At 55.2% G+C, this 57,671-nt stretch carries 48 protein-coding genes and 1 riboswitch (1 of these 49 only partly in view); of the genes, 34 read left to right on the plus strand and 14 right to left on the minus strand.

The window, feature by feature from the left end:
• Positions 1 to 217 precede the first annotated feature (217 nt).
• The 6 genes from AB4Y96_RS04045 to AB4Y96_RS04070 all read left to right on the plus strand — a co-directional run bounded on the left by AB4Y96_RS04045 (position 218) and on the right by AB4Y96_RS04070 (position 8,112).
• The gene (locus AB4Y96_RS04045; RefSeq protein ID WP_441915822.1) at positions 218 to 949 is read left to right on the plus strand and encodes a FadR/GntR family transcriptional regulator; all 732 of its coding nucleotides are present in this window, start codon (positions 218 to 220) and stop codon (positions 947 to 949) included.
• Positions 950 to 1,051: 102 nt separating this feature from the next.
• Complete coding sequence (locus AB4Y96_RS04050) at positions 1,052 to 2,557, plus strand: ABC transporter substrate-binding protein (protein WP_441915824.1); 1,506 nt, start codon at positions 1,052 to 1,054, stop codon at positions 2,555 to 2,557.
• Between the two features lie 71 nt (positions 2,558 to 2,628).
• Complete coding sequence (locus AB4Y96_RS04055; RefSeq protein WP_091885612.1) at positions 2,629 to 3,576, plus strand: ABC transporter permease; 948 nt, start codon at positions 2,629 to 2,631, stop codon at positions 3,574 to 3,576.
• A 2-nt stretch (positions 3,577 to 3,578) separates the two neighbouring features.
• Entirely contained in the window at positions 3,579 to 4,448 is an 870-nt protein-coding gene (locus tag AB4Y96_RS04060) for an ABC transporter permease (RefSeq protein WP_441916029.1), read from the plus strand.
• 18 nt (positions 4,449 to 4,466) lie between these two features.
• Positions 4,467 to 6,248 carry a gamma-glutamyltransferase family protein gene (locus AB4Y96_RS04065; protein ID WP_441915827.1) on the plus strand — a complete coding sequence of 594 codons (1,782 nt, stop codon included), beginning with the start codon at positions 4,467 to 4,469 and terminating at the stop codon, positions 6,246 to 6,248.
• A gap of 19 nt (positions 6,249 to 6,267) precedes the next feature.
• Positions 6,268 to 8,112 (plus strand): ABC transporter ATP-binding protein, encoded by a 1,845-nt coding sequence (locus AB4Y96_RS04070; RefSeq protein WP_441915829.1) that lies wholly within the window; start codon positions 6,268 to 6,270, stop codon positions 8,110 to 8,112.
• A 58-nt stretch (positions 8,113 to 8,170) separates the two neighbouring features.
• Here AB4Y96_RS04070 and AB4Y96_RS04075 read toward each other — a convergent pair whose 3' ends face one another.
• Positions 8,171 to 8,524 (minus strand): cupin domain-containing protein, encoded by a 354-nt coding sequence (locus AB4Y96_RS04075; RefSeq protein WP_441915831.1) that lies wholly within the window; start codon positions 8,522 to 8,524, stop codon positions 8,171 to 8,173.
• Positions 8,525 to 8,968: 444 nt separating this feature from the next.
• On the opposite strand from AB4Y96_RS04075, the gene AB4Y96_RS04080 reads away from it, so the two are divergent.
• The gene (locus AB4Y96_RS04080) at positions 8,969 to 9,868 is read left to right on the plus strand and encodes a recombinase family protein (RefSeq protein ID WP_441915833.1); all 900 of its coding nucleotides are present in this window, start codon (positions 8,969 to 8,971) and stop codon (positions 9,866 to 9,868) included.
• A gap of 123 nt (positions 9,869 to 9,991) precedes the next feature.
• Here AB4Y96_RS04080 and AB4Y96_RS04085 read toward each other — a convergent pair whose 3' ends face one another.
• Together AB4Y96_RS04085 and AB4Y96_RS04090 are read right to left on the minus strand one after the other, a co-directional pair.
• Entirely contained in the window at positions 9,992 to 10,696 is a 705-nt protein-coding gene (locus AB4Y96_RS04085) for a L,D-transpeptidase (protein WP_441916031.1), read from the minus strand.
• A 431-nt stretch (positions 10,697 to 11,127) separates the two neighbouring features.
• On the minus strand, positions 11,128 to 12,495 hold the full coding sequence (locus tag AB4Y96_RS04090; protein ID WP_441915835.1) for a dicarboxylate/amino acid:cation symporter: 1,368 nt from the start codon (positions 12,493 to 12,495) through the stop codon (positions 11,128 to 11,130).
• 319 nt (positions 12,496 to 12,814) lie between these two features.
• Here AB4Y96_RS04090 and AB4Y96_RS04095 point away from each other — a divergent pair, with 319 nt between their 5' ends.
• Complete coding sequence (locus AB4Y96_RS04095; protein ID WP_441915837.1) at positions 12,815 to 13,774, plus strand: helix-turn-helix domain-containing protein; 960 nt, start codon at positions 12,815 to 12,817, stop codon at positions 13,772 to 13,774.
• A gap of 139 nt (positions 13,775 to 13,913) precedes the next feature.
• On the plus strand, positions 13,914 to 15,104 hold the full coding sequence (locus AB4Y96_RS04100) for a Hint domain-containing protein (protein WP_441915839.1): 1,191 nt from the start codon (positions 13,914 to 13,916) through the stop codon (positions 15,102 to 15,104).
• A 45-nt stretch (positions 15,105 to 15,149) separates the two neighbouring features.
• On the opposite strand, the gene AB4Y96_RS04105 is transcribed toward AB4Y96_RS04100, so the two are convergent.
• The 6 genes from AB4Y96_RS04105 to AB4Y96_RS04130 all read right to left on the minus strand — a co-directional run bounded on the left by AB4Y96_RS04105 (position 15,150) and on the right by AB4Y96_RS04130 (position 21,006).
• Positions 15,150 to 15,923: a phosphodiesterase gene (locus tag AB4Y96_RS04105; protein WP_441915841.1), complete on the minus strand. Its 774-nt coding sequence runs from the start codon at positions 15,921 to 15,923 to the stop codon at positions 15,150 to 15,152.
• Between the two features lie 10 nt (positions 15,924 to 15,933).
• Positions 15,934 to 16,980, minus strand: coding sequence for a LacI family DNA-binding transcriptional regulator (locus AB4Y96_RS04110; protein ID WP_441915843.1), 1,047 nt, complete (start codon positions 16,978 to 16,980; stop codon positions 15,934 to 15,936).
• 10 nt (positions 16,981 to 16,990) lie between these two features.
• Positions 16,991 to 17,800: an ABC transporter permease gene (locus AB4Y96_RS04115; RefSeq protein ID WP_091885384.1), complete on the minus strand. Its 810-nt coding sequence runs from the start codon at positions 17,798 to 17,800 to the stop codon at positions 16,991 to 16,993.
• Positions 17,800 to 18,621, minus strand: coding sequence for an ABC transporter permease (locus AB4Y96_RS04120; RefSeq protein ID WP_091885387.1), 822 nt, complete (start codon positions 18,619 to 18,621; stop codon positions 17,800 to 17,802). The genes AB4Y96_RS04115 and AB4Y96_RS04120 overlap by 1 nt, the downstream gene beginning before the upstream one ends.
• A 66-nt stretch (positions 18,622 to 18,687) precedes the next feature.
• The gene (locus AB4Y96_RS04125) at positions 18,688 to 19,824 is read right to left on the minus strand and encodes an ABC transporter substrate-binding protein (RefSeq protein ID WP_091885389.1); all 1,137 of its coding nucleotides are present in this window, start codon (positions 19,822 to 19,824) and stop codon (positions 18,688 to 18,690) included.
• 72 nt (positions 19,825 to 19,896) lie between these two features.
• Entirely contained in the window at positions 19,897 to 21,006 is a 1,110-nt protein-coding gene (locus AB4Y96_RS04130; RefSeq protein WP_441915847.1) for an ABC transporter ATP-binding protein, read from the minus strand.
• A 315-nt stretch (positions 21,007 to 21,321) separates the two neighbouring features.
• Between AB4Y96_RS04130 and AB4Y96_RS04135 the strand changes: the two genes are divergently transcribed.
• Together AB4Y96_RS04135 and AB4Y96_RS04140 are read left to right on the plus strand one after the other, a co-directional pair.
• A complete protein-coding gene (locus AB4Y96_RS04135) occupies positions 21,322 to 22,296 on the plus strand; it encodes an ABC transporter substrate-binding protein (RefSeq protein ID WP_441915849.1) in 975 nt (324 codons plus the stop codon).
• Positions 22,297 to 22,374: 78 nt separating this feature from the next.
• Positions 22,375 to 24,054 carry an ABC transporter permease gene (locus AB4Y96_RS04140; RefSeq protein WP_441915850.1) on the plus strand — a complete coding sequence of 560 codons (1,680 nt, stop codon included), beginning with the start codon at positions 22,375 to 22,377 and terminating at the stop codon, positions 24,052 to 24,054.
• 1 nt (position 24,055) lies between these two features.
• Here AB4Y96_RS04140 and AB4Y96_RS04145 read toward each other — a convergent pair whose 3' ends face one another.
• Positions 24,056 to 25,093 carry an ABC transporter ATP-binding protein gene (locus AB4Y96_RS04145; protein WP_441915852.1) on the minus strand — a complete coding sequence of 346 codons (1,038 nt, stop codon included), beginning with the start codon at positions 25,091 to 25,093 and terminating at the stop codon, positions 24,056 to 24,058.
• A 215-nt stretch (positions 25,094 to 25,308) separates the two neighbouring features.
• Here AB4Y96_RS04145 and AB4Y96_RS04150 point away from each other — a divergent pair, with 215 nt between their 5' ends.
• From AB4Y96_RS04150 to metH, 16 genes are all read left to right on the plus strand, one after another.
• Positions 25,309 to 26,325, plus strand: coding sequence for a LacI family DNA-binding transcriptional regulator (locus AB4Y96_RS04150; RefSeq protein ID WP_441916033.1), 1,017 nt, complete (start codon positions 25,309 to 25,311; stop codon positions 26,323 to 26,325).
• A 52-nt stretch (positions 26,326 to 26,377) separates the two neighbouring features.
• A complete protein-coding gene (locus AB4Y96_RS04155) occupies positions 26,378 to 27,433 on the plus strand; it encodes a sugar phosphate isomerase/epimerase family protein (RefSeq protein WP_091885405.1) in 1,056 nt (351 codons plus the stop codon).
• An 18-nt stretch (positions 27,434 to 27,451) separates the two neighbouring features.
• Positions 27,452 to 28,624 (plus strand): Gfo/Idh/MocA family protein, encoded by a 1,173-nt coding sequence (locus AB4Y96_RS04160; RefSeq protein ID WP_441915854.1) that lies wholly within the window; start codon positions 27,452 to 27,454, stop codon positions 28,622 to 28,624.
• 193 nt (positions 28,625 to 28,817) lie between these two features.
• On the plus strand, positions 28,818 to 30,368 hold the full coding sequence (locus AB4Y96_RS04165) for a sugar ABC transporter ATP-binding protein (protein WP_441915856.1): 1,551 nt from the start codon (positions 28,818 to 28,820) through the stop codon (positions 30,366 to 30,368).
• A complete protein-coding gene (locus AB4Y96_RS04170; RefSeq protein WP_441915858.1) occupies positions 30,365 to 31,375 on the plus strand; it encodes an ABC transporter permease in 1,011 nt (336 codons plus the stop codon). Before AB4Y96_RS04165 ends, AB4Y96_RS04170 begins: the two co-directional genes overlap by 4 nt.
• 77 nt (positions 31,376 to 31,452) lie before the next feature.
• Positions 31,453 to 32,397, plus strand: a complete 945-nt coding sequence (locus tag AB4Y96_RS04175; protein WP_091885416.1) for an ABC transporter substrate-binding protein — start codon at positions 31,453 to 31,455, stop codon at positions 32,395 to 32,397.
• Positions 32,398 to 32,820: 423 nt separating this feature from the next.
• Positions 32,821 to 32,961, plus strand: a complete 141-nt coding sequence (gene hemP / locus AB4Y96_RS04180; protein WP_227989249.1) for a hemin uptake protein HemP — start codon at positions 32,821 to 32,823, stop codon at positions 32,959 to 32,961.
• A 24-nt stretch (positions 32,962 to 32,985) separates the two neighbouring features.
• Complete coding sequence (locus AB4Y96_RS04185; protein WP_441915860.1) at positions 32,986 to 34,044, plus strand: hemin-degrading factor; 1,059 nt, start codon at positions 32,986 to 32,988, stop codon at positions 34,042 to 34,044.
• A 4-nt stretch (positions 34,045 to 34,048) separates the two neighbouring features.
• Positions 34,049 to 34,954, plus strand: a complete 906-nt coding sequence (locus tag AB4Y96_RS04190) for a heme/hemin ABC transporter substrate-binding protein (protein ID WP_441915862.1) — start codon at positions 34,049 to 34,051, stop codon at positions 34,952 to 34,954.
• Positions 34,951 to 36,072, plus strand: coding sequence for a FecCD family ABC transporter permease (locus AB4Y96_RS04195; RefSeq protein ID WP_441915864.1), 1,122 nt, complete (start codon positions 34,951 to 34,953; stop codon positions 36,070 to 36,072). Before AB4Y96_RS04190 ends, AB4Y96_RS04195 begins: the two co-directional genes overlap by 4 nt.
• 2 nt (positions 36,073 to 36,074) lie before the next feature.
• Complete coding sequence (locus AB4Y96_RS04200; protein WP_441915866.1) at positions 36,075 to 36,866, plus strand: heme ABC transporter ATP-binding protein; 792 nt, start codon at positions 36,075 to 36,077, stop codon at positions 36,864 to 36,866.
• A gap of 50 nt (positions 36,867 to 36,916) precedes the next feature.
• Positions 36,917 to 37,143: riboswitch (cobalamin riboswitch) on the plus strand.
• Between the two features lie 104 nt (positions 37,144 to 37,247).
• Positions 37,248 to 40,127 carry a ribonucleoside-diphosphate reductase subunit alpha gene (locus AB4Y96_RS04205; protein ID WP_441915867.1) on the plus strand — a complete coding sequence of 960 codons (2,880 nt, stop codon included), beginning with the start codon at positions 37,248 to 37,250 and terminating at the stop codon, positions 40,125 to 40,127.
• Positions 40,128 to 40,179: 52 nt separating this feature from the next.
• Positions 40,180 to 41,319 (plus strand): ribonucleotide-diphosphate reductase subunit beta, encoded by a 1,140-nt coding sequence (locus tag AB4Y96_RS04210; RefSeq protein ID WP_113094948.1) that lies wholly within the window; start codon positions 40,180 to 40,182, stop codon positions 41,317 to 41,319.
• Positions 41,310 to 41,534 carry a hypothetical protein gene (locus AB4Y96_RS04215; RefSeq protein ID WP_441915869.1) on the plus strand — a complete coding sequence of 75 codons (225 nt, stop codon included), beginning with the start codon at positions 41,310 to 41,312 and terminating at the stop codon, positions 41,532 to 41,534. The genes AB4Y96_RS04210 and AB4Y96_RS04215 overlap by 10 nt, the downstream gene beginning before the upstream one ends.
• Positions 41,531 to 42,295 (plus strand): precorrin-6A synthase (deacetylating), encoded by a 765-nt coding sequence (gene cobF / locus AB4Y96_RS04220; protein WP_441915871.1) that lies wholly within the window; start codon positions 41,531 to 41,533, stop codon positions 42,293 to 42,295. The genes AB4Y96_RS04215 and cobF overlap by 4 nt, the downstream gene beginning before the upstream one ends.
• 145 nt (positions 42,296 to 42,440) lie before the next feature.
• Positions 42,441 to 46,217 (plus strand): methionine synthase, encoded by a 3,777-nt coding sequence (gene metH / locus AB4Y96_RS04225; RefSeq protein ID WP_441915873.1) that lies wholly within the window; start codon positions 42,441 to 42,443, stop codon positions 46,215 to 46,217.
• Here metH and AB4Y96_RS04230 read toward each other — a convergent pair.
• Positions 46,202 to 47,029 carry an AraC family transcriptional regulator gene (locus AB4Y96_RS04230; RefSeq protein WP_441915875.1) on the minus strand — a complete coding sequence of 276 codons (828 nt, stop codon included), beginning with the start codon at positions 47,027 to 47,029 and terminating at the stop codon, positions 46,202 to 46,204. The genes metH and AB4Y96_RS04230 overlap by 16 nt on opposite strands.
• 131 nt (positions 47,030 to 47,160) lie before the next feature.
• Between AB4Y96_RS04230 and AB4Y96_RS04235 the strand changes: the two genes are divergently transcribed.
• The 5 genes from AB4Y96_RS04235 to AB4Y96_RS04255 all read left to right on the plus strand — a co-directional run bounded on the left by AB4Y96_RS04235 (position 47,161) and on the right by AB4Y96_RS04255 (position 53,746).
• Positions 47,161 to 48,387, plus strand: coding sequence for an MFS transporter (locus tag AB4Y96_RS04235; protein ID WP_113094952.1), 1,227 nt, complete (start codon positions 47,161 to 47,163; stop codon positions 48,385 to 48,387).
• Positions 48,388 to 48,612: 225 nt separating this feature from the next.
• On the plus strand, positions 48,613 to 49,494 hold the full coding sequence (locus AB4Y96_RS04240) for a helix-turn-helix domain-containing protein (RefSeq protein WP_441915878.1): 882 nt from the start codon (positions 48,613 to 48,615) through the stop codon (positions 49,492 to 49,494).
• Between the two features lie 156 nt (positions 49,495 to 49,650).
• Positions 49,651 to 51,840, plus strand: coding sequence for a TonB-dependent siderophore receptor (locus AB4Y96_RS04245; protein WP_441915880.1), 2,190 nt, complete (start codon positions 49,651 to 49,653; stop codon positions 51,838 to 51,840).
• Positions 51,841 to 52,061: 221 nt separating this feature from the next.
• On the plus strand, positions 52,062 to 52,988 hold the full coding sequence (locus AB4Y96_RS04250) for an ABC transporter ATP-binding protein (protein ID WP_091885623.1): 927 nt from the start codon (positions 52,062 to 52,064) through the stop codon (positions 52,986 to 52,988).
• Positions 52,985 to 53,746 (plus strand): ABC transporter permease, encoded by a 762-nt coding sequence (locus AB4Y96_RS04255; protein ID WP_441915881.1) that lies wholly within the window; start codon positions 52,985 to 52,987, stop codon positions 53,744 to 53,746. The genes AB4Y96_RS04250 and AB4Y96_RS04255 overlap by 4 nt, the downstream gene beginning before the upstream one ends.
• A 2-nt stretch (positions 53,747 to 53,748) precedes the next feature.
• Here AB4Y96_RS04255 and AB4Y96_RS04260 read toward each other — a convergent pair whose 3' ends face one another.
• The 3 genes from AB4Y96_RS04260 to AB4Y96_RS04270 all read right to left on the minus strand — a co-directional run bounded on the left by AB4Y96_RS04260 (position 53,749) and on the right by AB4Y96_RS04270 (position 55,779).
• Positions 53,749 to 53,925: a hypothetical protein gene (locus AB4Y96_RS04260; protein WP_441915883.1), complete on the minus strand. Its 177-nt coding sequence runs from the start codon at positions 53,923 to 53,925 to the stop codon at positions 53,749 to 53,751.
• A 93-nt stretch (positions 53,926 to 54,018) separates the two neighbouring features.
• Positions 54,019 to 54,441, minus strand: a complete 423-nt coding sequence (locus AB4Y96_RS04265) for a hypothetical protein (RefSeq protein ID WP_091885460.1) — start codon at positions 54,439 to 54,441, stop codon at positions 54,019 to 54,021.
• A gap of 135 nt (positions 54,442 to 54,576) precedes the next feature.
• The gene (locus AB4Y96_RS04270) at positions 54,577 to 55,779 is read right to left on the minus strand and encodes an MFS transporter (RefSeq protein WP_441915885.1); all 1,203 of its coding nucleotides are present in this window, start codon (positions 55,777 to 55,779) and stop codon (positions 54,577 to 54,579) included.
• Positions 55,780 to 55,878: 99 nt separating this feature from the next.
• Between AB4Y96_RS04270 and AB4Y96_RS04275 the strand changes: the two genes are divergently transcribed.
• Positions 55,879 to 56,805: a LysR family transcriptional regulator gene (locus AB4Y96_RS04275; protein ID WP_441915886.1), complete on the plus strand. Its 927-nt coding sequence runs from the start codon at positions 55,879 to 55,881 to the stop codon at positions 56,803 to 56,805.
• Positions 56,806 to 57,052: 247 nt separating this feature from the next.
• A protein-coding gene (locus AB4Y96_RS04280) for a DUF3053 family protein (RefSeq protein ID WP_441915888.1) crosses the window boundary here: on the plus strand, positions 57,053 to 57,671 show its 5' portion. Its footprint extends 89 nt past the window's final position; the window shows 619 of its 708 coding nt (coding positions 1-619); its start codon is at positions 57,053 to 57,055; its stop codon lies beyond the right edge, outside the window.

Here is a 57,671-nt window from a genome sequence, read left to right on the forward strand (position 1 = left end):
CAGTTACTCATGTCAGGCCCATGTAAAAAACATGGCCTGAAAGTGGCAGTCTGCTAACAAATGTTTCTCCGAAAACACTTCTGAATCGAAAGAACCGCCAATAAATCTTGTGCACAGATTTTGAGCAATAACATAATTGCTCAAAATACCATCTTGACGTTGTTTCAAAAATGCCGTCGACTGAACCAATCCAACAATTGGTCCGAACCAATCACACATGGCAAGCAATCAGTCCCAGGAGAATTCCAACTACGCGCTTGATCGACTGCGCCATCTTCTGATGTCGGAAGCATTCGAAAAAGATGGCAAACTACCGACAGAGCGGGCGCTTTCTGAGTCCCTTGGCGTCAGCCGTCGTTCGGTCCGCCGCGCGCTTGAGGTATTGGAAGCCGAAGGCCAGATATGGCGCCGTCAGGGTCATGGGACGTTTGCCGGGCGCAAACCCGATGGCTGGGGAGAACATGTCGGCACAATTATCGCCGGTACCGATTTCATGGAAATCATGGAAGTTCGGCTGAGGATAGAACCTCAATTGGCACAGCTGGCCGCAATGCGCGCCAAGGCTTCTGAAATCGCTCGTATGCGGGAGCTGGCGCTGAAATCAAGCGAAAGTCAGGACCCAGACTCGCATGAGCTATGGGACGGCGCATTACACCGGCAAATCGCCCAGAGCGCTGGCAATCAGTTTTTCCTGACTATCTTTGATGTGATCAACCGGGTGCGTTCTGATGAAGCATGGCAAGTCATCCGTGAACGTGCGCGCAGCGGAAACAACTCCGGATCAAAGTCTTACGCCCAGCATTCAATCATCATTGACGCCATTGAAGCCCGTGACCCGCTGAAAGCCGGTGAAGCGATGCGTCAGCATTTGTTGATGCTGCAGGAGTGGCTGATCCGGTTGACTTCAATGGATGGAGCCGAAACGGACCAAACCGGCAAAGCGCCCTAACGCATACCATTACGACGTGACGATAAGGACCGGAGCATAACCGGCCATCAATACGGAACAAACAAGCGGATTTCACCGCTCTGACAAAAGAGGAGAACTTCGATGAAAAAGGCAAGGCTTCTTGCAACCCTGGTCGCAGGCATTCTTATCGCTGCCCCCGCTAGCGCCGCTGACTTGCGTATCGGCCTTCAGGACGATGCCGATGTGCTCGACCCCGCGCAGTCGCGCACCTTCGTTGGCCGCATTGTCTATACGGCATTGTGCGACAAGCTGGTGGATGTAAGCCCCACGCTTGAGATCGTGCCGCAACTGGCAACGGATTGGAAATGGTCGGATGATGGTTCTGAATTGACCATGAACCTGCGAAAGGATGTGGTCTTTCATGATGAGACGCCGTTCAATGCAGCGGCTGTCGTTGCCAATATCCAGCGATCGCAGACCTTGCCGGAGTCTCGCCGCAAGAGCGAACTCTCTTCGGTAAAGAGCGTCGAGGCAACAGGTGATTATCAGGTCAAATTCACGCTGAAAAGTCCGGACGCCTCCCTGCTCGCGCAGCTGACGGATCGCAGCGGCATGATGGTTTCGCCGACAGCGGCCAAGGAACTCGGCGCTAATTTCGGCAATAAGCCGGTTTGCTCAGGTCCGTTCAAATTTGTCGAGCGGGTCCAGCAGGATCGTATCGTGCTGGAGAAATTCGCGCATTACTGGAATGCGGCCAATATATTCATCGACAAGGTAACTTTCTTGCCAATCCCCGACTCGACCGTTCGGCTTGCCAACCTGCAGTCGGGTGACCTTGATATGCTGGAACGGCTTGCCGCCACGGATGCCGCAGCCGTGAAAGCGAGTTCAAATCTGACCTATGCCGATGCCATTGGCGTTGGATATCTAGCCCTCTATACCAACATCGCCAATGGCCCGCGTGCCGACAATCCCTTCGGCAAGGACAAGCGGTTGCGGCAAGCGTTCTCTCTGGCCATTGATCGCGAAGCGGTCAATCAGGTTGTCTATGAAGGCACATCCGTTGCCGGCAATCAGCCCTTTCCGCCAAACAGCCCTTGGTATGACAAGGACATTCCCGTCCCCGCTCGCGACGTGGACAAAGCCAAGGCATTGATGAAGGAGGCTGGCTTTGAGACACTCGATATCGATCTGCAGATTGCAAACAACCCCGTACAAATGCAGATGATGCAGATCATCCAGTCGATGGTTGCCGAAGCCGGATTCAACGTCAAATTGAGGACGACGGAATTCGCGACGCTTTTGTCCGAGCAGACAGCGGGCAATTATCAGCTTGGCCGCTCCGACTGGTCGGGTCGCGTCGACCCTGATGGCAATCTACATCAGTTTGTCACATGCAAGGGCGGTATCAACGATACCAAATACTGCAACCCCGAAGTGGACACGCTTCTCAACGATGCGCGCGCCTCAACTGATAATGCGGTGCGCAAGCAGAAGTACGATGCAGCGGCACAAATTCTCAATGATGACCTGCCCATCATCTATCTTGGCCATCAGGCATGGATTTGGGCACTCAAGAAGAATGTGACGGGCTTTGTGCCCTCCCCCGACGGCATGATCCGCCTGCAGGGTGTCAAGAAGAGCTAACGAAACAGCGATGGGCAAAGCTGCGGGTTTTGCAGCTTTGCCGCAACGCGACACGTCAGGATTTTCAGGCCATGTATACTTACATCGGGAAGCGGCTATTGCTGGCCATACCGACACTGATCATCATTTCGATCTTTGCGTTCTCCCTGCAAAAGCTGTTGCCGGGGGATCCGATCCTTGCCATGGCAGGAGAGGAGCGCGATCCGCAGGTACTGGAATTCCTGCGCGACAAATATCGTCTGAATGACCCTGTCATCTTCCAGTATTTCTATTGGATCGGTTCTGTCCTCCAGGGTGATTTCGGCATATCACTGCGCACCAATCAGCCGGTTCTGTCACTCATTGCCGAAAAACTTCCTGTGACCGTTCAACTGGCCATCATGGCCATGAGTTTTGCCTTCGCCATCGGCGTTCCCATCGGAATATTGGCTGCGGTCAAGAAGAACACCGTAGTCGATTACATCGCCAACATCGTTGCTTTATCCGGTCTCTCCGTCCCCAATTTCTGGATGGGTATTATGCTCATTCTGCTCGTCTCGGTGAAACTTGGCTGGCTTCCGGCATCGGGTTACGAACCATTCTTCAGGGACCCGGTGCGATCCCTGCAAACCATGATCATGCCAGCCTTCGTTCTCGGACTGGCACTGGCAGCGACACTCATGCGCCATACGCGATCGTCCATGCTGACCGTGCTGGGTGCCGATTACATCCGCACAGCCCGCGCCAAAGGCGTTTCGGAGCGCTCGGTCATTCTCAGCCACACGTTCCGTAATGCGCTTCTTCCGATCATCACAATGACTGCTCTGCTCTTTGGCGAACTTCTGGCGGGCGCCGTGCTGACAGAACAGATTTTCACCATTCCCGGCTTCGGCAAACTCATCGTCGACGCTGTTTTCAACCGTGACTACGCGGTTGTGCAAGGCGTCGTGCTGTGCACGGGGGCAGGCTTTATCCTGATGAACCTCGTTGCAGATGTGCTCTCCCTCCTCCTCAACCCAAGAATGAGGGCAGCGCTATGACCATGCCGCAAACAATGCCGATGGCACCACAGCAAAGCCGCTCAAACAACCGGGCATGGAAAAAACTGAAGGCCAACAAAAGCGCCCTTGCCGGTCTCATCATCATCAGCATCTTCCTGATCCTTGCGCTCGCCGCACCTCTGTTGCCCATGGCCGATCCCGTCGCTACGAGTTGGTCTGCAATTCGCAAGGCTCCCTCCGCTGCGCATTGGCTAGGCACCGATGATATCGGCCGGGATATTCTCTCTCGCATGATCTGGGGCGCACGCGCCTCGCTGATGGCCGGTGTGTTTTCCGTGGGAATAGCTGTTGCTGTCGGCGTTCCGCTCGGGCTCATTGCCGGCTACTTCGGCGGTTGGATCGACATTGTCATTTCGCGCATTACCGAGGCATTTCTGGCCATGCCGTTCCTCATCACGGCCATTGCCTTGGCTGCCTTTCTTGGACCGAGCCTTGGCAATGCGATGATTGCCATTGGCTTTTCCGCCATGCCGCTTTTTGTACGTTTGACGCGCGGGCAGGTCCTGACAGTAAAAACCGAGGATTATGTGGAAGGCGCACGCTCTGTCGGGCTCAGCCACTACAGGATCATCACCCGTTACATTCTGCCGAACGTGTTCTCCCCGCTGCTCGTCCAGGCCAGCCTTACTATCGCCACTGCAATTATCGCCGAGGCCAGTCTCTCCTTCCTTGGGCTCGGTCAGCAGCCTCCCGCTCCCAGCTGGGGCTCGATGCTCAATGTGGCAAAGAACTTCCTGTCCCAGGCTCCATGGATGGCCATGTGGCCGGGCGCTGCAATTTTTCTTGTCGTTATCGGCTTCAACCTACTTGGCGATGGATTGCGCGACGCCCTCGACCCGCGCGAAGCATAATTCTGAAAGGACAATTCAATGACCCGTTTTACCACCCGGCCCGAAATTCTAGGAACTTTTGGGGTTGTCGCGTCGACACACTGGATCGCCACAGCAGTCGGTATGAGCATTCTTGAAAAGGGCGGCAATGCCTTTGACGCGGCCGTCGCAACAGGCATGGTCTTGCAGGTGGTGGAACCGCATCTGAATGGCGCAGGCGGCGATATGCCTGCGATCTTCTACTCAAAGAAGAAGGACAAGGTAGAGGTCATTTGTGCGCAGGGACCTGCGCCGGCGGGCGCGACGATCGAACATTACAAGCGCGAGGGGTTGGATCTGATCCCCGGCGATGGCCTTCTGGCAACGGTGATACCCGGCGCATTTGATGGCTGGATGCTCATGCTTCGAGACTATGGCACGATGTCGGTCCGCGATGTACTGGAACCCGCAATCTATTACGCCGAGAATGGCCATCCCGTTTTGCCGCGCGTATCGGATACCATCAGCGGGTTGGGCGAATTCTTCCGCAAAGAGTGGCCCACATCCTTTGCAACATGGTTGCCCGGCGGGAGTGCTCCTGCACCGCATTCGAATTTCAAAAATCCTGTGCTTGCCGCAACATGGCAACGCATTGTGGCTGAGGCCGAAAGCAGGAATGGCCGCGAAAATCAGATCGAGGCGGCGCGCGATGCATTCTATCGCGGTTTTGTTGCCGAGAAGATTGCTGACTATCTGCAAAGCGCCGAGGTCATGGATGCCAGCGGCAACCGCCACAAAGGCGTACTGACCGCTGACGATTTGGCAAACTGGCACGCGACAGTGGAAGCACCGCAAACCTATGATTATCATGGCTGGACAGTCGCCAAAACGGGGCCATGGGGTCAAGGGCCCGTGCTGCTGCAATCGCTTGCCCTCTTGAAGGGCTTTGATATCGCCGCGATGGACCCGAACAGCGCAGAATTCGTTCACACTGTGGTCGAAGCCCTGAAACTCGCCTATGCGGATCGCGAGGTCTATTACGGTGATCCAAATCATTGCGATGTGCCGATAGAGCATCTTCTGTCTGACACCTATGCCCACGAACGCCGCAAATTGATAACAGCGCAGGCTTCCCACGAGCTTCGACCGGGGAAAATCTCCGGCTTTGAGACGCAGTATGATCTCACCATGCAGATGTTGAAGGGCATGGGAGACGGCGCGGTCTATGAGCCAACCATGTCGCACCTTTCGGAGAAACGTGGTGACACAGTTCATATCGATGTGATCGACCGTGACGGCAATATGGTGTCGGTCACTCCATCAGGCGGCTGGCTCCAGTCATCACCAATCATTCCCGAGCTTGGCTTCTGTCTCAATTCGCGCGCGCAGATGTTCTGGTTGCAGGAGGGATTGCCGACATCGCTCGCTCCGGGCAAGCGCCCGCGCACGACACTGACGCCGACTATCGCGCTTTTTGAAGGGCGACCAACAATGGCCTTCGGCACGCCCGGCGGCGACCAGCAGGACCAATGGCAATTGCCGTTTTTCCTGCGCCACGTTCATCACGGCCTGAACCTGCAGGAAGCAATCGACCAGCCATTGTTCCATACAACGCACTTTCCAAGTTCTTTCTATCCAAGGACAGGAGAGCCGGGAAACATCACCATCGAAACCAGCATCGGCATAGAGGTGTTAAACGCACTGCGCCAGAAAGGACATGTAATCACCGCCGCCGACCCATGGTCCGTTGGTCGTCTGACGGCAGCAAAACGCGACGCTGACGGGTTGCTACGGGCAGCGGCAACACCGCGCCTGATGCAAGCCTATGCGATAGGGCGATAGCCAGATGAAGGTGAACGCTGTGACAGCTCCCGAAACGGACCACGCATCAATAGCCACCGCTGCCAATCCGGTGCTGGCTGTCGAAGGGCTGACCACGTCCTTTCTCGTTGACGGCACGTGGAAAAGCGTGGTGCGCGATGTCTCTTTCAAAGTCATGCCGGGAGAAACCGTCGCTATTGTTGGCGAATCCGGTTCGGGCAAGAGCGTCACGTCACTTTCTGTCATGCGCCTTCTGGCAAAAGCATCCAGTCGCATTGAAGGTAGCATTGTCCTCAACGGCAAAGACCTTCTTGCGCTGTCTGACAGGCAGATGCGGGATGTTCGCGGCAATGATATTGCAATGATCTTTCAGGAGCCGATGACCAGCCTCAATCCGATTTTCACCATCGGACGGCAGATATCCGAGGCATTGACCTGTCACAGCACCATTTCACAAACGGAAGCGCGCGCCGAGACAATACGTCTCTTGGAAAAAGTGCGCATACCGAATGCTGCTGCCCGCTTCGATGAATATCCGCACCAATTCTCCGGCGGTATGCGCCAGCGCGTTATGATAGCAATGGCGCTTGCAAGTCGGCCGAAGCTTTTGATTGCCGACGAACCGACAACTGCATTGGATGTCACCATTCAGGGACAGATTCTTGATCTGATCAAGGTCMTGCAGGAAGAGGAAGGCATGGCCGTCCTTTTCATTACCCACGACATGGGCGTGGTCGCCGAGGTCTCGGATCGCACTATTGTGATGTATCGCGGTGAGGCCGTCGAAAGTGGCCCTACTGCCGATATTTTCCATCACGGCAAGCATCCCTATACGAGAGCGCTGCTTGCAGCCGTGCCCCGCCTCGGCTCCATGAAGGATCGGCACTGGCCCTTGCGCTTTCCGATTGTCGATATCAAAACCGGGCAATCGACCGTTCCGGTCGAGGTAGCCGATACGGTCGATAGACGCAAAACGCCGATCCTCGAAGTCAAGAATCTGACCACGCGATTCGATATTCGTTCGGGTCTGTTCTCGCGGAAAACTGGCGCCATCCATGCGGTGGAGAACGTATCGTTTGACCTGTTCCAGGGTGAAACCCTATCGCTGGTCGGCGAGTCCGGCTGCGGGAAATCCACCACAGGCCGATCTATCACCCGTCTCGTGCAGCCCAATAGCGGTGAGGTTCTTCTGGACGGATATAATGTCCTTGCCCTTGATCCGATTGCCCTGCGCAATATGCGCAAAAGTATCCAGATGATTTTTCAGGACCCTTTTGCCAGCCTCAACCCGCGTATGAGTGTCGGCGCAACGATTGCAGAGCCGTTCATCGCTCACCGTCTCGGGACACAGAAGCAGGCTCGCGAAAAGGCTATAGACTTACTTGAACGGGTTGGTCTGACGGCCGATATGTTCACCCGCTATCCGCATGAGTTTTCCGGCGGCCAGCGCCAGCGCATTGCCATTGCCCGCGCCCTCTCCCTTGATCCCAAGGTCATCGTCGCAGATGAGTCCGTTTCAGCGCTCGACGTGTCGATCAAGGCGCAGGTGGTCAACCTACTCCTCGACCTCCAGCAGAATTTCAATCTGTCATTTCTGTTCATCTCGCATGATATGGCCGTTGTCGAACGGGTGAGCCATCGTGTGGCCGTCATGTATCTTGGCGAAATCGTCGAGATCGGTCCGCGCGCCGCGGTTTTCGATAATCCGCAACATGCCTATACGAAAACCCTGATGAATGCCGTTCCTGTGCCCGACCCGGCGCGCCGGGCAATCAGGCGCAATGCCACAATCAATGAATTGAAAAGCCCGGTGCGACCCGTGGGGTATGAATCGCCGCAGCGCGAATATCTGGAGGTGACGAAAGGACACTTTGTTCAGAGATAATCGTGGCCGGCGCGCGGTGTCGAACCCCAACCCGCTAAACACCTGCCCCAATCTTCGCCTACTCCAAATCTTCCTGACTGAAGGCTTCTGTAACGTGAAGGTCTGTCGTTTCCAGACGACCTGGGCCGAGGTTTACGAACTTGTGAGGAACATAAGCAGGACCGAACAAAATCTGACCGGCTTTCGCTTCTATCCCCTGCTCGCCAATTGTAAACAATGCACGCCCCTCCCGAACGATGAAAACTTCATCATATGGATGCCGATGGAGTTTCGGACCGTGGCCGATTTTATCGGTGGTGTAGAACATCACCGACACACCAGTGCCAAAGCGCATCCCTTCAAATTCGCCCTGCCATACATCTGGCTCCTCAGCCCATTGGTCACGATCAAGCACCATAGCCTTCTTTTGCATCAATTAACCTCTCATCACCGCCCGCTAATTATTGTCGGCCATGTTTTAATATAATCTATGTTCAACGCAGTAATTCATTGGCAATCATTGCCGCCACCCATTTCGGAGCGTGGACCTTTAGCAGCTGAATGCTTGAAAAGGATATCCCTAAGATACTTTATTGTTTTTATTGAGTAATTTTATCAATTCGGCAATGAAGATTGGTTTAGATACTACAGCATGGACTTTATCCATGATTTGGGAGGCTTAAATGCAGAGAAATCATAGCATATTTATGCTGTTGTGTGGATAAAATGCCTGCGCTTAAACCGATCTTCGTATTGTTTCGTTGACCCTAACCCAAATCGCTCCCCCTCCCCTCTTCCCATAGCGGCTCGGTAAAGGCGGATAAGCCAATACGTTATCGCCATTGTAAGTCCGCTGGCGATTGCTAGACTCCCCGCCATGATCAAATCATCCACAACCAGCTTGCTTGGCTATGCCCGCGTATCGACAGACGATCAGGCCAACGATGCCCAGATGATCGAATTGAAGGCTGCGGGTTGCACCACGATCTTTGAGGAGCACGGCTCCGGTGCATCGCGGGCTCGCCCGGTTCTTGCCCGCCTCCTGCGCGAGATCGGACCGGGTGATGTTCTAATCGTTGTTCGGCTCGACCGGCTGGCTCGTTCAGTGAGCCACCTGCTCGCGGTCATCGAACAGCTCGAAGAAAAGGGCGCTCACTTTCGTTCACTGCACGATCCGATCGACACCTCGACACCGCAAGGCATGTTCTCCCTGCAGGTGCTTGGCGCGGTGGCTCAGCTGGAACGCGCGCTGATTTCGGAACGCACCAAAGCTGGCATTAACGCCGCCCGCGCACGCGGCAAACTTCCCGGCAATCCCGGCTTGCGTGAGAAACGCCCCGAGGCGCTCGCCATCCTTTCGAAGGCGCGAAAGCGTGGGCATCTGGCTGATCTCGTCGCAGCCATGCCATCCTGGCTTCCAATCGTGCAACGCATGCGCCCTGAACATCCATGGGAGGACGTTGCGCGTAGCATACAGCACCAGACGGGACAGAAGTGGAATGTTGATCGCCTGCGCCGATCCGTGAGGCTTCTGGTGACTGAAGGGCTTGCCGATACCAGATTGATAACCCCCTCCCCTCGCCGCACACCAGAAGACCGATTGCTGATGCTTGTAACCGGTATCGCAAATGCCAACCCGGATTTGACGCTTCGGGAAATTGCCAGCCAGCTTGAAGCCATGCATGAGCGCACGTCACGCGGCGCTTCGCGGTGGGCCGCGTCATCCGTCAAGAACCTTCTGGACAGAGCCAGAAAACTTGGGCTTGTTTCTTCTTGAAATGCTGTGGCGTCATCGCTCGTCTAGGCAGAAAACAAATTGACGACAAAGATAAACCGGAGACGGTCCACCGCTCCGGTTTGATGTTAATCTCGGCAAGAACGATAGACGCTGTGCCCTGCCCTAGCCAACCACGACGGTCGCCTTGCCTGACACGCGACTGTACAGGTCAATAATGTCCTGATTGATCAACCGCACGCAGCCAGACGACATCGACTGACCGATCGACCACCATTCGGGTGAACCATGAATACGATAGCCCGTATCAGCGCCGTCCTTGTAGATATAGAGCGCGCGTGCTCCCAGCGGGTTCTGCGGTCCCGGCTCCATACCATTCTGATACTGCACGAGTTCAGGCTTGCGCTGGATCATTTCGCGTGGTGGCGTCCAGCGCGGCCATTCCTTCTTATATTGGATGTTGGCGCGGCCACTCCATAGGAAGCCGGCCTTGCCGATGCCGACGCCATAACGAATAGCATCACCACCCGGTTGCACCAGATAGAGGAAGCGTTCCTGCAGCCGCACAACGATTGTTCCCGGCTGCTCGCCTGTCGGATCAACGACGATCTGACGACGGAATTGCGCCGGTACTTTTTGATATGGAATAGCCGGAAGCGAATAGGGCCCCTCCTGCACTGCCGCATACATTACGTCAGGGACCGTCACGGATTTATCAATACTGATTTGCGGACGAATACTACCTGTTGACGTAGTGTCGACACCCATATCCGGAAGTTCGAATGTCTGTGAACAGCCCGACAGACCAAGGACGGCAAGTGAACCTGCGCCTAGCAAAAGATGACGGCGGGAAATGGCTGGGGTCTGCAGACTGTTGATGACTGCCTGATTACGCTTGGACAACTCGGTACTCGCTTACAACTGTGGCAATTGGATAAAACTCTATGGAAATGTGGTTTATAAAGAGTGAATCGGAACCGGACCATTTTAACCATAATGCTTGTGATGGAATCATGCGCGCAGTTGACAGCTGTCAACTCGCATTGGAAACGCAATTTACTCGACATGTCAGCACCGCTCGAATTGTAGGATGAACTGCTCGTGAGACAGGAATCCAAGTTCCGCGCTGATCGTCATGCGGTCATCAGAATTGTTCGACCAGCGACCCCGATAGATTGACCTACACCACCCGCCTTAAAAGGCCAGCTCTGGCTCTTCCCGACATCCGAGTTGACAGCTGTCAACTTTATAAAAAATGAGATGCGGCTTCTCCACCGCGCCTCAATATCCTCATCACCCCGTCAAGCAGCCGAAGCGACCGCAGACGGATCAATGATATCTATCGTTGTCGTGCTGTCAAAGCGGCTTTGATCAAGAATGCCCTGACGCTTGGCAACAATCGTCGGGATCAAAGCCTGCCCTGCAACATTCACCGCCGTGCGACCCATGTCGAGGATTGGATCAACAGCAAGCAAAAGACCAACACCCTGCAAAGGCAGACCCAATGTCGAGAGTGTCAGTGTCAGCATAACGATAGCGCCAGTGAGACCAGCAGTTGCGGCTGAACCAATTACCGAGACAAAAGCAATCAGAACATATTCCTGCATACCCAGTGGCACGTTATAGAACTGCGCAACAAAAATTGCCGCGATAGCCGGATAGATTGCAGCGCAGCCATCCATCTTTGTCGTAGCACCCAGTGGAACCGCAAAAGCAGCGTATTCACGCGGAACACCCAAATTGCCCTCAGTGACTGCTTCCGTCACGGGCAGTGTTCCGATGGATGAACGCGATACAAAACCAAGCTGTATTGCGGGCCAGGCACCGGCGAAAAATCTTGCCGGGTTAAGACCGTTCGCCAAAAGCACGATCGGATAGACAATGAAGAGGACCAGACCCAGCCCGATGTAAACCGCTGCAGAAAACCATCCAAGTTGGGCCAGCGTTTCCCAACCATATTGTGCAACCGCGTTTCCCAAAAGTCCGACAGTGCCAATCGGCGTCAAGCGAATAACCCACCACAGGATCTTTCGCACGACCGCCAGCAGCGCCTTGTTGAATTCCAGAAACGGGTCGGCTACGGCGCCAACGCGCAGCGCGGCAACGCCCACGACAATCGAAATGATGACAATTTGCAGCACGTTGAAGGACAGGTAAGTGCTCGCGCTCCCATCGGAGACTTTTGTCGATGCCTGCAGGCCCAGCATATTGGACGGCACAAGCCCCTTCAAAAAGTCCAGCCATGAACCCGTCGAGGAAGGAACCGCAGCCGCAGTAGCAAGAACAGCGGAATTGATTCCCGGCTGAATAATGAGCCCAAGGCCGATGCCGATAACCACTGCGACAAGCGCCGTTATGGCGAACCATAGCAAAGTCTGCCAGACGAGCGCGGCCGCATTGTTCAGGGCACGCAGATTGCTGATGCTCGCAACAATGGCGGTAAAGATTAAAGGCGGCACGAGAGCCCGCAGCAATTGCACGAATATGGAGCCAACCGTTTGCAGCGTGACGGCGAGCCAGTTCGCATTGCCGGCAACATCTTTCCCTATATCACGCGCGATAAGGCCCAGAATAAGCCCGGCAATCATGGCAAGCGTTACCTGAAACCCGAACGAACGATAGAATGGTTTTGGGTTGGCGGATGAAGAACCAGGCGATGTTTTGGTCATTTCGATAATCTCGCTGAGGGAAACACTTTGAAAACAGCCGCGCCCGCGACTCGTCAGAAGACAGCCAGCCTACCACCAACAATAGATCGCCAAGAACAACCAATTCCCGAATTCTATTGCTATTCAACTATTTCTTTTCAGAATTCTGTCATCGCAAGCACAGGAATGCCTCCGTACTAAAGTCGTATTTACGCGTCGGGAATGTTCAAGTAGCAATACAACCTAAGCTTACATACCAATATTTTTCTATCATACCTTGCAATTTTGCCCTGTACGCCAATTTCAATCACGTCTCAATTTTCAGCCTGGAATTGAAGCAATGTTCGATAAATTTACGGATAGCTATCCGCTCCGCAAATCTGTTCTACACGGTCCGACACAGCCTGCGACCATAGAACCGCTGCCGCAATTTCGCAGCGCTGAATTCTTCCATCTCCCCCTCGATAGGGTGCATAATCTCAAAGAAACTCAAGTCATCTCTGGTTCGACCTACAATCCAATCGACGTTAAATCGAATGGCTTGACGGACCAGCTTTTCTACATCTTTGTCATGAGTGGTCTTGTCGAAAGCCACAATATCCAGACCCATATATCAACCGTGCTACGAGCGGGGGCGGCTGGCACCATCACCAACCATGCGTCTACAATACTCAAACTGGGACGAGGGTGTCGTTGGCTGGCGTTCCGGGTGCCGCTTTCTCTCGTGCGAAGCCAGTTTGGGATATGGTCGAGAAAGTTTTGCTTTCAGACCCCCAAATTTTCTACTGTTCCTGACTTTCACGATCATCCGGTGTCCGGTCTTTATCAAACACTGGAACTTCTGCTTGTCAAAAGAGGGGAGGGGGAGAAACCCCTGTTGGATGCGAGCTATGAGCAACTGCTCATGGCACAGCTCTATGCAATGGCTCCGCATAATCTTAATGGCGGAAATGCCAGCTTTCAGCCCCCTTGTCCGCGGCAACTCCGTTATGCCGAGGATTTCATGCGCAACAATCTCTATGTCTCAATAGCAATTAACGACATAGCCCGCGCAGCAGGTTGCAGCACGAGAACCTTGCAACGCATATTCAGACACTTTCGCGATGCGACCCCCATCCAAATTCTATGCCGTTATCGAATTGCAGCAGCGCACGACCTCATGGTCAGCGGCAAGGCGAGAACGGTGACTGATGTGGCGGCCAATCTACAATTTTCAAATCCGGCGCGCTTTGCCGTCATGTACCGCGAAGCCTACGGTCAAAAGCCATCAACTGTCATCAGGTCCTATAACGCGCAATGAAATACAACGAGCGTGCCGCGCAAGCGCTCAAGACCAACCGGCGAATTAAATTTCCCGTCGGATATTTCGGCAACGCCCTTCAACTGCGCAGCATCCACCATTTTTTAATCACGAAAGCATTTTCAGAAGGAACACGACCATGGCGAAGGAACCAAAGATACAGCCGATTAAGCTGGATTTGGGCGGAAGAGGCACTCTTACGATTGATGGCGAGCACGTCACTTCAAATGGGCTGATTAATGTTGGCGCGCTTCATAGCGCGACGGTTGATTTGATCAACGGAGCGCAACTTACGGTAAATTCGACGGCTCTTGGCATCAAGGCGCTTACAAACATCACCTATGGGGTAGGTGAACACTGCCAACTCGTACTAAAGGAGCCAAGTATAAATGTCGAAATTTCACACGCAACAACTATCGATTTCAGCAAATCTGAAGGCACTGGATTTCTGGAATACAAGCCCAGTGACGTACTGACGTTAAAAGCGGCCAGCCCTATTAAGCTCATCAATCTTCATGAAGGTGACACAATCAAGGTTGATGGCGCAACTTCAGCCAAGCTTGATGGCAAAGATCTCGTTTTTCGCACCCCAGGGCTGCTCGGTCTTGGAGGAACGGTCAAGTTTGCTATCGATCCGGATGCAACTTTTGCATTTGTCCGGGATGGCAAGGACGGTGAAATCACCATTAAAACGCCCTGCTTTCTCTCGGGTACACTCATAGCAACACCTTTGGGGGAGGTTCCGGTAGAAAAGCTTGGAAAAGGTGATCTTGTCTATACGATGAATGGCAATGCCGTTCCAGTCATCTGGGCTGGACGGCGTACCATCGATCCCAAAGCCATCGACAGATTGCGCGAGCATGTGCCCATTCGCATTCGCCCCGGAGCACTGGATCACGGTACACCGAACCGCGATCTCTATGTATCGCCTGACCATTGCCTGTTTTTGAACGGAACACTGATCCCCGCGAAATTCCTCGTCAATGGCAGGTCCATAACCCAGACCGCAATACTCGAGCCCTTCACCTATCATCACATCGAACTTGAACGACATGACGTGCTGATCGCAGAGGGCGCCTATGTTGAAAGCTATCTCGACCTTGGCAACAAAGTGATGTTTCTGGAACCGGGAACGCTGATGTTTACCGGACCTGCTAACCCCAGAAAGGCGGTCCACTGCTATCCTCCGGTTTATTCCGGTTCAATCCTCGATAGTATCCAGAAAACATTGGAGCAGCGTGCAGGCGAACTCGGCTACTTCAAGGATAGAAAGGAAATATCCCAAGCATCAATAACCAATGTATTTCCATTTTATAAGCAAATACAATGAGATAGAGAGGTCGATATAGATCGGGGCTCCTGCTGCCACCCATCTCTAGCGATAGGCGGCAGTGCGATCGAGGAAATCATGAAAATGAGAGATCACAGTGTCCCGGTCGATGAAAACAACGGCATAAGCAGGTGGTTCGAGCGTCGTCATGATCCTGTCAGGCGAAAAATCCAGCGCCGTCTGGTGGTTCGTTCCGCGTATTACGCTCACCGGGATGCCACGCCAACTGCCAGCCACCGGCCTGTGAGCATGACCGACAAAGATATGCCTGATATTGCCATGCGCACGAAGCAACGCGTAAAGCGCTTTAGCTTCAATAAGTCCCAGACTATCCAGTAAAGGCATGAAAATAGGGAAGGGGGGATGGTGCAGGAAGAGAAACACCGGTCGTTCAGCCGCTTCCTGCAAACGCTGCTTCAACCATGCCTGCCGCGCTTCGTCCAAACGCCCTTCGACAAAGCCTTCTGACAGCGTATCAAGGAATATCAGACGACCTTCTGCGGTATCGACAACACTTTGGACGAAACCATCTTCCGGTGTGATCGAATTAAAGACCCGGAGAAAAGCACTGCGATTGTCGTGATTGCCAAGAAGCAGCTTGTATGGCGGAATGAGCTTTTCCAATTCGCCTGCCAATGCCCGATACGTGTCATCACCACCCGTATCGCTGAGATCCCCCGTGAAGATCACCAATTCAGCGTCCGCATGGTTCTCATTGATGTTGGCAATGCAGGCCTGAAGATTTTTCAGGGGATCACGCTCGCACAGCATATCGCCGGGCGTAACAAGATGGAGATCGGTAACCTGTATGATTTTCATGGGAAGAAGCTCAGGGTTTGGTTGATGCAGAAATGCGGGCGCTGCCACGCAGAACAATGTGTGTGCTCAGACGATCATGTACGGGCGGACGATCCGGTTCAGACTGCCGCTGATCCAGAAGTGCCACGGCATGTTCGGCCATGAGAGCCGGGTCCTGACGGAAGGTTGTAAGATTATAGGTATCCCATGCCGCCTCTGGTATGTCGTCGAAACCGATGACGGAGAGATCATCAGGTATGTTCAGACTGGTATGCCGTCGCACATGGTCAATGAGACCAAAGGCCACCAGATCGTTGACACAGAACACAGCCTGCGGATGCTCATTGCCAGCAAAGAGTTGCCGGGCCGCTTCCTGCCCTCCAGCATAATCCGAATTGCCACCATGTCCCATGATCACTTTTGCACCATGGGCTGTTGCTTCCCGGCAAAAACCGTTCTCACGTTCAACGGTGGTGGGTGTGCGGGAAACTGTTCCGGCAAAACCCAACGTCCTGAACCCATTGGCAAGAAAAACCCGGGCGGCCTCACGGCCAGCACCTTCATTGTCGATATTGACGTCATCGGCGCCGGTCTCGGACCGCCCAAGCACAATGAGCGGTTGACCGTTACGCCGGGCAAGTTCAACGAAAGATGAGGGCGGCGAGCCCGACAGAATAATCGTCGCCTCGGCACGGTAGCCGAACAGCGTTTTCTGTGCTGCCACCAGTTCTTCTTCCGTACGGCCGGTATTGATAACAATCGGTACACTGCCGCGATGGATCAGCGCCTTGGTCAAAGCCGCGACGAGATGTGAGCGATAGCCGAGTTCGGGGTTGGTAACAACGAGCCCGACCAGACGGCTTGTTCGCGCCAGCAGACCCCGCGCCAGATCATTGACCTGATAGCCAAGCTCTTCAGCGGCAGCCATAATCTTTTCACGCTTCTTGGCCGAAACGCTGGCGCCTGGTGTAAACGCCCGCGACACCGCCGAACGGGAAACACCAGCTTTTTTCGCCACCTCGACAGCACTGACATAATGCTGCGTTTTTTTGGATGGTTCGTCGCCGTTCGAATCCATGCTCATTCCTTTAGTGACCAACTTTGGACAATACATCGGCCCGCAAGAATCGTTCCACCACCAGCATAAAGCCGATAGACGGGATGAGTAGCAGCAGGGCGGTGATCGAAGCAATCTGATAGTTGCCGCCCGACCCCGCCGTATAAAGCAGCAAAGGCAAAGTATTCACATCAGGGGCACCGACGAAATAGCTCCCCGTGAACTCGTCGAGAGATTCCAGAAACACAAAAATCGCGCTGGCGAGCAGTCCGGGCGCGGCGAGGGGCAGCGTCACGTCGCGAAAAGCCCGCATGGGACCTGCACCGATGGAACGTGCCGCTTCCTCCAGATCAACCTGCACGGCGGAGAACGCCGCTGTCGCAATCCAGACCGCATAGACGAGACCATGGGTAACATGAACAAGCACAACACCCATGATCGTACCGTTCAGGCCGATCTGGTAGAAGAACCGGGCGATATTCACGTAAACGGGCAGATTGGGAAAAGCCTGTGGAATGAGGAAGGCAAGCAGGATCAGGCTGCGGAACGGCAGTTTCAGCCGGGATAGGGCGTAACCGGCGGGTACGGCCAGCGCCAGCGCTACCACCACCGTCAGGCTGGCCACCACAATGCTGGTCAGCAGCGATTCCATGGCATTGCCGCGCGGTGAGAACACCCGCTGCCAGAAGCTGAAACCATATTCGAGCGGCAGCATATGCGGAAAATACCATTTCTCCGCCACGGTCCACAGCAGCAGATTGGTCAGGGGGCCGAAAATCACAAAGGCAAGCAGACCAAGGACAAGAGCGCGTGGCAGCCACCAGAAATCAATGCGGGCCATTATGAGCGCTCCTTCACCGACTGGCGCAGATAGATGAGCGCAACACCGGCGGTTAGCAGCAGCGATATCATACCAAGCGCATTGGCAACGCCGTAATCACCATGGGCATTGATCCGGAAGGCAATATCCGCCGTCAACATGGTGGGTGATTGGGCATTGATCATCAGCGGCACCGAAAGCACCGACATCATGGTGACGAATGAGAGGATAAGGCCGACGAGCAGGGTGCCAGCGATTTGCGGCACGACGATCTCGATCAGGATGCGCAGGCGTGATGCGCCGAGATTGCGCGCCGCTTCAATGGTGCTGCGGTCAAGCGAGGCCATGGCTCCCGCAACCAGCAGCGTAACGAAGGGTGTTTGCTTCCACACGAAGGCGATGACAATGCCGCGCCAGTCGAGAAAGCCGACGGTTTGCAACGGCGTCAGCACGCCAAGACTGACAAGGATGTTATTCATCAGGCCATTCTTGGCAAGGAAAGTGCGGAGGACCTGACCAACAACGATGAACGGAATAAACATGGGCCAGCGGTAGAGCCAGCGTAGTATCGCAACAGCGCGGGGGTTTTCGCCCAGCGTGAGATAGCCGCCAATAGCGATAGAGAACAGCCCGATGAGCAAGGTGGATAGGCCGACAATCAGCAGCGTAAAAATCATGTCGCTGGAATAAAGTTCGAAGGATTTGGTGAAATTCCCGAAGCCATAGCTATCCCCGACCACGAAAGCACCAACGATCGATGCGCCAAGCGGCACAATGAAAAACAGCACGATCATAATCAGTGCCGGGATCACAAGAAGGATAGCGAGAAGGCGTTTCTGCATCGGGATATTCCAGAGAAGGGGAGGGGACCACTGACGAAAGCCAGTGGTCCAGAAGAGCACACGCTATTAATTGGCTACATTTTTCTCATATGCTTCGAGAATTGCCGAATTGTACTTGGCAATCGGGAAAGGCTTTGCCTTGGTGGCCAGATCATCAGGCGAAATGTCGACGAACAGCTTGTCCCAGCTGGCTTTGTCGAGTTCCGGTTGCACATACTTTGCATCAATGCCCGGATACCAGTTGAAGCGCTTGACGATGCCTTCGGCCTGAACTTTCGGGCTGGTGGCAAGAGCGACAAACTTCTCGGCCAGTTCCGTATTCGGGCTCTTGGCCGGAATGACATAGTGCATGGGCTGGCCCGGCATACCGGGCGCAGGCAAAAACAGCTTCATTTCAGGCGGCAACTTGCCATCGGCCTTCCACGAATAGAACATATCAACCCAGACCGGGCCCATGGCGATTTCACCGCGGCTCAGCATATCCAACGTCCCCGCATTGCCTGGAGTCAGCGTGGCATTGGTGGTGAAATCCTTCAGGCCCGCGAAAGCCTTGTCCCATTTCTTGGTTTCGGCTTCTTCGAACGGACCGTTCATCAACTTCTTGGCATCGCCATCACCGAAGGCATAAATCCAGCCCATGACGAAGCTGACACCGGAAGCGCCGCCTTTGATGCCGTTATAACCGAACTGCTTCGGGTTCTTTTTCGCCCAGGCAACCAGCTCTTCATAGCTCTTTGGTGGATTGGGGATCAGCGCAGGATTGTAGGCGATCGCTGTCTGGCTGGAGAACATCGGCATGACGTAACCGTCAACATTGGCGCCGAGTGCCATTTTGGCCTTGTCACTTGTTACCATTGCGCCTGAAGGAATTTTTGCGCGGTAGGATTCGAGATAGCCTTCCTTGACCATAGGACCGGCAAATTTTTCATGGACGACGGCCACATCCGCGTCCCACTTTTCCGTGTTGGCCTTGGACTGCGCATCGAAACGCTCGACAATCTTCTGCGAACCGGCGTCGCCGGGGCCTGTGCCAACCACGCGCACCTTGGTGCCCGGATTTTCCTTTTCGAAGATGGGTGCGAGGTAATCATTGACGTAGTCGACCATGTTCTGGTCGCCCGCCGTCAATACTGTTAGATCACCGGCAGCGGCAGGTGTCGCTGCAAGCCCGAGAATAAGAGAAGCCTGTAATATTGTTTTCATCGTGAACTCCCGTTGAGCATGGATGTTTTGTTTTGGCAGTCTATGGGGCAGCGGCCTTCAGGCCGTCTGTCCTCAATGGGTAAACGCAGCGGCAGAAGCCTGCGGTGCGTTAAAAATGAAAAGGGATTGCGCGGGGATATGCACCTTCACGGTTTCTCCCTCGGCGAAGGCTCTATCCGCATCGACGAGTATCTCGTCATCTCCAAGCCGCACCGCATGGCGCCAATGGCCGCCGGGATAACTGACGCTGGCAACCTGTCCCCGAAGTTCAAGCGCACCCGGCTCGGCTGAAACCGTGTCGCGGCTCCCGGTAAGGCGGGCTGCTTCAGCGCGAAACCGCAACTGCACTGGACCAGTGGAAAGTGGGCGGCCGGACCGTGCAGTGATCGTTGATGGATTGAACGCACCTTCTGCCAGTTCGACTTGCTCGCCGTTGACACGCGCTTGCATTGACAGAAGATTCTCCGCGCCCATGAACGCAGCAACGAAAGGGGAGGCGGGCTTGTTGTAGACATCCTCAGGCGTGCCCTGCTGCTCGATCCGCCCGGCATTCATGATGACGATGCGGTCGGCCATCACCATGGCTTCCTCACGATCATGGGTGACATGAATCGCTGTGATCCCAAGCCGCTTCTGCAACGAGCGTATCTCGTGACGCACCGTCAGGCGGATACGGGCATCGAGGTTGGAAAGAGGCTCATCAAGAAGCAGAATTTCCGGGTCAATCGCCAGTGCCCGGCCCAATGCCACACGCTGGCGCTGCCCGCCTGAAAGCTGAGCCGGCTTGCGTGCGCCAAGACCGCCGAGCCCGAGCAGATTCTGCATCTCATTGACGCGAGCCTCGATGATATCCTTCGAATGCTTCTGCAGCTTCAGGCCATAGCCAATATTCTGTGCAACGGTCATATGCGGCCAAAGCGCATAGGACTGGAAGACGAGTGCCATGCCGCGTTTGTCCGGCGGCATTTGTGTGACATCTCGATCCGCAACTTGAATGGAACCGCTGAAAGGTTTGGAGAAGCCGGCAATTGTGCGCAGCAATGTTGTCTTGCCACAACCGGACGAGCCAAGAAGCGCCACGAATTCACCCTTGTGAATATCGAGGTCCAGATTGTCGAGTACTGTCGTCGGGCCATAGCCGACGCTCATTCTCTCGACTTTGAGGAAAGCTTGTCCAGTCATTTTCCACCCCATTGCGCAGCTGTGCAATTTTTTTCTTTGTACTGTCGGTTTATAACAACGGGATGACAAGTGAAAAGTTTTGACACGTTCAACAGATCAATTCATCCCATGAAAAACGTCCGGCAGCAGGTTAGATTTCATATTCAAAATCCTGAAATTCCAAACGCAACCGCTGAATGAGAACTCGACCTATACATGACAACTTTTGTATAGATGTCATCGAACCGTTATCCGGCTTGTATAGGGGTAGCCGATCATCATGAGCCAGCGTAAATCAAAGAGGGCTCGTTTCGTCCAGAAACAATAGGGGTTATCATGCGCCAACTTCTCGTAGCTTCCATCCTGCTCGCCGCCGGGCTCCAACCTGTGTTGGCCGCCGATGGCAAACTGGTTCTCTATACCAGTCAGCCCAACACCGATGCCCAGCAGACCGCCGATGCATTCATGGCGAAAAACCCCGGCATCAAGGTTGAGTGGGTACGCGACGGAACGCCAAAAATCATGGCCAAGCTGCGCGCTGAAATCGAAGCGGGGCAGCCGCAGCCCGACGTTTTACTGATCGCCGATGTGGTCACCATGGAAGGCTTGAAGAAGGAGGGCCGCTTGCTGCCCTTCAAGGATGCCAAAACGTCAGGCATCGACGCTGCCCTTTTCGACAAGGACGGAACCTATTTCTCCACCAAGCTGATCACCACGGGCATTGTCTACAACACCAAAGCGCCTTTTGTACCGACAAGCTGGGCCGATCTTGCCAAGCCGGAAGCCAAGGGCCTTGTCACCATGCCGAGCCCGCTGACCTCAGGTGCTGCACTCATCCACACCGTGACCCTCACCGAAAACCTTACGCAGGGCTGGGACTATTATGCGGAGCTGGCCAAGAATGGTGCGCAGGCGGCAGGTGGTAATGGCGATATCCTGAAGGCAGTCAGTGGCGGCGACAAGCTTTATGGCATGATCGTTGATTACATGCCGATCCGTGAAAAGGCCAAGGGCGCTCCGGTCGAATTCGTCTTCCCGAAGGAAGGTGTTTCAGCGGTTACCGAGCCAGTCGGTATTCTGTCGACAGCCAAGAACCCGGAAGCCGCGAAAGCCTTCATCGATTTTCTTCTGTCCAAGGACGGTCAGGAACTGGCCGCCAAGATGGGCTATATTCCGGCAAGTGCCGATGTCGCCCTTCCGGCAGGTTATCCTGATCGCGCCTCAATCAAGGTCATGAAGTTTGATGCTGCGGCAGCCCTTGCCAACGAGACCAAGAACAAGGAAAAGTTCAGCGAAGTGATGGGACAGTAAACACTCTTGGCTGTTATCCAATCCATACACAAATCCGGAAAACCCGCGTCAGTTGCTGCGGGTTCTTTCCATGGTTTGATGCGTACTATCAGGCAAAACGGTCGGCTGTCCGCCCTGCTGGTACTGGCCGCTATCTTTGTTCTCAGCTTCCTGCCGATGTTACGGCTGCTGGTGACAGCTATTGCACCGGGCGGCGAGATTGATCTTGCGGCATTCGCGGCACGGCTTTCCACCGTCTCTGTCATGCGCGCCACACTCAACACACTGGATACGGCGTTCTTCGGCGCGTTGCTGGCGCTGCTGATTGGCGCGCCCTTTGCAATAGGCATTGCAATGACCGATCTGCCGGGGCGTAAAACCCTCGGCTTCCTGCTTCTATTGCCGTTGATGATCGCCCCGCAGGTCATGGCACTGTCATGGCTGCATCTGTTCGGACCGTCGAGCACACTGCTCGGTGCTTTTGGTCTCGCACCGCCGCCAGGCACATCCAATCCATTGCTTGGCCGTAACGGCATTATCCTGCTTTATGCGATCCAGCACGCACCCATAGTGTTTATAACACTGCGCGCCGGGCTGACCCGCGTGCCGCGCGATCTGGTTGAGGCGGCACGCTCCTCCGGCTCATCGCCAATGCGCGTTCTTCTGACGATTGTACTGCCGATGGTACGCCCCTATCTCGTCGCCGCTACCGCTCTCGCCTTTGTTTCCGGTGTCGGCAATTTCGGCATTCCTGCCCTGCTTGGCATGCCGGTCAATTACCTCACCCTGACCACGATGATCTACCAGCGTATCGCCAGTTTTGGCCCGAGCGTACTGCCACAGGTCGCCGCGCTTTCAGTTCTCATTGCCATACTCGCTTTGCTCGGCGTTGTTCTTCAGGCGCTGGCACTGAAGAAAGTCAGCCATCGCTTTACGGCAGGAACACCAGCGCGGTTCGTTCTCGGCAGTTATCGCTGGCCATTTGCAGCGCTCGGCTGGCTCGCAATCCTGTTCATGCTGATCCTGCCAGTGCTTGCCCTGATAACCACGGCCCTCATCCCCTCTTTTGGCGTGCCGCTCAATTGGTCAACCCTGACATTCGCCAATTTTGAGGAAGTTCTCTACCGGCAGGCATCAACCAGTCGCGCTTTCTGGAATTCGGCAACACTGGCTGGAGCCGCTGCTTTGATCCTCGCCATCGGATCGATTCCCGTTGCCGTCGGACTGGAGCGGTTTTCGCGCCTGTCACAGCGTATCCTGCATGGGGCCATAGAACTGCCCTATGCCTTGCCGGGGATTGTCCTTGCCATTGCCTGCATCCTGCTGTTCCTGCGTCCACTGCCACTCATCGGCAGTCTCTACGGCACGGCATGGATTATCCTCATTGCCTATCTCATGCGGTTCTTCGCCTTGGCCATGAAACCCGTCACAACGGCGATTGGGCAATTGTCGCGCGATCTTAATGAAGCTGCTGCGGTATCAGGTGCCGGACCACTACGCCGCCTCATGACAATTACCGGACCGTTGACAGCGCCCGCTGCCGTCGCTGGCGCGTTGCTTGTGTTCATGAGCGCTTTCAATGAATTGACGGTTTCGGCACTGCTCTGGTCAAGCGGCCATGAAACGCTTGGTGTTGTCCTGTTCAGTCTGGAAGAAGCCGGGCTCGGCACCCATGCAGCGGCCATTGCCGTGACAACCATCATCATTGTCGTGGGGCTTCTGGCCGTGCTTGATCGTCTTGGTAAAAAGCTTCCATCAGGCGTGTTGCCCTGGCGCTAGCTTAGCCGGGAATAATCCACGCATCCGCCACGGCAATATGCACGGTGTCGCCAAGGCGCAGGGCCGAGGCACTATCGAGTGTCAGGCGTTCGCCATTGGGAAGTTCAAGCCGGGTTTCATAAACGGCACCGCGATAGGTGCTTTCCTGTACGCGTACTGCAATTCCCTTTTCCGCAAGATTGAGAGATTCCGGACGCAACAGCAATTTGACGGTATCGGAGCCATTCGCTACTCCGCGAGCCGACAGACGGAAACCCGCTACCTCCACGATTGCCGATGTTTTCTGCCGTTCAACCACGGTGGCCGAAATCGGCATACCCCGTCCAATGAAACCGGCGACCCGCTGATCGGCGGGTGAGTGGTATACTTCTCTCGGCGAAGCGATCTGCAGGATGTTTCCAGCACTCATCACCGCAATTCGATCAGATAGAGCCAATGCTTCGGCCTGATCATGTGTGACATAGACAATGGTGGCGCGGGTACGTCTGTGAATATCGCGAAATGCCTCAATCATCGAAGCGCGCAGATGCATGTCCAGATTGGCCAATGGCTCATCAAAGAGAATGATTTTTGTATCGGCGACCAGACAGCGTGCCAGCGCAACCCGCTGCCGTTGACCGCCCGAGAGTTCTTCGATGCGCCGATCGGCAAAACCATCAAGACTGACACTGTCCAGCACAGCTTTGACGCGACTTGCAATTTCGGCCTTGGCGATTTTGCGGGTCTTGAGCGGATAGGCAACATTCTCGGCAACATTCATATGCGGCCACAGGGCGTAGGACTGAAAGACCACGCCGACGCCGCGTTCCTCGGGTGATTTCTGGCGGTGGGTATCCGCCACCCGCTCATCGCCGAAGGCAATGGAACCGTCATCCGGTGCTTCAAACCCGGCAATAAGACGCAGCAGTGTTGTCTTGCCGCAACCGGATGGCCCAAGCAGCGAGGTGAACGAGCCCGCAGGAAAATTAATGGAGATATCCTTGAGCGCAATCGTCTCGCCGAAACGCTTTGTCAGATTCTGGATGTGAATGTCTGTCATGCGCCGCTTTTACAATGCTTTTTGATCTTTGACACGGCCTATGCGCCAGCCGCGTTACAACCATGTGACGAGCAGGCGAAGGCTCCGAGAATCTTTTGCCGGATAAAGCCCTCGACGGGCACCGTCAGAATTCCCATCAAAACCACTCAAAAAGAGTTGCACACCTCATTTCCCTGATCTAGCATATCAGGCGGAGGAGAATTCTCGTGGTAAAGATGACGCTTGAAGACGTCGCCCGAGAAGCCGGTGTCAGTCTTGCAACGGTTGATCGTGTTGTGAACGGCAGGAATGGTGTGCATGCGCGCACCATTGAGCGCGTCAACGCGGCTATCAAACTGCTTGGATTTCACCCGGACCAGCATGCGTCGCGCCTTGCGCGCGGACGTGACTATGATTTCCGCATTATCCTGCCTACGGGCGAAAACGAATTCATGCAGGCGCTCGACGCGGAATTCCGTGCGACCCGTGAACGCCAGTTGCTGGAGCGGGTGCGTCTCTCCATTCACTATGTCGATACTTTTGACGGCGAAGCTCTGGCATTGGCGCTTGAGCAACTGCCCTCTGGCATTGATGGTGTGGCTGTCGTGGCGCTCGACCATCCTGCCGTAACCGAAGCCATCAACACTCTTGCCGATGCCGGTGTCGTTGTCCTGACGCTGGTCTCCGATGTCCCCAATTCGCGCCGCGCCCATTTTGTCGGCATTGATAATTATGCGGCTGGCCGCACCGCCGCATCATTGATCGGCCGCTTTGTTGGGCCGCGCAAGGGGAAGGTTGGCATGATTGCCGGCTCTCTTGCACTACGCGACCATGTGGAGCGGCAATTCGGTTTCGAGCAGGTCATTTCCCGCGAATATCCTGACCTTGAAGTTTTACCTGTGCGCGAAGCACGCGATGAGAATGCACGCGTCGAGGCTGTCACCCGCTCGCTCCTGCGCGATCACTCTGATCTGGTCGCCATCTACAATGCCGGTGGTGGTCAGGCAGGTGTCGTGAAGGCGCTTGAAGCAACCGGCCACGTATCCGATGTGATTTTCGTGGCACATGAACTGACAGCCTCGACCCGCCGTCATCTGGTGCGCGGCACCGTGGATGCGCTGATTAATCAGGATGTCGGCCATATGGCACGCAGCACGGCGCGTATTCTGACAGCCCTGCGTGAAGGCCGTCCCATTGTGCAGGGGCAGGAGCACATTCGTATCGATATTTTTCTCAGGGACAATATGCCCTGAGGACCCCAGCGGTGCCTACCCGAGGCACCCAATGAATTGGAGGAGACGAGACATGAAGACGATCAAGGGACCAGCCATTTTCCTCGCGCAATTTGCGGGAGATGCGGCACCGTTCAATTCTTTCGATGCGATCTGCAAATGGGCGGCATCGCTGGGCTATCAAGGTGTTCAGATCCCCACCTGGGATGCGCGTCTATTCGATCTCAAAAAGGCTTCTGACTCCAAGACCTATTGCGATGAAGTGGCAGGCATTGCCAGTTCACACGGGCTCACCATCACCGAACTTTCAACACACTTGCAGGGCCAGCTCGTTGCCGTTCACCCTGTCTATGACGAGTTGATGGACGGCTTTGCCGTACCCGAAGTGCATGGCAATCCGAAAGCGCGGCAGGAATGGGCGGTTGATCAGGTCAAGCGGGCAGCGCGCGCCTCAAAACACCTCGGTCTGAAAGTCATGCCGACCTTCTCCGGCGCATTGGCCTGGCCATTCCTTTATCCCTTCCCGCAGCGGCCTGCCGGTCTGGTGGAAGCGGCATTTGATGAACTGGCCAAACGCTGGACACCGATCCTCAACTATCTCGATGAGCAGGGGGTTGACGCGGCCTATGAAATCCATCCGGGCGAAGACCTGCATGACGGCGTGACCTATGAGATGTTCCTTGAGCGCGTGAACAATCATCCGCGTGCCAACCTGCTTTACGATCCCTCGCACTTCGTGCTGCAGCAGCTCGATTATCTCGACTACATCGATATTTATCACGAACGCATCAAAGCGTTTCACGTCAAGGACGCCGAATTCAACCCGACTGGACGTCAGGGCGTCTATGGCGGATTCCAGTCGTGGGTCAATCGTGCTGGCCGTTTCCGTTCGCTCGGCGATGGGCAGGTGGATTTCGGTGCCGTCTTTTCCAAGCTGACCGCCTATGATTTCGATGGCTGGGCCGTGCTGGAATGGGAATGCGCACTCAAACATCCAGAGGATGGCGCACGGGAAGGCGCAGAGTTTATCAGCGCACATCTGATCCGCGTAACGGAGAGAGCATTCGATGACTTCGCTGGCGCAGGAACCGACGACGCGGCCAACCGCCGTATCCTTGGTCTGGTATAAGAACGGAAGGAAGCGGCAATGGCTATTGAAGCAGGCAAGCAAAAGGCAGCAACCCGGCGTATTCGCATCGGCATGGTCGGAGGAGGGCAGGGTGCTTTCATCGGCGCCGTGCACCGTATCGCCATGCGCATCGACGACCAGTACGAACTCGTTGCCGGAGCGCTCTCCTCCGATCCTGATCGAGCCAAGGCTTCGGCGAAGGAACTTGGGATCGCGGAAGACCGTGCCTATGGTTCTTTCGAGGAAATGGCGAAAGCGGAAGCCAAACGCCCCGATGGCATTGAGGCGGTGGCTATCGTTACGCCGAACCATATGCATGCACCCGCCGCAAAGGCTTTTCTGAAAGCTGGCATCCATGTGATCTGCGACAAGCCCCTGACCACCACGGTCAAGGACGCAAAAGAACTCGTGGCATTGGTGAAAAAATCAGGCAAGATTTTTGCCGTCACCCACAATTACACCGGCTATCCGATGATCCGGCAGGCGCGCGCCATGGTGGAAAAGGGTGTGCTTGGCACGATCCGTCTGGTGCAGGCCGAATACCCGCAGGATTGGCTGACCGAGAAAGCTGAGGACAGCGGATCAAAACAGGCGGAATGGCGGACGGATCCGAAACGCTCAGGCGCTGGCGGTGCCATTGGCGATATCGGTACCCATGCCTATAATCTTGCCTGTTTCGTCTCCGGCCTCACGCTGAAGCAACTCTGTGCCGAGCTGACAAGTTTTGTCGAAGGTCGCAAGCTTGATGATGATGTGCAGATTCTGATGCGTTTCGATGGCGGCGCAAAGGGCATGCTCTGGGCCAGTCAGGTTGCACCCGGCCATGAGAATGGCCTGAAGTTGCGTGTCTATGGTACAAAAGGCGGTCTGGAATGGACGCAGGCTGACCCGAACTATCTCTGGTACACGCCGTTCGGCAAGCCAAAACAATTGCTGACCCGTGGCGGGGCAGGGGCCTATCCCGAAGCCGCTCGCGTGACCCGCATCCCCGGTGGCCACCCGGAAGGTTACCTTGAAGGCTTTGCCAATATTTACACCGAAGCCGCGCAGGCCATCATCGCCGCCCGTACAGGCAAGAAGACGCCAAAGGATGTCATCTATCCAACCGTTGAGGATGGTCTTGCGGGTATGGAATTCATCGAGGCAGCGGTGAAGTCATCCAAGGCCGGCGGTGTCTGGACCAAGGTGTGATGGTTTAAATGATGTACCTTTCCTCACCCCCCTGTGTCCTGTCGGACATCTCCCCCACAAGGGGGGAGATCACATCGACATATCTGCTTTCGCGTAAACTGCACAATCGAAGGTTGGTCGAAACGGTTATACAGGCTGATCTCCCCCCTTGTGGGGGAGATGCCCGACAGGGCAGAGGGGGGTGAGTACATCAATGTCCACGCATCCCAACCCACAACAACACCAGCCGCCCGTCCTCGAAGCGCGCAGCATTGCCAAGGCTTTCGGGCCGGTGGAGGTGCTCACTGATATCAGTCTCACCATTCAACCCGGTGAGGTGCATGCGATTATCGGCGAGAACGGTGCGGGAAAATCCACGCTGATGAAGCTTCTGAGCGGCCATTTGCAACCGACACGCGGTTCTGTTGCGATGGACGGCGAAGATGTGCACCTTGCTGGCCCTGTTGATGCGGAGCATCGCGGTCTCGTGCTGGTGCATCAGGAAATTCTGCTTGCACCGCATTTGACCGTTGCGCAGAACATTTTCATGGGCCGTGAGCTGAAACGTGGCCTCATGGTCAATGATCGCGAGATGAACAGGCTGGCCGCTGAAGCCGTGCGCAAACTTGGTGCGGACATTGATCCCACCACGCCCGTATCGCGGCTTTCCATTGCACGGCGGCAGCTTGTGCAGATCGCCCGCGCGCTGCAGGTGCCGCACCGTGTCGTGATTTTTGATGAACCCACCGCGTCCCTCACGCCGATTGAAACGGAAGCGCTTCTCAAGGTCATCCGCAACCTGCGCGACCAGAATGTCGCCGTTCTCTACATTTCGCACCGCCTGCCTGAAGTCGCCGCCATAGCCGACCGCATCACCGTACTGCGCGATGGCAAGCTGATTGCCACGCGTAACGCCTCGGAATTGCAGCCTGTTGACATGGCAAAGCTGATGGTCGGGCGCGATATGTCGAAGCTTTACCCCGAGCGGGAAGAGACGGCGACGCGCGAGACCATTCTTGAAGTCACCAATTTTGATGTTCCTGATTATGCGCGCGGAGCGTCGTTTTCCCTACGCAAAGGTGAAATCCTTGGCTTTGCCGGATTGATCGGTGCGGGGCGCACGGAATTGCTTGAGGGCATTGTCGGGCTGCGAGCGGGCCATGGCCAGGTCAAGCTCAATGGCAAGCCGGTTCGCTTTCACGGGGTGCGCGACAGCATGGCCGCCGGGATTGTCTATTTGAGCGAAGACCGCAAGGGCAAAGGCCTGCTTCTGGCGCAGAACCTGCGCACCAATCTTACCCTTGCCTCGCTGGAGAAATTCACCAAAGGCCCGCTGATCGAGCGCAAGCGCGAGGAGCAGGGGCTGGACAAGGCAATCGCCGAATTCGACATTAGGGCCCGCCGCCGCGATTTGCTTGCAGGTCAGCTCTCCGGTGGCAACCAGCAAAAGCTGTTGCTTGCCAAGATGATGCTGCTTGATCCGAGCATCGTCATCATCGATGAGCCGACACGCGGCATCGATATCGGCACCAAGGAACAGATCTACAAATTTATCGCCGATCTCGCCAAGTCAGGAAAATCGGTCATCGTCATCTCATCCGAGATGCAGGAGCTGATCGGTATCTGCCACCGTATTCTCGTCATGCGCTCATCGCGCATTGTGGGCGAGGTGACAGGCGAGGCGATGACAGAAGATGAAATCGTCGTCTACGCCACCGGCGTCAAAACAAACGAAGCAGAACTTTACGCAGCGGGGTCCGCATGACCGATACACAACCAACCACCGACGCGCGCGGCTTCGCCCGGAAGCTTGCAGATATTGACATGACTGCGGTTGCGCCGTTCCTCGCACTGGCTGTGCTGTTCATTCTGGGCGCCTTGGTCAATCCAAGCTTCATCGGTGTCGATAATATCCTGAACGTGCTGACCCGCTCGTCTTTCATTGCGATCATTGCAGTGGGCGCAACCTTCGTCATTTCGGCAGGCGGGCTTGATCTCTCGGTGGGATCGATGGCCGCGCTTGTCGCGGGTATCATGATCCTGTTCCTGAACTCGGCAGCAATCGACGGCAATCTTACTATGCTGGCTGTCGGTGTCGTTGTCGCCATTGGTGTTGGAGCCGGGGCCGGTCTGATCAATGGGGCAGTAACAACTATCGGGCGGATCGAGCCATTTATCGTCACGCTTGGCACTATGGCCATCTATCGGTCTGTCACCGTCTGGCTGGCCAATGGCGGTTCAATCGCCATGAAATCCAACGACATGCGCAATCTGTTCCGCCCTGTTTATACGGGAACATTCATTGGATTGCCCATTCCCGTGTGGATTATCATTGCCGTCGGTCTGCTCGGGGCCTTCATTCTTTACAAGACGTCCTTTGGACGGCATGTCATCGCGGTCGGTTCCAATGAGGATGTGGCGCGTTACTCGGGCATTCACGTTAATCGCGTCCGCGCCATGACCTATATTATTCAAGGCATCTGTGTTGCCATCGCGGTTGTCGTTTATGTGCCAAGACTGGGTGCTGCGACCACCACAACCGGTATGCTCTGGGAGTTGCAGGCCATCACCGCCGTTGTCATTGGCGGTACCGCGCTGAAAGGCGGCGTCGGGCGCATATGGGGAACAATCTGCGGTGCGTTCATGCTGGAAATTGTGGGCAACATCATGGTGCTTTCGAACTTCGTCAGCGAGTATCTGATCGGCGCCGTACAGGGCGTTATTATCATCATCGCCATGCTTGTGCAGAGGACGTTGCAACGCAAGGGATAGAATACAGTTTGGGAGGGGGAGAATGGGCCACCCGCCGACCTCGAAGGAAAGGCCCGTAGAATATTTGGGAGAGAGATATGCGTAAACTCATACTGGGACTTGCCGGCGCACTGCTTGCGTCAAGCATGACCTTGGCTCACGCCGAGGACAAGAAAGTCACCATCGCCGTTTCCATTCCGGCCGCCGATCATGGCTGGACCGGCGGCGTTGTCTATCACGCCGAACGGGCGGCAAAGATTCTTGAAGCCAACCATCCGGGCCTCAAGATCATTATCAAGACCTCGCCTGATGGTGCATCGCAGGCCAATGCGCTTGAAGACCTGACCACACAGGGCATTAATGCCTTGGTCACGCTACCGCACAATTCCGACGAGCTGACTGACCCGATCCGTCAGGTCAAATCAAAGGGCGTTTTCGTCACTGTCGTCGACCGTGCTTTGTCTGATCCGACTATTCAGGACCTTTACGTTGCCGGTAACAATCCGGAACTTGGCCGCGTTGCCGGTAAATATCTGAAGGACAAGCTCGGCACCGCCGATGTTGTCGTTATTCGCGGTCTGCCAATCGTCATCGATGAAGAGCGCCAGAAGGGTTTTGACGAAGCCATTGCCGGTAGCGGCATTAAGGTCCTCGACAAGCAGTTCGGTAACTGGTCACGCGATGATGCGTTCAAGGTCATGCAGGACTATCTGACCAAGTTCCCGAAGATCGATGCGGTCTGGTGTCAGGATGACGACATGGCGGTTGGCGTGCTCGAAGCCATCAGTCAAGCCAAGCGTACTGATATCAAGATGGTCATCGGCGGYGCAGGCATGAAGGACATGATCAAGCGTGTCGGTGACGGCGACGCCATGACACCAATCAATGTTCTCTATCCACCATCCATGATCGCAACGGCGCTCGAATTGACGGTCGCCAATTTCTACGATCAGGTTCCGGTGCGCGGCAAGTACATCCTTGATGCGACATTAGTCACCAAGGAGAATGCCAAGGAATTCTACTTCCCGGATTCGCCATTCTGATCTGAACGGCATGACAATGGATAAAGGCCCGCAAGGGCCTTTTTCTTTTGTACGTCAGGGTTGGCGCCGGGGAGGACTCTTGCCCCGACGCCGACCCTGTTGCGGCAAGAATATATCTGGCGGAAGCAGCGGTCATGCTACGGCCAGTTCCTGCCGCAAAAATCTCATTCCTTGCATGGATTTCCCGGTTCCCGAGCAACGCACACGCAATTTTTATCAAATTTTTCAAGCGTCAACTAACTTGACTCGTTGACTCCTCTTTATGTTGAGTAATAAATATGACCATACGAGTCAAGTTTGATTATCCGCGTCCGGACTGTTCCGGGAGCGACAGCACGAAAAGGCTGGCCAACAATGTCACGACGCCAAATCATCGACCTGCAAGTCCGGCTTCCGAGGCTTGCACCCATAGCGCGGGAAATCATGCCGATCTCCCAGTCCGATATGCGTGTCTACGGCAGCGAAATCCTGTTCGACGGCACCACTGAGGTAGGTATCGAGCATGCCGGATCGCTTTACCGTCTCAAAATCACCCGCCAGGGCAAGCTCATTCTCAACAAGTAACGCATTGATAGGCATCCAGAGACCATGACCGATATCCAAAAGCCGACACCCCAGCAGATTCGCCAGGCACGGGCTGATAATCCAAAAATGCGCGAGCGCGATCTTGCCCAGCAACTCGGCATTACCGAGGCTGATCTGGTTGCTGCATTCTGCGGTATCAATGTCATTCGCATCACGCCTCGCATCGATACGTTCCTGACCGAAATCCAGACCTTGGGTGAGGTCATGGCGCTGACGCGCAATGAAAGCGCCGTCCACGAGAAGATCGGTGTTTACGACAAGCCTGTTGTCGGGAAACATGCCTCAATGCTTCTCGGCGAGCAGATCGACATGCGTCTCTTTCCTGATAGCTGGGCTCATGGCTTCGCGGTGGAAAAACAGGATGCCGAGTTTACCCGCCGCAGCCTGCAGTTCTTCGATGCGGCTGGCGAAGCGATCCATAAAATTCATCTGCGCCCGGCCTCCGATCTTGAAGCCTATCACGCGCTTGTCGCCAAGCTGCGCCTCGATGACCAGTCACAGAGCATCGAAGTCAAGGCCTTGCCAAAGCCGGAAGAGAAAACCGCTGAAATTCATGAGCTTGACGCGGATGGCCTGCGGGATCGCTGGACCCAGATGAAGGATGTGCATGAGTTCTTCGGCATCCTGCGCTCGCTGAAAATGACACGCCATCAGGCGGTGCAGGTGATCGGGCAAGATTTCGCCTGGGCTCTCGACCGCGATGCCCTGGGTGCCATGATGCACCATGCGGTGCAGGAGCAGATACCGATCATGTGCTTTGTCGGTAATCGCGGTTGCATTCAGATTCACTCGGGGCCGATTGAAAACATCAAACCAATGGGTCCCTGGCTCAATATCCTTGATGAAACGTTTCATATGCATCTGCGGCTTGATCACATCGCGGAAGTTTGGGCCGTTCGCAAACCGACCAAGGACGGTCATGTAACGTCGCTCGAAGCCTATGGTGCCGAAGGTGAGATGATCATCCAGTTCTTTGGCAAGCGGCATGAGGGTTCCGTTGAGCGTGCCGACTGGCGCCAGCTCGTTGAAAACCTTCCCCGCATCATGCGCTCGGCGGCATAAGGAAATGAACATGTTTTCCAGAAACCGAAAACTCCGCCTTGCTGCTTCGTTTGCCGGGTTGCTGACATTGTCTTTGTCCCATGGCATCGCTTCAGCAGAAGAAGTAACCGGACGCCTTCCCGATGCAAGCCGCGTGGTTTCCATCGGCGATTCCATTACTGAAATTGTCTACGCACTGGGTGAAGAAGGCCATCTGGTCGGCCGCGATCAGACAAGCACCTATCCGGAAGCAGCACGAAAATTGCCCGACGTGGGCTACATGCGTGCGCTTTCGCCCGAAGGCGTGCTCTCTATCAACCCGACGGCCATAATTGCCGTCGAGGGCAGTGGCCCGAAAGAGACGATCGACGTCCTCAAAAAGGCCAGTGTTCCTTTTGTTTTCGTACCTGAGGACTATACGGGGAAAAGCATTACTGCGAAAATCCGCGTCGTGGGCGCGGCGCTTGGCGTCGATGACAAGGCTGAAAAGCTGGCCGCGCAGGTCGAAAAGGATTTGCAGGCATCCGAAGACGCAACCAAGAACATCAAGAACCGCAAGCGCGTTTTGTTTGTGCTGAGTGCGCAAGGCGGCAAGATCATGGCTTCAGGCACCAAGACGGCGGCCAATGGTATTATAGCACTCGCAGGCGCTGACAATGCGATCACGGAATATCCGGGTTACAAGCCGCTGACCGATGAAGCAATCATCACCGCCAAGCCCGATGTCATTCTGGTCATGGACCGCGGCGGCGATCACTCATCCGACAATGCCGACCTTCTTGCCAATGCGGCGATATCAGCCACACCGGCTGGCAAGGACAAGAAGATCATTCGTATGGGCGGTCAATATCTGCTGGGTTTTGGCCCGCGTGCGCCCAAGGCAATCCATGAGCTGGCAGAAGCTATATACGGCGACGAACTAAGCCAATGAGCGAGGCAATCTTGAGAAAACCTGCCGTCCTTGCCTCCGCGCGGGGCGGCAAAAAACTGCGTCCGGATGGTGACAGATCTGCGCTTGCGCGCGCAGTCATTGCCTGTCTCGGCGTCGTGCTCATCGCCACTATCATTTTCAGCCTTGCCTTCGGCGCCTCCGATGCGTCTGTTATCGCTGTCGTAAAGTCCCTTATTTCAGGGGCTGACGGCACGGAAAGCGCACTTTCTGTCAGAGATCGCATCATTATCTATGATATCCGGCTGCCGCGCGTTATTCTCGGGGCATTGATCGGCGCTTCACTCGCCGTGTCCGGTGCAGTCATGCAGGGCCTTTTTCGCAATCCACTGGCAGATCCCGGCATTGTTGGCGTATCGGCGGGTGCGGGTCTGGGTGCAGTCAGCGTGATCGTATTGGGTGGAACCATTTTTGCGCCTGTTGTTGCTTTGTTTGGGCTTTACGCACTGCCGCTTGCTGCGTTTTTCGGCGCCTTGGCCTTCACCCTTGTTCTATACCGCGTGGCAACGCGGCGGGGGCAAACGTCCATCGCCACGATGCTGCTCGCCGGTATAGCACTTGGTGCCATGGCCGCTGCTTATATCGGGGTTCTTGTTTATGTCGCCGATGACAAGCAGTTGCGTGACCTGACATTCTGGAGCCTCGGTTCGCTTGCCGGTGCCAGCTGGATCAAGATTCTTGCGTCAGGGCCGTTGATTGCGTTCGCACTTGTTATTTCACCTTTCCTTGCCCGTGGCCTCAATGGTCTGGCATTGGGAGAGGCATCAGCCAGCCATCTCGGCATTCCCGTCCAGCGTTTCAAACACATTGCCATTGTCACAGTTGCGGCGGCAACAGGCGCATCAGTTGCCGTTAGCGGTGGTATCGGCTTTGTCGGCGTTGTTGTCCCACATCTTCTGCGCCTCGTAATCGGTCCGGATCATCGTTACCTGCTGCCAGCCGCTGCGCTGCTTGGCGCAAGCTTGCTGCTGATTGCCGATGCAGTGAGCCGCACAATCGTTGCCCCATCAGAACTGCCCATCGGCATTGTCACTGCTGCCGTTGGCGCTCCCTTCTTCCTATGGATATTGCTGCGTCGTCGCGGCATTCTGGACCTATGACCATGATCCGCGTTTCCAATGTCTCCGTGTCGCTTGGCCGAAGCAAGATTGTCGAAGACGTATCCTTTGATGCAGGGGCAGGTGAGTTCACCGTTATCGTCGGCCCCAATGGTTCGGGGAAAACGACATTGATGCGTGCTCTCTCCGGTGATCTGCCCTATGAGGGCACAATCAGCATCAATGGCACCCTGATCAGCCAGTTGAAACTCTGGCAGATGGCGGCTATGCGGGCGATCCTGCCGCAATCCACCTCGCTGTCTTTCCCGTTCACCGTGCGGGAAATCGTCAAGCTCGGAATGACCAGCGGCCGCTCCGGCGCGGCGCGTCATGCCGTGGATACCCTGCCGGATGAAGCACTCGAACGGGTCGACCTTGCAGGCTTTGGTGGGCGTTTTTATCAGGAACTCTCCGGCGGCGAACAACAGCGGGTGCAACTGGCGCGGGTTCTCTGCCAAGTCTGGCAACCGGTGCTTGATGGCCAGCCTCGCTTCCTCTTCCTCGATGAGCCGGTTTCCAGCCTCGATATCAAACACCAGCTCATTATCATGCAGATTGCCCGCGATTTTGCTGATCGTGGTGGCGGCGTCATTGCAATTCTGCATGATCTCAACCTCACATCCATGTTTGCCGACCGTATTGTGGTTATGCATGAGGGCCATGCTGATACTGTGGGAACACCGACGCAAGTCTTGACGGATGACCGCATCTTGCGTGTTTATGAATGTGCGCTCAAAGTGGGCGGTCTGCCCGGCAAATCCGTACCATTTGTTTTGCCTCAATCTGCGATCCTCTGAGTTAGCGAAGATATCGCCATCTACCTATTGACTGCAGATGGCGATTTGATACTAAATATAGATGTTATGGTTCTGCCGAGTCGCAAGACCGGGAGCTAAGAGGGAAGCCGGTGAGGTGTCGTTGACATTGATGCCGGCGCTGCCCCCGCAACTGTAAACAGCGAGTTGTTGTCGATAATGCCACTGAAGCCGCACCCTTAAGGTGCAATCGCTTCGGGAAGGCCGACACCAGCGCCGACCTGTGAGCCAGGAGACCTGCCCTAACATGATGAACGTCCACGGGCGGGGTGTCCCGGTGTGTCGCTTGCAATGGTCAGTTTCTGACCTGTTCTTTGCACGCGTGCGCTCGACCTTTGCCCCCAACATTTGGGGTATAAGCACATGTCTCTTTCTCTTGAAACCACCCGTACCGATGGTCACGCACCTGTTCGCGCTGGCGAAAAGCCATCATCCTCGACAGAACCCGGCTACCGCGTCATCCGCCGCAATGGTTCGGTGACACCGTTTGATCCCCTGAAAATCACAGTCGCCTTGACCAAGGCTTTCCTCGCGGTTGAGGGCAATATCGCCGCTGGCTCGCGCCGTGTGCATGATGTGGTTGAAGGTCTGACCTCAGACATCGTGACAACATTGAAGCGCCGCAGCAGCGAAGGCCGTCTGTTTCATATTGAGGATGTGCAGGATCAGGTTGAGCTTGCCCTTATGCGCAGCGAGAACCACAAGGTTGCACGCGCCTATGTTCTCTACCGGGAAGAGCGCACGCGGGAACGCGCCAAACTGGCGGAGCCAGCGGCCGAAATAGGCCCATCGTTCAGCGTTACCTTGCTCGACGGCACCAAAGCGCCGCTCGATGACATTCGTCTCGCCCGCATCATCAATGAAGCCTGTGAAGGTCTGGAAGGGGTCAGTGCCACACCCATTCTCAGCGAGACCCAGCGCAATCTTTACGACGGCATCACGCTCGATGAGCTGTCGCTTGCGCCTATTCTGGCAGCGCGCACGCTGGTTGAAACCGAGCCGAATTACTCCTTCGTTACCGCCCGTCTGCTCCTCGACAAGCTGCGCCGTGAAGCATTGAGCTTTGTCTTTGGCCGGGCCGAGCAGGCAACCCAGCATGAAATGGCGGAACGTTATGCAGATTATTTTCCGGCCTATGTAAAAGCTGGCATTGAAGCCGAACTGCTCGACCCGGAACTGGCTCGTTTCGATCTCAAGAAGATTGCCGCTGCCTTGAAACCGGAACGCGACCTGCAATTCCAGTATCTCGGCTTGCAGACGCTTTATGATCGCTATCTCCAGCAGACACGCGGCATCCGGTTTGAATTGCCGCAAGCGTTCCTGATGCGCGTTGCCATGGGACTTGCGATCCGCGAGATCGACCGCGAAGCGCGCGCCATCGAATTCTACAATCTGTTGTCGTCCTTCGACTTCATGGCGTCCACGCCAACATTGTTCAACTCGGGCACCTTGCGCCCGCAGCTATCCTCCTGTTTCCTGACCACCGTCGCCGATGATCTCGACGGCATCTTCAAAGCCGTGAAGGACAATGCCCTGCTGGCGAAATACTCAGGCGGTCTTGGCAATGACTGGACGCCGGTGCGCGGCCTTGGCGCCCACATCAAAGGCACCAATGGCGAAAGTCAGGGTGTGGTGCCATTCCTCAAAGTCGCCAATGACACGGCCATCGCGGTCAATCAGGGTGGCAAGCGCAAGGGTGCCGTCTGCGCCTATCTCGAAACTTGGCATGTCGACATCGAAGAATTTCTCGATCTGCGCAAGAATACCGGCGATGACCGCCGCCGCACCCATGATATGAACACCGCCAACTGGGTGCCTGATCTGTTCATGAGCCGTGTTGAAGCGGATGCGCAATGGACCCTGTTCTCGCCGGATGAGACGCCTGATCTGCACGATCTCTATGGCGCCGCATTCAAATCCGCCTATGAGGCCTATGAAGCCAAGGCTGCGCGCGGTGAAATTCGTGTGTTCCGCACCATCAGGGCATTGGACCTGTGGCGCCGTATCCTGACCATGCTGTTCGAAACAGGCCATCCATGGGTGACTTTCAAGGACCCTTGCAATATCCGCTCGCCGCAGGGCCATGTCGGCGTCGTACATTCTTCGAACCTGTGCACGGAGATCACGCTTAATACATCCAAGGACGAAGTTGCGGTCTGCAATCTCGGCTCCATCAACCTTGCCAATCACATTGGCAGTCAGGGCCTTGGTCTGGAACGTTTGGCCCGCACGGTCGCAACAGCGATGCGGATGCTCGACAATGTGATCGACATCAATTTCTACACCATTCCCGAAGCGCGCCATTCCAATCTACGTCACCGTCCCGTTGGCCTTGGGCTGATGGGTTTTCAGGATGCCCTGCAAGCCTTGCGCATTCCCTATGCATCCAATGAGGCCGTGGCTTTCGCTGATCTGAGCATGGAAGCGATTTCCTACCACGCCATTTCCGCGTCGGTGGACCTCGCCAGCGAACGCGGCAGCTATCCAAGTTTCAACGGCTCGCTCTGGTCAAAGGGTATTCTCCCCATCGACTCCATCGAACTGCTCGATCAGGCCCGCACAGCAGCCGGTGCCAAGCTTTCCATGGATCGCAGCACGACCCTAGATTGGGAAGCCCTGCGCAAGCGGGTGAAGAAGACAGGCATGCGCAATTCCAACACCATGGCGATTGCACCAACTGCCACGATCTCAAACATCTGCGGTGTCGCCCAGTCCATCGAGCCCGCCTATCAGAACCTCTTCGTCAAATCCAACATGTCCGGTGATTTCACCGTTGTGAATGCCGCGCTTGTGCATGATCTGAAGGCACGCGGGCTATGGGACGAGGTGATGATCTCGGATCTCAAATATTTCGATGGCTCGGTCGGCGAGATTGACCGTATCCCTGACGATCTCAAGGCGCTCTTTGCCACCGCCTTTGAAATCGACAGCGCCTGGCTGATCGCGGCAGCTTCACGCAGGCAAAAATGGATTGATCAGGCGCAGTCACTCAATCTTTATATCGCCAACCCAAGCGGCAAGAAACTGGACGAGCTTTATCGCCTCGCCTGGAACAGTGGTTTGAAGACCACCTATTACCTGCGCTCGCGTTCGGCGTCCCACGTGGAAAAATCCACGCTGAAAGGCACGGATGGCAAGCTGAATGCCGTCGCCGCCAAGCCGATTGCTGAACCCATCATTCTTTCGGAACCGGCGGGTAATGCCTGTTCCATCAACGATCCTGACTGCGAAGCCTGCCAGTAAGCGCTCATGCGCCTGCCAAACCACACTTTGCAATGAATTGAAGGAGACAACCATGCTTGACTGGACCAACACCGAAGCTGCCGCCAATGCGGCCCGCGCTATCCATCCTGCTCTCGCGCCCGATCAGGCGCCTGCGACCGACGCCACGGGTCTTGGCGATATCGTGCGCGGCGGTGGCCGAGTGCGTGTCGATGACAAGGCGATGATCAATTCGCGCGCCGATGTCAACCAGCTCCTGCCGCTCAAATATCATTGGGCCTGGGAAAAGTATCTCAACGGCTGCAACAATCACTGGATGCCAACAGAAGTCTCGATGCAGGCTGATATCGCGCTCTGGAAATCCAAGGATGGCCTCACCGACGACGAACGGCGCATGATCAAGCGCAATCTCGGTTTCTTTGCCGCATCGGAGTCGCTTGTCGCCAACAATATCGTGCTCGCCATCTATCGCCACCTGACCAACCCGGAATGCCGCCAATATTTGCTGCGTCAAGCTTTTGAGGAAGCGGTTCATACCCATACGTTCCAATATATCGTTGAAAGTCTTGGGCTGGATGAGGGCGAACTGTTCAACATGTACCGCGAAGTGCCTTCCATTACCGACAAGGCGGCATGGGCGCTCAAGCACACGCAGAACCTCGACAATCCGGACTTCAAAACCGGAACGCCGGAGATGGATCAGGCGTTTCTGCGCGATCTTGTCGCCTTCTATGTGATTTTCGAAGGCATGTGGTTCTATACTGGTTTTGCCCAGATTCTGTCGCTCGGACGGCGCAACAAGATGGTCGGCATTGCCGAGCAGTATCAGTATATCCTGCGCGACGAGAGCATTCACATGAATTTCGGCATCGACGTGATCAACCAGATCCGTCACGAAAACCCGCATCTGTGGACGAAAGCCTTTACCGAAGAGCTGCGCGGAATGATCAGGGACGCCGCCGAACTCGAAGCTTCCTATAGCCGTGATACCATGCCGCGCGGTTTCCTCGGGCTGAATGCTGCCTTGTGCGAAACCTACATGCATTTCATCGCCAATCGCCGCTGCGCCCAGCTTGGCCTCGCACAGGTCTTTGCCGATACGGATAATCCGTTCCCGTGGATGTCGGAGGCGATGGATCTGAAGAAGGAAAAGAATTTTTTCGAAACGCGCGTCATTGAATATCAAAGCGGCGGAGCACTGGCATGGGATTGATGAATACCACACCATTGCCAGAAGACGTATTCGTTGCCTGGCTGATGCAGCAACCGAAGAATGCTGATCTCGTGGCAGCAGCCAGCACCGAGGTGGCGCGTTTGCGCCGCCACGCGGGCCATCCGGGTGTCAAACGATTGCATGATCTCTTTTGTGCTCTGATCAGCGCAAAGGAAGCAGGGCTCCGGCCAAAAACATCGCAGTCGAAGCAATGAAACGGAAAGTGCTCATCATCGGCATCGGGGCAGGCAACCCTGACTATGTCACCATTCAGGCTGTGAACGCGCTCAATCAGGTCGATGTCTTCTTTATCCCAGACAAGGGCGTCGAGAAGGAACAGTTATCACGCATTCGCCGCGAGATCTGCGAGCGTTTCATCAGGGATCATGAGTATCGCATGGTGGATTTTGAAACGCCCGTCCGCCACAAGCCATCATCGACCTATCGCTCCAGTGTCGAGGATTGGCACGACAAGGTGGAAGCAACCTATGCGCATTTGCTGATGGAGGAGCTTGGCGATGATCAGTGCGGGGCGTTTCTCGTCTGGGGTGATCCATCTCTTTATGACAGCACATTGCGGATTCTGGATCGTCTCAATGCCAAGGGTGGCTTTGAACTCGAATATGATGTGATCCCCGGCATAACAAGCATTCAGGCACTGACGGCCAAGCACAAGGTCGTGCTCAATCGTATTGGTGAGTCCATCACCATCACGACAGGCCGCAAGCTGGAGGAGGGGTTTCCCAACAACTCCGAAAGCATCGTGGTCATGCTCGACGGCGAGGGCGCTTTCAGGAATATCAAGGAAGACGTGGATATCTACTGGGGCGCCTATATCGGAACGGAAGACGAGATTCTTCTGTCCGGCCGGTTGCGCGATGTGGTCGATGAGATCGAACGATTGCGCAACGTGGCGCGTGAACGAAAAGGCTGGATCATGGATACATATCTGCTGAAACGAACGGGTGAAAAATAGCCGTTAGGGACGGTTTTGCAGCAGCATGACAAGACGCCGCAGGTGCGACAGAATTTGCCGCCAATAGAATTGATTTGTTGACATAAAGATATCTTTATGTGAGTTTATGCCTCCCATCCCAAGATGGCCAAGAGGCGTTTGTACGATGAATATTGCAGTCGATAATCTGTTTGGTCCCATGGGCGCTCCGCGGGACGGTTCGGAAGTGTTTGAAGCGCTGACCAAGGCGGCGCAGGAACGCATCCTGATTCTCGATGGTGCTATGGGCACGCAGATTCAGGGGCTGAGCCTTAACGAGGATGATTTTCGCGGTGACCGCTTTACCGATTGCTCCTGCCACCTGCAGGGCAATAATGACCTTCTGATTCTGACCCAGCCACAGGCAATCGAGGATATTCACTACGCCTATGCCATGGCTGGCGCTGATATTCTTGAAACCAACACCTTTTCGTCCACGACCATCGCCCAGGCTGATTACAGCATGGAAGAGGTGGTCTATGAGCTGAACCGTGATGGCGCACGCCTTGCGCGCCGTGCCGCCATCAAGGCTGAACAGAAGGACGGCAAGCGCCGCTTCGTTGCCGGTGCGCTTGGACCGACAAACCGTACAGCCTCCATTTCGCCCGATGTGAACAATCCCGGTTATCGCGCCGTTACGTTTGATGATCTGCGCATTGCCTATGCGGATCAGGTGCGCGGTCTTATGGATGGCGGTGCTGATATCATCCTGATCGAAACGATCTTCGATACGCTGAATGCCAAGGCCGCAATTTTTGCGACGCAGGAAGTCTTTGAGGAAAAGGGTATTACCCTGCCTGTGATGATCTCCGGCACGATCACCGATTTATCAGGGCGCACATTGTCCGGCCAGACGCCAACCGCTTTCTGGCATTCCGTCCGCCATGCGGAGCCTTTTACCATTGGCCTGAATTGCGCACTTGGTGCCAATGCGATGCGCGCTCACCTCGCAGAAATTTCAAGCGTTGCTGATACCTTCGTCTGCGCCTATCCCAATGCCGGACTGCCGAATGAATTCGGTCAGTACGACGAAAGCCCCGAGGCCATGGCCGAGCAGCTTGAAGGCTTCGCACAGGAAGGCCTGCTCAACATCGTCGGCGGCTGCTGCGGTTCGACGCCGGAGCATATCCGGGCAATTGCCGAAGCTGTTGGAAAATATCCGCCGCGCCAGATCCCCGATATATCGATTCATATGCGCCTTTCCGGCCTTGAGCCGTTCACGCTGACCAAGGATATCCCCTTCGTCAATGTGGGCGAGCGCACCAACATCACCGGCTCGGCCAAGTTCCGTAAGCTGATCACCGCGGGCGATTTCGCAGCGGCGCTTGATGTGGCGCGCGATCAGGTCGCCAATGGTGCGCAGATCATCGACATCAATATGGATGAAGGCCTGATCGACAGCGAAAAGGCGATGGTCGAATTCCTTAATCTGATTGCCGCCGAGCCCGATATTGCGCGCGTGCCTGTCATGATCGATAGTTCCAAATGGGATGTCATCGAAGCTGGCCTGAAATGCGTGCAGGGCAAGCCGCTCGTCAATTCGATCTCCATGAAAGAAGGCGAGGAAGCGTTCCTGCATTATGCAAAACGCGTGCGAGCCTATGGTGCTGCCGTCGTGGTCATGGCCTTCGATACGGAAGGTCAAGCCGATACGCTGGAGCGCAAGGTTGAAATTTGTACCCGCGCCTATGAACTCCTGACCAAGGAAGCCGGTTTTCCACCTGAGGATATTATCTTTGATCCGAATGTGTTCGCCGTTGCCACCGGTATCGAAGAACACAATGGCTACGGCGTCGCCTTCATCGAGGCAACGCGGCAGATCACCGAAACACTGCCGCATGTGCATATCTCAGGTGGCATTTCCAACCTGTCATTCTCGTTCCGTGGCAATGAGCCGGTGCGCGAAGCCATGCATGCCGTGTTCCTCTACCACGCCATTCAGGTCGGCATGGATATGGGTATCGTCAATGCCGGACAGCTGGCGGTCTATGAATCCATCGACAGGGAATTGCGCGACGCTTGTGAAGATGTCGTGCTCAACAGGCGTGATGATGGAACGGAGCGGCTGCTTGATCTGGCCGAACGCTATAAGGGTTCGGCAGGCAAGGAAGCCCGCGAGCGCGATCTCGCCTGGCGCGAATGGAGCGTCGCCGACCGCATTTCCCATGCCCTCGTCAATGGCATCACCGAGTTTATCGATGTCGACACCGAAGAAGCACGGCTTGGTTCCGAGCGGCCGCTGCATGTGATCGAAGGCCCGTTGATGGCGGGCATGAATGTGGTGGGCGACCTTTTCGGTGCCGGAAAGATGTTCCTGCCGCAGGTGGTGAAATCCGCCCGTGTGATGAAACAGGCCGTGGCGCTGCTTCTGCCCCATATGGAAGCGGAAAAGCTTGCCAATGGCGGCACAGGTGAACGTGAAAGCGCGGGCAAAGTGCTGATGGCAACAGTCAAGGGTGACGTCCACGATATCGGCAAGAACATTGTCGGCGTCGTGCTCGCTTGCAACAATTACGAGATCATCGATCTCGGCGTTATGGTGCCTGCCACCAAGATTCTTCAGACAGCGAAAGAGCTGAATGTCGATATTATCGGGCTATCAGGGCTGATCACGCCCTCGCTTGACGAGATGGTGCATGTGGCTTCCGAGATGGAGCGGGAAGGCTTTAACATTCCGCTGCTGATCGGCGGCGCAACGACAAGCCGCGTCCATACGGCGGTCAAGATCAATCCGCGCTATCATAGCGGCCAGACTGTCTATGTCACCGACGCAAGTCGCGCCGTCGGTGTGGTTTCAAACCTGCTCTCGCCAGATGCGAAAGGCGGCTTCGTCGACAATATTCGCAAAGAGTACAACAAGGTTGCCGAGACCCATGCCCGCAACGAAGCCGACAAGCAGCGGCTGCCACTCGCAAAGGCCCGTGCCAATGCGCACAAGATCGACTGGTCTGGCTATGAACCGCCAAAGCCATCTTTCCTTGGAACGCGGGTGTTTGAGAATTACGATCTTGCCGAACTGTCGCGCTATATCGATTGGACACCTTTCTTCCAGACCTGGGAATTGAAGGGACGCTATCCCGCTATTCTCGAAGACGAACATCAGGGCGCAGCGGCGCGGCAGTTGTTTGCCGATGCGCAGGCCATGCTGACCAAGATCATTGACGAAAAGTGGTTCAATCCGAAAGCCGTCATCGGCTTCTGGCCAGCGGGCACGGTCGGCGACGATATCCGTCTGTTCACCGATGAGACGCGCGCGAAAGACCTTGCCACGCTCTATACATTGCGCCAGCAGCTCTCGAAGCGCGATGGTCGTCCGAATGTTGCCCTCTCCGATTTCGTCGCACCGGTAGACAGTGGCAAGCAGGACTATATTGGCGGCTTCGTTGTCACGGCGGGTATAGAAGAGATCGCCATCGCCGAACGTTTCGAGCGGGCCAATGATGATTACTCCTCCATTCTGGTCAAGGCTCTGGCAGATCGCTTTGCCGAAGCCTTCGCCGAATTGATGCATGAGAAGGTACGCAAGGAGTTCTGGGGCTATGCGCCCGAGGAAAGTCTGCAACCGACAGAACTGATCGGCGAGCCTTATCGCGGTATCCGTCCGGCACCCGGCTATCCGGCCCAGCCTGATCATACGGAAAAAGACACGCTGTTCCGTTTGCTCGATGCGGAAAAGCAGATCAATGTGCGCCTGACCGAGAGCTATGCCATGTGGCCGGGCTCATCGGTGTCGGGGATCTATCTCGCCCATCCGGAATCCTATTATTTTGGCGTCGCCAAGGTGGAGCGCGATCAGGTTGAGGATTATTCCGAGCGTAAGGACATGCCTGTTGAGGACGTCGAGCGTTGGCTTGGCCCAATCCTCAATTATGTTCCTGCGCCAAGGGCTCAAGCGGCCGAGTGAAGGTAATTGCGGGGAGGTGCTCCCAGCATACGCTTGAACATAGTGGTAAAGGCGGGAACGCTGTTATAGCCAAGGTCAAGTGCAACGCTCGTCACCGGCTCGCCTTCCGTCAAGCGCGGCAGGGCGGATAGAAGGCAGGCCTGTTGTCGCCATGTCGAGAGGCTCAATCCCGTCTCGCGCCGGAAAAACCGCGTAAACGTGCGGCGGCTCATACCCAAGCGATCCGCCCAATCATCAATATTGGTGCGCGGTGAAGGGTCTTTCAGAAAACTCCGGCAGAGCGCTGCAAGTCTCGTATCATCAGGAAAGGGCAGACCGAGCGGCTGCTCTTCCAGCATGGGAATTTCATGCAGCAGCAATCCCATCATATAGGTGGCGCGCGGGCTTACCTGTTCCTGCTCCGGTGAAGCAACCACTTCGCGAATGAGCGTGTCCATGAGAGGCGTCAGGCTGGTTACGTGCAGATGGCTCTTCAGCCCCTCAACAGCATCAGGCCGCACATAGATGGAATGCATGGCCACATCACCATGCATATCCACCGCATGTCCTATTCCGGCCGGAAGCCATAAAGCATGATGCGGCGGAACCATCCAGCGGCCGAACTTCGTTGTCACCATTGCAACACCGGTCATCGCGTGCAGAAGCTGCGACAGGCTATGGCGATGTTCAGGGATATGGCAGCCGGAAGGATAGTGCGCGAGGCCCGCAACAACATCGCCCTTGGATTGCTCAAGCCATTCAAGCCGTTGAAGGTGAAGCCGCAGAAAATCTTTTGCAAAGAAGCTTGCTTCAGGAAATTTCAGATAGAGCATCGGACTTGGCCCACTTGCGAAAGAAATAGACCAAACCACGAAGGCGGGTTCTGCGCAACAAGTATATCAGAGAGGTGAAGGGGACGCGGCGGTCGCGATTCACCCCCTCATTCTCCGATGGAACGCCCGATATGACCGATACGTCCTTGCCTTTGCAGCGCTCAAGCGCTGAAACCACCGCCTTCGCGATCATTTTCGCCGTCAGCTTCTGCCACCTGCTCAATGATATGATGCAGTCAATGCTTTCGGCTATCTACCCGATGCTCAAGACCAATTACGGGCTCGACTTCAAACAGATCGGTCTTCTTACCCTGACGTTTCAGGTCACTGCATCGCTGCTGCAACCCATTGTCGGCACTTACACCGACAAACGCCCGATGCCCTATTCCCTGCCTGTTGGCATGGGCTTTTCGCTTGTCGGCCTTGGCCTCCTGTCGATTGCCACGCACTATTCGATGCTGCTCATCGGTGCTGCCTTTATCGGCATTGGCTCGTCCATCTTCCATCCGGAATCGTCGCGCGTTGCTCGTCTTGCTTCCGGTGGACGCCATGGCCTTGCCCAGTCGCTGTTTCAGGTTGGCGGCAATTTCGGCACGGCACTTGGCCCATTGCTGGCGGCATTCATCATCCTGCCACACGGCCAGCAGAGCATTGCCTGGTTTTCTGCGGCTGCGCTGATCGGCATGATCATCCTTTATCAGGTCGGCAACTGGTATCAGCGCTATCGCGCCGCCAACTCGAAAAAGCCACCTGCAAGCCGCGCCCTGAAACTGCCGCGCCGCAAGGTGACAATGTCGCTGATCATTCTGACATTGCTTGTTTTCAGCAAGAACATCTATCTGGCCAGCATATCGAGCTACTACACGTTCTACGTGATCCATAAATTTGGCATCACCGTGCAACAGTCGCAGTTGATGCTCTTCCTGTTCCTTGGTGCAGCGGCTGTCGGTATCATTGGTGGCGGGCTGGTCGGTGACAAGATCGGCGTCAAGACCGTGATCTGGTTTTCGATCCTTGGCGTCCTGCCGTTCACGCTGCTGATGCCCTATGCCAACCTGTTCTGGACGGGGGTACTGACCGTATTCATCGGCCTCATCCTGTCTTCTGCCTTCCCCGCTATCGTGGTGTTTGCACAGGAACTGGTGCCGGGACGCGTCGGCATGATTGCCGGTATCTTCTTCGGCTTCGCGTTCGGCATGGCCGGGATTGCGGCTGCGGTTCTCGGTGTGGTTGCCGACAGCAAAGGCATCGACTTTGTCTATATGATCTGCTCCTACCTGCCGTTCCTTGGCCTCCTCACCATCTTCCTGCCGAGCATGCGTGAGTTGAAGGGAGAGTCGGTGCTCGCACCGGCGTAACAGGCAGCGCTATTGTTGCCCTAGGGCGACAGTCGTTGAAATAACAGATCACGACGACGTCAGGTCCGGAACAGTCATGTTTCGGGCCTGATTTCAATTGGATGAATGATTTCAACAGCTAAACATGATTTCTTTATTCACATTTTTATACTTAGTGCAAAACCTTCTGGAAGCGTTCTAAATCATTGTTGTTGCGCGCTATTTCACACCATATTATCCAAAAGTATGACGTTTCAACCGCGCATGAACACCAAGATCAATGGCTTTACAGTCGTGGGAGGCCTGCAGAGGCGTTCCTGGGACGGTATTGTCGCCGATCTTTTCAGTGTCGATTGTGCCCCCGATGCGAGTGGCCAATACCAAGCCCAGGATCCCAGGCTTTTCATCATCCTTGATGGGCTGAAGACCGGCACCTTCAATGTGAAACTGGACCCGAAAAGCAAAGATCTCGGCAGCGAGGGCGTTGCCAATCCCATGTGCTATGTTCCGGCGGGAATGCCGCTCTGGTCCCGTCTTGATGCGATCAAACATATCAGGCATATCGACCTGCATTTCGATATCAAAGCATTGGTTAAACGCTTCGGCGAAGATGTTGATCTGGATGTGATGGCCCAGCCACGTCTGATGTTTTCCGATGCCCGCATTCTGGCGCTCGCCAATCTCCTCGCAGGGGAATGCAACAATCCGGAACCATTGCACCAGCTCTACGGGGAGAGTCTGGCAATCTCCGTGTTCTCGGTGCTGTTCGACATCAAGGCCAAGGCGGAACGCAAGCGAAGCAAGCTTGCCCCATGGCAATTGCGCCGTGTGACCGATTATCTCGAAGAAAACTGGATGCATTCGATCCGTCTGCAGGAGTTGGCGGAACTGGCTGGATTGTCGCAATCGCATTTTGGCCACGCCTTCAAAGCCTCAACAGGCATGCCGCCACATCAATGGCAGATGAGCGTTCGCGTGCGGCGTATCGAGGAGATGTTGCTGCACTCGAACCATAGTCTCAATCACATTGCGGAACTCGCGGGCTTCGCCGATCAGGCTCACTTCACACGCGTATTTCGCCAACACACCGGCGTCACACCAGCCGCATGGCAGCGCGTACAGAAGTAACCGGCGGACTTTAGCCCAAAAACGTTCAAGAATCCGCGATTTCAGACAAGACCCCACTATATAGTTGAGTTAAATAATCATAATATCTTTCAGGCACATGATGATACCAGCGCGGGTGCAGCGGCGTGCGGGATCATTGTATTTTGGGGCGACACAATGACAAGAAACAACCGGACCCGCTGGGTGAGCCTTTTGCTTGCCAGCACGACACTGGGCATTTCGATCATGCCGAATGCTGCCAATGCTCAAGAGCCCATCGTCCTGAAGGAAATCGTCATTGATGGTGGCAATGGCTCGACAACCGGTCCCGTGAATGGATATGTAGCCAAGAAAACCGAGGCTGGCTCCAAGTCAGATATGCCGATCACTGCTATCCCGCAGTCCGTTTCGGTCGTTGGCCAACAGGAATTGCAGGACCGCGGCGTCAAGAAGGTTGATGAAGCGCTGCGCTACACGGCTGGTGTCACCGCATCGCCCTTCGGTGAAGACCCCGATACGGACTGGATTTTCATTCGCGGTTTTCAGGCTACACAGACAGGCATATTCCTCGATGGCCTGCCGCTGTTCGGTTATGGTTTTGGCGGCTTCCAGATTGATCCATTCATGCTTGAACGCGTGGAAGTCCTCAAAGGCCCGGCATCCGTGCTTTATGGCGGCGCCAATCCCGGCGGCATCGTCAATATGGTGAGCAAGCGTCCACAGAAAGACCGCTTCGGCCGTATCGAAACCGGCATCAACCAGTATGGCAATGCTTATCTCGGTGTTGATGTCGGCGACAGGATCGATGAAAACGGCGTGTGGACCTATCGTTTCACTGGCCGCGTTGCGGGCGGCGACCAGCAGACGGATTTTGCCGAGGACCTGCGCGGTATCATCGCGCCGCAGCTGACCTATGAGCCATCGGCAGACACCAAGATTACGCTGCACGGTTACTTCTCAGCACTTGACCAGACCCATTCCGGCGGCAGCTTCCTTCCCTATGTGGGCACGGTTGTTGATGCGCCATTCGGCAAGATCAGCCGCGATGCGAATTTTACTGAACCCGGCATCGACAATGGCAAATACAAACAGGCGATGATCGGCTACGAAGTCGAGCATACATTCGACAGCGGCTGGAAACTCAGCCAGAATGTCCGCTACGGCCACATGACGAAGCAGGAAACCAGCCCTTATCCCTATGGCTATGTTGACCCGGCCTATCCTTATGGTGGTGGTCCGAACCCGACAACGCCGGATAATCTGCTGTATCGCATTGGCTTCAATCACGACACCAGGGTCGATACATTCCTGATGGACAACCGCGCCGAGAAGGAATTCTCGACCGGACCACTCGAACATAAGTTCCTGTTTGGTGTTGACTATAAATATTACAAGATCGATCAGGTACAGGCGTCAGGCGGCGCAACACCGATCAGTGCCAATAACCCGGTCTATGGGGCGCCGCAGGGCTCAACGAGCGTCTATCTCGATCAGGTTCTGAAGATGAACCAGATTGGCGTCTATGCGCAGGATCAGGTGCGCTTTGGCGATGGCTGGCTGGTCACTCTGAATGGCCGCTACGATTATGTGAAAATCCAATCGGATTCAGCTGAAGGTCCCTATTTCCCGTTGGGCCCAACCTATGAATACAACAAGAGCGCTGTCAGTGGGCGTGTCGGCCTCGGCTATGAATTTTCCAACGGCGTAACGCCCTATGTCAGTGCCGCTACATTCTTCAATCCGGTGATTGGCGTAACATTGGGCGATCCTTTAAAGCCGGAGGAGGGCTATCAGTTTGAGGCTGGCGTCAAATATGTACCTGACTTTGTTGATGGCCTGCTGACTGCCTCTGTATTCCAGATCACCAAACAAAATGCTCTGTCGCGTATTCCGGGTACATTCATCGACACGCAATTGGGCGAGGTCACATCAACCGGGCTTGAACTCGAAGGTAAGGTCAATATCGACCAGAACTGGAAGGCTCTGGCATCACTGACCGTCCTCGACATGGAAATCACCAAGGACGAGGACTCCAAATTGGTTGGCAACTGGCCAACAATCGTTCCCAAAGTGTCTGCCGCGTTCTGGCTGGATTACACGGTCGACCAAGGGCCATTGGAAGGCGTCAATTTGGGTGCAGGCGTTCGCTATCAGGGTGAATCCTATGCCAATAAGAGCAATACCCTCAAAGTGCCCGGTGCGACGCTGTTTGATGCGGCGATCCGTTATGAAAAGGATAGCTGGGGCGTGGCTCTCAATGTCACCAACCTTTTCGACAAAGCCTATGTGAAGGGCTGCGACGGTGAGGCAGTGTGCGGTTATGGCGATGGCCGGACGTTTACGCTATCCGCCCATACCAAGTGGTAGCGCGAAAACACCATTTACAAAACTGACGAATCTGGACACCCGCGATGCAAATGCATGGCGGGTGCTTTCCTTTCAGGTGCTCCTGACTCGATTTGTCAGGAGGTGGTTTGAAAACCTGTTCTGATCACCATATAAGGAAAACAATTCTTCCAATGATGGTTCGCATCTCCAGTTCGTTCGTCTGGAGACGCCGCGGCCGAAAATTCCGTTCGGATAGTCTCATGTCATCAGCCATATCTGTTTCCAACCTGTACAAGACCTATGGTTCAGGTTTTGAAGCACTGAAGAACATCAACCTCGATATCCATCACGGCGAGATCTTTGCATTGCTCGGGCCGAATGGTGCTGGCAAGACGACGCTGATCAGCACGATCTGTGGTATCGTCAATCCAACATCGGGGACGATCCTTGCCGATGGCCACGACATCCTGAAGGACTATCGCGCGGCGCGTACGAAAATCGGCCTTGTCCCGCAGGAATTGACGACAGACGCTTTCGAGACGGTGTGGAACACTGTCAGTTTCAGCCGGGGCCTGTTCGGGAAACCATCCAATCCTGCTCATATCGAGAAAATCCTGAAAGAACTCACGCTGTGGGACAAGAAAGACAACAAGATCATCACCCTGTCAGGCGGCATGAAACGCCGTGTGATGATCGCCAAGGCACTGTCGCACGAACCGGAAATTCTGTTCCTCGATGAACCAACCGCCGGTGTCGACGTGGAGTTGCGCCGAGACATGTGGAACGTGGTTCGGGCGCTGCGCGAGTCTGGCGTTACCATCATCCTGACGACCCATTACATTGAAGAAGCCGAGCAGATGGCAGACCGCATCGGTGTCATCAGCAAAGGCGAGATCATCCTGATCGAAGAAAAAAACGAGCTGATGCGCTCGCTCGGCAAAAAGCAGCTCCGGCTGCAATTGCAGGAAGAGCATAAGACCATACCAGCGGCTTTGGCCAAATATGGCCTTGAACTGACGCCAAGCGGCTGCGAGCTGATCTACAGCTACGACGCCCATGAGGACAAAACCGGCATCGCCGCCTTGCTCAAAGATCTGGACAAGGCTGGGGTAGGGTTCAACGACATTCAGACGAAGCAAAGTTCGCTTGAGGAAATCTTCGTCAATCTGGTGAGAGAACGCAAATGAACCTTTATGCGATCCGCGCGATCTATCTGTTTGAAATGCATCGCACATGGCGCACGATCATGCAGAGCATCATCTCGCCCGTTATTTCCACAAGCCTGTATTTTGTTGTCTTCGGTTCGGCGATCGGCGGACGCATTCCTGAAATCAATGGTGTCAGCTATGGTGCATTCATCGTGCCGGGGCTGGTCATGCTGTCGCTGCTGACACAAAGCATCTCCAATGCTTCCTTCGGCATCTACTTTCCCAAATTCACYGGAACGATCTACGAACTGCTGTCCGCGCCTGTCTCCTATTTCGAGATTGTCGTCGCCTATGTCGGAGCGGCGGCGTCGAAATCGATTATCCTTGGAGTGATCATTCTGGCAACGGCCGCACTGTTCGTGCCGATGCGGATCGACCACCCCTTTGTCATGGTGCTGTTTCTGGTGCTGACGGCGGTGACCTTCAGCCTGTTCGGCTTCATTATCGGTATCTGGGCGGATGGCTTTGAAAAACTGCAGCTGGTGCCGCTGATGATCGTCACGCCGCTGACTTTTCTGGGCGGCAGCTTCTACTCCATCGACATGCTGCCACCATTCTGGCGGACTGTTACCCTGTTCAATCCGGTGGTCTACCTGATTAGCGGGTTTCGCTGGAGCTTCTACGGAGTGTCAGACGTGCATATCGGAACAAGCCTTGGGATGACGGCAGTGTTCCTCGTCGTCTGTATTCTGATTGTGCGCTGGATGTTCAAGACGGGATACAGGCTGAAAAGCTAAGCCTATTCTTCCCAACGCTGCGACGGATCGCGATCATCAGTCGTATGATTGCGCTCCTCGCTGCTGAGGAAGTCAGCTGAAATCTCTTCGGATTTCAGCAACAGGCGGCCATCCTGATCAGACACAGCGCCATAGGCGATGCCGCGCTCTGGCGTGGATGGTTTGAACAAGATTTTCACTGTCGGACCCATACGCGTTCCCCGTACTTAAAATCGTACGCACTACCCACGACGTGTATGATGCAGGCAAAAGCCGCTGAGAGTCGAGTCCCTTCACCGGCTCCAGAGTCCATAGAGGACCAAAGCCACGAACAGTGTAACGAAAGCTGCGAAAGCAATATGCAGTTTTACCAGAACACTTTTGGTTCCCGATATACGCGCATTCAGTGGCCGGGTTTTCTCCGGGCGCGTACGCAGGCGCATCCGCGCCAATATATCATCCAGCGCCTTGCAGCCGTCCAACTCATCCTCATGTGAGGCAATGAACCGGAACAGCGCCGCGTCGAAAAGCAGATAGCCTGTTAAAAACAGGGTGACCAAGCCGCCAATCATCATGAGGGGCCAAAGCCCGGCAAACAGAGCGCCACCCTTGTCAGCGATAATGGAGGTGCCGACCATAAGTATGCAGGTAAGGACGCCATAGGTTATGGCGCGCTGCCTCAAATGATGAGCAAACTCGGCAGCATCTTCCTCCATGGCAGTCCTTTCCCAAGCCTTTGATATTATAGCCTGTGCCCACTCATTTTATGATCATATGGGACCACCCACAATCAGAATATTGCGGAGCATCGTTCAAACCATTTTTCAGGAACAGGCGTTAGGGCTTTGATCTTATAGGGCAAAGCGCCGGAAGACCTTTTTCAGCGTAAGGGCAGTTCCAATCGCAATAACCCCCGCGATTGCAACAGGTATGGCTGCAGCTTTCCAGCCAACGGCATCAACAAGACTGCCGACAACGACGGGACCAATCATCTGGCCAAGATTGCTGCCCTGCATAACAAGCCCGACTGACATCGCTCCAAGTTGCGCCTCCGGCACCGCCCGTGGTGCAGCCCCCATCATCGCCGAGGGAAGGCACCCGCCCACACCTGAGAAGACCACACAGAGACTGAAAATCAGCCATGTTGGTCCAGAAAGGGTAAACACAGCGACACCTGTCATTGTCATGATGGCGCTTGCCACGGCAAGCAGTAACCAGCGCGGCAGACCATGACGCAGCGCGATGCCAGCGCCAATATTGCCAACAATGTTGGTCACAATGGCAAAGGCAGTCATCACGCCCGCAGCCGTACTTGATACACCCATCCGTTCGGCCAGAAGGACAGGCAGAAAGCTGAACAGTGCAAAAAACTGCAGGCCATACATGGCGAACATCATGGCCAGAAGCAGCGGACCAGCTGACGTAACTGTCTTGCCTGCATTCTTCGCTATCGTGTTCAGTGAAGGCTTTGCCTGCGGTGATTTCTCTTTCGGAACAAGAATTTGCAACAGGAGAGCAAACAGGCAGGCAATAATCGCATTGGCGAACCAGAAAACGCGCCAGCCATCAATAGCAAGACCAAGCAGAATTGCCAGCGCGATTCCAGCCGGCATATAGCAACTCCAGAACGCGAAAACGAGATCACGATCCTGTGCCGTGGCAATGCGGTTGAGGATGGCAGACCCGGCAATTACCACGAACAGCAAACCCGTTCCCTCCAGAACACGCGCCGCAAGCAGGATGTTGAAGGTTTCGGTCGATGCGCCAATTGCGCTACCCAATGCAATGCCAAGAAGACCCGCGACAATCAGATTTCTGTCGCCAAAGCGCGTTGTGGCCGCTCCTGCGGGAATACCGCCCACCACCGCAAGCAAGGCGAAGATCGACATTACCCATCCAGCCTGACCAAGGTTCAGGTGAAAATCATTGCGCAATGCGGGAATGGCAATAGCGGCCTTGCCCACTTGAAGCGCGGCTACGACGCCGCTTGCTATAACAAGGATTGTGGAGAGACGATCGGTTTTGAGGGCGGGCAGGCTACTGATTTCCGTCACGACAGGTATCCGGGAGAATTACACTGCTTTCATCATCGCATGCCAATTCCATCGATGATATTGACAAAATTTGGCTCAATATGATCGATTAAATAGATCATGTTGGATGCACTCACGCTTGATCAGATGCGCATGTTTGTTGCCGTCACCGAGACCGGCAGCTTTCGCGCGGCGGCAACACAGCTGTCGCGCGTACAGTCTGCCATCAGCCACTCAATTGCAGGCATGGAAACCCAACTCGGTCTTGCGCTGTTTGACCGTTCGGGCCATCGGCCAGTTCTGACATCGGAGGGGCAAGCACTGCTTGCCGATATCAGAGCCATCCTGTTGAAGGTGGATACGATGCGGGCCCGGGCGCGGGGTTTGGGGGAGGGGCTCGAACTTGGCATATCCATCGCGCTTGACCCGCAATTTCCCGTTGAACTTGCGGCGAGTGCCTTGAAAGCGGTGCAGGATGCCTATCCCTCCGTTGGTGTACGGTTGACCATCGCCCCCATGGGAACGCCCATCGCTGCCTTGCGCGAACGCCGATGCACGATGGCCATTATGGCGTTGGACATGCCGGATCCGATGATAGAGCTGGAAGAGCTGGCCTTTCTCTGGCGCGTTGCCGTTGTCTCGCCACACCATCCGCTGGCGCTACGTGCTGCCCTTGGACCTGCTGTCACTGCGGCGGAGCTTGCCGATCATGTCCAGATTGTTGGTGAGGACCCCTCGCACCTGACAGAGGGCCGCGATTTTCACGTTCTGTCCCCGCGAACCTGGCGGGTCAGTGATAATGACACCAAGCGGGTTCTCATCCTGAAAGCCATTGGTTGGGGTAACCTGCCAATCTGGCTGGTTGAGAAGGATTTGAACGAGGGAAAGCTGGTGCGGGTGCCCACGGCCGAGTATGGCCAGAACGGCGAAACGATGCTGCGCGCCTATATTGCCCACCGTTCCGATGAGCCGTTAGGGCCCGCTTCGCGGCTGTTTCGCAAGGCGCTTATCGAGCAGGTTCAGCAGGAAAAAATATCCGCCCCCTGAATGTCCCGCTTTGCCATTGCTTCTGGAAAACACACTTTGGGGCTCCTCTACGGTTGTACTACCCCCTGTTCTGCACTAGGTGCTAACCGCGAACACACGCACTCTCTTGGGGGAAATATAATGCTTTGCCCGCGCTGATGCCCAAATTCTGCAGCACCAGCGTGGAAAGCAATAATGGCCGACAGGCCCAACTGCTCGGGCTGCTTTTGCCTGAGTGGAATTAAGAAAAGAAAAGGAAAGTAACAAAATGCCAGGATTCCGTTTTGCCATTGCGGCTGTCATGACCGTGTTCATGGCCCTGACAATCTCAGCTTGCTCGGACAGCGAGGTCACCCAGCGCAAGGCATTCATCGATTTTCTGCAGACACGCATTGTCGACAAGAAGGGTGTGAGCGTCCCGCAACTCACCGCAGAAGAGACCAAATCCCTGGGTTCCTATGCTGCTCAGTACAAGGTCATCACTGATTTTCACGCGGCCATGAATGAAAAGATCAGCAAGCCGATGGAAGCCCTTACTGCCAAGGGTGCGATTACATCCATCAATGATGCCATGAATCGCAAGGAAGACATCAAGGCCGCCTTCGCTGGCCTGAGCACTCTGCGCACCGCCATGGATGAAGAGCAGGCCACCGCAGATAAGGCTCATGCGGCATTGAAGCAGCCGGAGGACCTTAAGCCCGTTTTTGACAAGGCCTATGACAAGACCGTCAGCAATCTTGCCAATACCTATAAGGAAATCTTTCCGGCCACGAGCGAGACCTTTGACATTCTCCTGAAGGTTGTCGATTTCGTTGACCAGCATAAGGACAAGATCACGATTTCAGGCTCTATGTTTGAGGTGTCCGATCCTACTGTTCAAGCGCAAC

It is taken from the genome of Phyllobacterium sp. TAF24, from assembly GCF_052113785.1.
Classification (GTDB): domain Bacteria; phylum Pseudomonadota; class Alphaproteobacteria; order Rhizobiales; family Rhizobiaceae; genus Phyllobacterium.

What these genes read in the sequence shown, in the direction of transcription:
- AB4Y96_RS04045 (WP_441915822.1), top strand. Translation starts at nt 218, where the DNA reads ATGGCAAGCAATCAGTCCCAGGAGAATTCCAACTACGCGCTTGATCGA.
- AB4Y96_RS04050 (WP_441915824.1), top strand. Translation starts at nt 1,052, where the DNA reads ATGAAAAAGGCAAGGCTTCTTGCAACCCTGGTCGCAGGCATTCTTATC.
- AB4Y96_RS04055 (WP_091885612.1), top strand. Translation starts at nt 2,629, where the DNA reads ATGTATACTTACATCGGGAAGCGGCTATTGCTGGCCATACCGACACTG.
- AB4Y96_RS04060 (WP_441916029.1), top strand. Translation starts at nt 3,579, where the DNA reads ATGCCGCAAACAATGCCGATGGCACCACAGCAAAGCCGCTCAAACAAC.
- AB4Y96_RS04065 (WP_441915827.1), top strand. Translation starts at nt 4,467, where the DNA reads ATGACCCGTTTTACCACCCGGCCCGAAATTCTAGGAACTTTTGGGGTT.
- AB4Y96_RS04075 (WP_441915831.1), bottom strand. Translation starts at nt 8,524, where the DNA reads ATGCAAAAGAAGGCTATGGTGCTTGATCGTGACCAATGGGCTGAGGAG.
- AB4Y96_RS04080 (WP_441915833.1), top strand. Translation starts at nt 8,969, where the DNA reads ATGATCAAATCATCCACAACCAGCTTGCTTGGCTATGCCCGCGTATCG.
- AB4Y96_RS04090 (WP_441915835.1), bottom strand. Translation starts at nt 12,495, where the DNA reads ATGACCAAAACATCGCCTGGTTCTTCATCCGCCAACCCAAAACCATTC.
- AB4Y96_RS04095 (WP_441915837.1), top strand. Translation starts at nt 12,815, where the DNA reads ATGTTCGATAAATTTACGGATAGCTATCCGCTCCGCAAATCTGTTCTA.
- AB4Y96_RS04100 (WP_441915839.1), top strand. Translation starts at nt 13,914, where the DNA reads ATGGCGAAGGAACCAAAGATACAGCCGATTAAGCTGGATTTGGGCGGA.
- AB4Y96_RS04105 (WP_441915841.1), bottom strand. Translation starts at nt 15,923, where the DNA reads ATGAAAATCATACAGGTTACCGATCTCCATCTTGTTACGCCCGGCGAT.
- AB4Y96_RS04110 (WP_441915843.1), bottom strand. Translation starts at nt 16,980, where the DNA reads ATGGATTCGAACGGCGACGAACCATCCAAAAAAACGCAGCATTATGTC.
- AB4Y96_RS04115 (WP_091885384.1), bottom strand. Translation starts at nt 17,800, where the DNA reads ATGGCCCGCATTGATTTCTGGTGGCTGCCACGCGCTCTTGTCCTTGGT.
- AB4Y96_RS04120 (WP_091885387.1), bottom strand. Translation starts at nt 18,621, where the DNA reads ATGCAGAAACGCCTTCTCGCTATCCTTCTTGTGATCCCGGCACTGATT.
- AB4Y96_RS04125 (WP_091885389.1), bottom strand. Translation starts at nt 19,824, where the DNA reads ATGAAAACAATATTACAGGCTTCTCTTATTCTCGGGCTTGCAGCGACA.
- AB4Y96_RS04130 (WP_441915847.1), bottom strand. Translation starts at nt 21,006, where the DNA reads ATGACTGGACAAGCTTTCCTCAAAGTCGAGAGAATGAGCGTCGGCTAT.
- AB4Y96_RS04135 (WP_441915849.1), top strand. Translation starts at nt 21,322, where the DNA reads ATGCGCCAACTTCTCGTAGCTTCCATCCTGCTCGCCGCCGGGCTCCAA.
- AB4Y96_RS04140 (WP_441915850.1), top strand. Translation starts at nt 22,375, where the DNA reads ATGCGTACTATCAGGCAAAACGGTCGGCTGTCCGCCCTGCTGGTACTG.
- AB4Y96_RS04145 (WP_441915852.1), bottom strand. Translation starts at nt 25,093, where the DNA reads ATGACAGACATTCACATCCAGAATCTGACAAAGCGTTTCGGCGAGACG.
- AB4Y96_RS04150 (WP_441916033.1), top strand. Translation starts at nt 25,309, where the DNA reads ATGACGCTTGAAGACGTCGCCCGAGAAGCCGGTGTCAGTCTTGCAACG.
- AB4Y96_RS04155 (WP_091885405.1), top strand. Translation starts at nt 26,378, where the DNA reads ATGAAGACGATCAAGGGACCAGCCATTTTCCTCGCGCAATTTGCGGGA.
- AB4Y96_RS04160 (WP_441915854.1), top strand. Translation starts at nt 27,452, where the DNA reads ATGGCTATTGAAGCAGGCAAGCAAAAGGCAGCAACCCGGCGTATTCGC.
- AB4Y96_RS04165 (WP_441915856.1), top strand. Translation starts at nt 28,818, where the DNA reads ATGTCCACGCATCCCAACCCACAACAACACCAGCCGCCCGTCCTCGAA.
- AB4Y96_RS04170 (WP_441915858.1), top strand. Translation starts at nt 30,365, where the DNA reads ATGACCGATACACAACCAACCACCGACGCGCGCGGCTTCGCCCGGAAG.
- hemP (WP_227989249.1), top strand. Translation starts at nt 32,821, where the DNA reads ATGCCGATCTCCCAGTCCGATATGCGTGTCTACGGCAGCGAAATCCTG.
- AB4Y96_RS04185 (WP_441915860.1), top strand. Translation starts at nt 32,986, where the DNA reads ATGACCGATATCCAAAAGCCGACACCCCAGCAGATTCGCCAGGCACGG.
- AB4Y96_RS04190 (WP_441915862.1), top strand. Translation starts at nt 34,049, where the DNA reads ATGAACATGTTTTCCAGAAACCGAAAACTCCGCCTTGCTGCTTCGTTT.
- AB4Y96_RS04195 (WP_441915864.1), top strand. Translation starts at nt 34,951, where the DNA reads ATGAGCGAGGCAATCTTGAGAAAACCTGCCGTCCTTGCCTCCGCGCGG.
- AB4Y96_RS04200 (WP_441915866.1), top strand. Translation starts at nt 36,075, where the DNA reads ATGATCCGCGTTTCCAATGTCTCCGTGTCGCTTGGCCGAAGCAAGATT.
- AB4Y96_RS04205 (WP_441915867.1), top strand. Translation starts at nt 37,248, where the DNA reads ATGTCTCTTTCTCTTGAAACCACCCGTACCGATGGTCACGCACCTGTT.
- AB4Y96_RS04210 (WP_113094948.1), top strand. Translation starts at nt 40,180, where the DNA reads ATGCTTGACTGGACCAACACCGAAGCTGCCGCCAATGCGGCCCGCGCT.
- AB4Y96_RS04215 (WP_441915869.1), top strand. Translation starts at nt 41,310, where the DNA reads ATGGGATTGATGAATACCACACCATTGCCAGAAGACGTATTCGTTGCC.
- cobF (WP_441915871.1), top strand. Translation starts at nt 41,531, where the DNA reads ATGAAACGGAAAGTGCTCATCATCGGCATCGGGGCAGGCAACCCTGAC.
- metH (WP_441915873.1), top strand. Translation starts at nt 42,441, where the DNA reads ATGAATATTGCAGTCGATAATCTGTTTGGTCCCATGGGCGCTCCGCGG.
- AB4Y96_RS04230 (WP_441915875.1), bottom strand. Translation starts at nt 47,029, where the DNA reads ATGCTCTATCTGAAATTTCCTGAAGCAAGCTTCTTTGCAAAAGATTTT.
- AB4Y96_RS04235 (WP_113094952.1), top strand. Translation starts at nt 47,161, where the DNA reads ATGACCGATACGTCCTTGCCTTTGCAGCGCTCAAGCGCTGAAACCACC.
- AB4Y96_RS04240 (WP_441915878.1), top strand. Translation starts at nt 48,613, where the DNA reads ATGACGTTTCAACCGCGCATGAACACCAAGATCAATGGCTTTACAGTC.
- AB4Y96_RS04245 (WP_441915880.1), top strand. Translation starts at nt 49,651, where the DNA reads ATGACAAGAAACAACCGGACCCGCTGGGTGAGCCTTTTGCTTGCCAGC.
- AB4Y96_RS04250 (WP_091885623.1), top strand. Translation starts at nt 52,062, where the DNA reads ATGTCATCAGCCATATCTGTTTCCAACCTGTACAAGACCTATGGTTCA.
- AB4Y96_RS04265 (WP_091885460.1), bottom strand. Translation starts at nt 54,441, where the DNA reads ATGGAGGAAGATGCTGCCGAGTTTGCTCATCATTTGAGGCAGCGCGCC.
- AB4Y96_RS04275 (WP_441915886.1), top strand. Translation starts at nt 55,879, where the DNA reads ATGTTGGATGCACTCACGCTTGATCAGATGCGCATGTTTGTTGCCGTC.